This is a genomic window from Pollutimonas bauzanensis (assembly GCF_900129885.1).
Taxonomy (GTDB): Bacteria; Pseudomonadota; Gammaproteobacteria; order Burkholderiales; family Burkholderiaceae_B; genus Pollutimonas; species Pollutimonas bauzanensis.
Window position 1 is genome coordinate 1 of the sequence record NZ_FQXE01000019.1, and the last position, 56957, is coordinate 56957.

At 63.3% G+C, this 56957-nt stretch carries 54 protein-coding genes (1 of these 54 running past the window's edge); 20 read left to right on the forward strand and 34 right to left on the reverse strand.

Annotated elements, in window-relative coordinates:
• Positions 1–1400: 1400 nt before the first annotated feature.
• Complete coding sequence (locus tag BUB23_RS23425; protein ID WP_084136220.1) at positions 1401–2672, reverse strand: class I SAM-dependent methyltransferase; 1272 nt, start codon at positions 2670–2672, stop codon at positions 1401–1403.
• A gap of 116 nt (positions 2673–2788) precedes the next feature.
• Between BUB23_RS23425 and BUB23_RS23430 the strand changes: the two genes are divergently transcribed.
• From BUB23_RS23430 to BUB23_RS23495, 14 genes are all read left to right on the forward strand, one after another.
• On the forward strand, positions 2789–3985 hold the full coding sequence (locus BUB23_RS23430; RefSeq protein ID WP_245801366.1) for a Bcr/CflA family multidrug efflux MFS transporter: 1197 nt from the start codon (positions 2789–2791) through the stop codon (positions 3983–3985).
• Positions 3986–4099: 114 nt separating this feature from the next.
• A complete protein-coding gene (rpmB, locus tag BUB23_RS23435) occupies positions 4100–4336 on the forward strand; it encodes a 50S ribosomal protein L28 (RefSeq protein WP_073108873.1) in 237 nt (78 codons plus the stop codon).
• 31 nt (positions 4337–4367) lie between these two features.
• A complete protein-coding gene (rpmG, locus tag BUB23_RS23440; protein WP_073108878.1) occupies positions 4368–4535 on the forward strand; it encodes a 50S ribosomal protein L33 in 168 nt (55 codons plus the stop codon).
• Positions 4536–4754: 219 nt separating this feature from the next.
• Complete coding sequence (gene leuS, locus BUB23_RS23445) at positions 4755–7409, forward strand: leucine--tRNA ligase (RefSeq protein ID WP_073108881.1); 2655 nt, start codon at positions 4755–4757, stop codon at positions 7407–7409.
• A gap of 8 nt (positions 7410–7417) precedes the next feature.
• Positions 7418–8092 (forward strand): LPS-assembly lipoprotein LptE, encoded by a 675-nt coding sequence (locus BUB23_RS23450; RefSeq protein ID WP_073108884.1) that lies wholly within the window; start codon positions 7418–7420, stop codon positions 8090–8092.
• Between the two features lie 4 nt (positions 8093–8096).
• Positions 8097–9161: a DNA polymerase III subunit delta gene (gene holA, locus BUB23_RS23455; RefSeq protein WP_073108890.1), complete on the forward strand. Its 1065-nt coding sequence runs from the start codon at positions 8097–8099 to the stop codon at positions 9159–9161.
• A 71-nt stretch (positions 9162–9232) separates the two neighbouring features.
• Positions 9233–10531: a glutamate-5-semialdehyde dehydrogenase gene (locus BUB23_RS23460; protein ID WP_073108897.1), complete on the forward strand. Its 1299-nt coding sequence runs from the start codon at positions 9233–9235 to the stop codon at positions 10529–10531.
• Between the two features lie 4 nt (positions 10532–10535).
• The gene (locus BUB23_RS23465) at positions 10536–10952 is read left to right on the forward strand and encodes a CopD family protein (RefSeq protein ID WP_073108900.1); all 417 of its coding nucleotides are present in this window, start codon (positions 10536–10538) and stop codon (positions 10950–10952) included.
• A 12-nt stretch (positions 10953–10964) separates the two neighbouring features.
• On the forward strand, positions 10965–12446 hold the full coding sequence (locus BUB23_RS23470) for a THUMP domain-containing class I SAM-dependent RNA methyltransferase (protein WP_073108904.1): 1482 nt from the start codon (positions 10965–10967) through the stop codon (positions 12444–12446).
• Between the two features lie 123 nt (positions 12447–12569).
• Positions 12570–12755, forward strand: a complete 186-nt coding sequence (locus tag BUB23_RS23475) for a hypothetical protein (protein ID WP_073108909.1) — start codon at positions 12570–12572, stop codon at positions 12753–12755.
• Between the two features lie 134 nt (positions 12756–12889).
• Positions 12890–13432 carry an RDD family protein gene (locus tag BUB23_RS23480; RefSeq protein WP_073108914.1) on the forward strand — a complete coding sequence of 181 codons (543 nt, stop codon included), beginning with the start codon at positions 12890–12892 and terminating at the stop codon, positions 13430–13432.
• A gap of 108 nt (positions 13433–13540) precedes the next feature.
• Complete coding sequence (locus BUB23_RS23485) at positions 13541–15211, forward strand: acetate--CoA ligase (RefSeq protein WP_073108919.1); 1671 nt, start codon at positions 13541–13543, stop codon at positions 15209–15211.
• A gap of 64 nt (positions 15212–15275) precedes the next feature.
• Positions 15276–16199 carry an Hsp33 family molecular chaperone HslO gene (gene hslO, locus BUB23_RS23490; protein ID WP_073108925.1) on the forward strand — a complete coding sequence of 308 codons (924 nt, stop codon included), beginning with the start codon at positions 15276–15278 and terminating at the stop codon, positions 16197–16199.
• A gap of 80 nt (positions 16200–16279) precedes the next feature.
• On the forward strand, positions 16280–17428 hold the full coding sequence (locus tag BUB23_RS23495; RefSeq protein WP_073108928.1) for a TadE/TadG family type IV pilus assembly protein: 1149 nt from the start codon (positions 16280–16282) through the stop codon (positions 17426–17428).
• Here BUB23_RS23495 and ftsB read toward each other — a convergent pair.
• The 9 genes from ftsB to BUB23_RS23540 form a co-directional block, all read right to left on the reverse strand.
• Positions 17425–17751 (reverse strand): cell division protein FtsB, encoded by a 327-nt coding sequence (ftsB, locus tag BUB23_RS23500; RefSeq protein ID WP_073108931.1) that lies wholly within the window; start codon positions 17749–17751, stop codon positions 17425–17427. The genes BUB23_RS23495 and ftsB overlap by 4 nt on opposite strands.
• A 42-nt stretch (positions 17752–17793) precedes the next feature.
• Entirely contained in the window at positions 17794–19080 is a 1287-nt protein-coding gene (gene eno, locus BUB23_RS23505) for a phosphopyruvate hydratase (RefSeq protein WP_073108933.1), read from the reverse strand.
• Between the two features lie 216 nt (positions 19081–19296).
• Positions 19297–19746 (reverse strand): MarR family winged helix-turn-helix transcriptional regulator, encoded by a 450-nt coding sequence (locus BUB23_RS23510; protein WP_073108935.1) that lies wholly within the window; start codon positions 19744–19746, stop codon positions 19297–19299.
• Positions 19743–21350, reverse strand: coding sequence for an MFS transporter (locus BUB23_RS23515; RefSeq protein ID WP_073108937.1), 1608 nt, complete (start codon positions 21348–21350; stop codon positions 19743–19745). Before BUB23_RS23515 ends, BUB23_RS23510 begins: the two co-directional genes overlap by 4 nt.
• Before the next feature lie 138 nt (positions 21351–21488).
• Complete coding sequence (locus tag BUB23_RS23520) at positions 21489–23162, reverse strand: CTP synthase (protein WP_073108940.1); 1674 nt, start codon at positions 23160–23162, stop codon at positions 21489–21491.
• A 103-nt stretch (positions 23163–23265) separates the two neighbouring features.
• Positions 23266–25083, reverse strand: coding sequence for an aminopeptidase P family protein (locus BUB23_RS23525; RefSeq protein WP_425439590.1), 1818 nt, complete (start codon positions 25081–25083; stop codon positions 23266–23268).
• 47 nt (positions 25084–25130) lie between these two features.
• Positions 25131–25784, reverse strand: a complete 654-nt coding sequence (locus BUB23_RS23530; RefSeq protein ID WP_073108944.1) for a CoA transferase subunit B — start codon at positions 25782–25784, stop codon at positions 25131–25133.
• Positions 25785–25786: 2 nt separating this feature from the next.
• Positions 25787–26494, reverse strand: coding sequence for a CoA transferase subunit A (locus BUB23_RS23535; RefSeq protein ID WP_073108947.1), 708 nt, complete (start codon positions 26492–26494; stop codon positions 25787–25789).
• A 66-nt stretch (positions 26495–26560) separates the two neighbouring features.
• Complete coding sequence (locus tag BUB23_RS23540; RefSeq protein WP_073108949.1) at positions 26561–27001, reverse strand: acyl-CoA thioesterase; 441 nt, start codon at positions 26999–27001, stop codon at positions 26561–26563.
• Between the two features lie 225 nt (positions 27002–27226).
• On the opposite strand from BUB23_RS23540, the gene BUB23_RS23545 reads away from it, so the two are divergent.
• Entirely contained in the window at positions 27227–28873 is a 1647-nt protein-coding gene (locus tag BUB23_RS23545; RefSeq protein ID WP_073108951.1) for an electron transfer flavoprotein-ubiquinone oxidoreductase, read from the forward strand.
• 3 nt (positions 28874–28876) lie between these two features.
• Here BUB23_RS23545 and BUB23_RS23550 read toward each other — a convergent pair whose 3' ends face one another.
• The 4 genes from BUB23_RS23550 to BUB23_RS23565 all read right to left on the reverse strand — a co-directional run bounded on the left by BUB23_RS23550 (position 28877) and on the right by BUB23_RS23565 (position 33731).
• Entirely contained in the window at positions 28877–29782 is a 906-nt protein-coding gene (locus BUB23_RS23550) for a DMT family transporter (protein WP_143161108.1), read from the reverse strand.
• Between the two features lie 92 nt (positions 29783–29874).
• Positions 29875–31854: an acetate--CoA ligase gene (gene acs, locus BUB23_RS23555; protein ID WP_073108954.1), complete on the reverse strand. Its 1980-nt coding sequence runs from the start codon at positions 31852–31854 to the stop codon at positions 29875–29877.
• Between the two features lie 114 nt (positions 31855–31968).
• Positions 31969–33327: an MFS transporter gene (locus tag BUB23_RS23560; RefSeq protein WP_073108956.1), complete on the reverse strand. Its 1359-nt coding sequence runs from the start codon at positions 33325–33327 to the stop codon at positions 31969–31971.
• The gene (locus tag BUB23_RS23565; RefSeq protein ID WP_073108957.1) at positions 33324–33731 is read right to left on the reverse strand and encodes a heme-binding protein; all 408 of its coding nucleotides are present in this window, start codon (positions 33729–33731) and stop codon (positions 33324–33326) included. Before BUB23_RS23565 ends, BUB23_RS23560 begins: the two co-directional genes overlap by 4 nt.
• A gap of 384 nt (positions 33732–34115) precedes the next feature.
• On the opposite strand from BUB23_RS23565, the gene BUB23_RS23570 reads away from it, so the two are divergent.
• Positions 34116–34697, forward strand: a complete 582-nt coding sequence (locus BUB23_RS23570; RefSeq protein ID WP_245801367.1) for a C40 family peptidase — start codon at positions 34116–34118, stop codon at positions 34695–34697.
• Between the two features lie 75 nt (positions 34698–34772).
• Here the strand turns inward: BUB23_RS23570 and BUB23_RS23575 are convergent, their stop codons facing one another.
• The 3 genes from BUB23_RS23575 to BUB23_RS23585 all read right to left on the reverse strand — a co-directional run bounded on the left by BUB23_RS23575 (position 34773) and on the right by BUB23_RS23585 (position 37780).
• Positions 34773–35171 (reverse strand): DUF2325 domain-containing protein, encoded by a 399-nt coding sequence (locus BUB23_RS23575; protein ID WP_073108962.1) that lies wholly within the window; start codon positions 35169–35171, stop codon positions 34773–34775.
• Positions 35172–35264: 93 nt separating this feature from the next.
• Positions 35265–36215 carry a CysB family HTH-type transcriptional regulator gene (locus tag BUB23_RS23580; protein WP_073108964.1) on the reverse strand — a complete coding sequence of 317 codons (951 nt, stop codon included), beginning with the start codon at positions 36213–36215 and terminating at the stop codon, positions 35265–35267.
• A 71-nt stretch (positions 36216–36286) separates the two neighbouring features.
• A complete protein-coding gene (locus BUB23_RS23585; RefSeq protein WP_073108967.1) occupies positions 36287–37780 on the reverse strand; it encodes a CoA-acylating methylmalonate-semialdehyde dehydrogenase in 1494 nt (497 codons plus the stop codon).
• A gap of 192 nt (positions 37781–37972) precedes the next feature.
• On the opposite strand from BUB23_RS23585, the gene BUB23_RS23590 reads away from it, so the two are divergent.
• A complete protein-coding gene (locus BUB23_RS23590; protein ID WP_073109071.1) occupies positions 37973–38893 on the forward strand; it encodes a LysR family transcriptional regulator in 921 nt (306 codons plus the stop codon).
• 53 nt (positions 38894–38946) lie between these two features.
• Here BUB23_RS23590 and lptF read toward each other — a convergent pair whose 3' ends face one another.
• On the reverse strand, positions 38947–40059 hold the full coding sequence (gene lptF / locus BUB23_RS23595; protein ID WP_073108969.1) for an LPS export ABC transporter permease LptF: 1113 nt from the start codon (positions 40057–40059) through the stop codon (positions 38947–38949).
• A 55-nt stretch (positions 40060–40114) separates the two neighbouring features.
• On the opposite strand from lptF, the gene BUB23_RS23600 reads away from it, so the two are divergent.
• The 3 genes from BUB23_RS23600 to BUB23_RS23610 all read left to right on the forward strand — a co-directional run bounded on the left by BUB23_RS23600 (position 40115) and on the right by BUB23_RS23610 (position 42882).
• Positions 40115–41617, forward strand: coding sequence for a leucyl aminopeptidase (locus BUB23_RS23600; RefSeq protein WP_073108971.1), 1503 nt, complete (start codon positions 40115–40117; stop codon positions 41615–41617).
• On the forward strand, positions 41617–42060 hold the full coding sequence (locus BUB23_RS23605; RefSeq protein ID WP_073108974.1) for a DNA polymerase III subunit chi: 444 nt from the start codon (positions 41617–41619) through the stop codon (positions 42058–42060). The genes BUB23_RS23600 and BUB23_RS23605 overlap by 1 nt, the downstream gene beginning before the upstream one ends.
• 114 nt (positions 42061–42174) lie before the next feature.
• Complete coding sequence (locus tag BUB23_RS23610) at positions 42175–42882, forward strand: Bax inhibitor-1/YccA family protein (RefSeq protein ID WP_073108976.1); 708 nt, start codon at positions 42175–42177, stop codon at positions 42880–42882.
• 45 nt (positions 42883–42927) lie between these two features.
• On the opposite strand, the gene rarD is transcribed toward BUB23_RS23610, so the two are convergent.
• The 16 genes from rarD to fabD form a co-directional block, all read right to left on the reverse strand.
• Entirely contained in the window at positions 42928–43836 is a 909-nt protein-coding gene (gene rarD, locus BUB23_RS23615) for an EamA family transporter RarD (RefSeq protein ID WP_073108978.1), read from the reverse strand.
• Complete coding sequence (locus BUB23_RS23620) at positions 43833–44423, reverse strand: PIN domain-containing protein (RefSeq protein ID WP_073108981.1); 591 nt, start codon at positions 44421–44423, stop codon at positions 43833–43835. Before BUB23_RS23620 ends, rarD begins: the two co-directional genes overlap by 4 nt.
• A 6-nt stretch (positions 44424–44429) precedes the next feature.
• A complete protein-coding gene (recO, locus tag BUB23_RS23625; protein WP_073108983.1) occupies positions 44430–45107 on the reverse strand; it encodes a DNA repair protein RecO in 678 nt (225 codons plus the stop codon).
• Positions 45100–45990 carry a GTPase Era gene (era, locus tag BUB23_RS23630; RefSeq protein WP_073108986.1) on the reverse strand — a complete coding sequence of 297 codons (891 nt, stop codon included), beginning with the start codon at positions 45988–45990 and terminating at the stop codon, positions 45100–45102. Before era ends, recO begins: the two co-directional genes overlap by 8 nt.
• On the reverse strand, positions 45987–46745 hold the full coding sequence (rnc, locus tag BUB23_RS23635; RefSeq protein WP_073108988.1) for a ribonuclease III: 759 nt from the start codon (positions 46743–46745) through the stop codon (positions 45987–45989). The genes era and rnc overlap by 4 nt, the downstream gene beginning before the upstream one ends.
• On the reverse strand, positions 46745–47632 hold the full coding sequence (gene lepB / locus BUB23_RS23640) for a signal peptidase I (protein ID WP_073108991.1): 888 nt from the start codon (positions 47630–47632) through the stop codon (positions 46745–46747). The genes rnc and lepB overlap by 1 nt, the downstream gene beginning before the upstream one ends.
• A 26-nt stretch (positions 47633–47658) precedes the next feature.
• A complete protein-coding gene (lepA, locus tag BUB23_RS23645) occupies positions 47659–49452 on the reverse strand; it encodes a translation elongation factor 4 (protein ID WP_073108994.1) in 1794 nt (597 codons plus the stop codon).
• 118 nt (positions 49453–49570) lie between these two features.
• Positions 49571–51067, reverse strand: a complete 1497-nt coding sequence (locus tag BUB23_RS23650) for a DegQ family serine endoprotease (RefSeq protein WP_073109073.1) — start codon at positions 51065–51067, stop codon at positions 49571–49573.
• Between the two features lie 27 nt (positions 51068–51094).
• On the reverse strand, positions 51095–52099 hold the full coding sequence (locus tag BUB23_RS23655) for a MucB/RseB C-terminal domain-containing protein (protein WP_073109076.1): 1005 nt from the start codon (positions 52097–52099) through the stop codon (positions 51095–51097).
• A 56-nt stretch (positions 52100–52155) separates the two neighbouring features.
• Complete coding sequence (locus tag BUB23_RS23660) at positions 52156–52659, reverse strand: sigma-E factor negative regulatory protein (protein WP_073108997.1); 504 nt, start codon at positions 52657–52659, stop codon at positions 52156–52158.
• A gap of 12 nt (positions 52660–52671) precedes the next feature.
• On the reverse strand, positions 52672–53271 hold the full coding sequence (gene rpoE, locus BUB23_RS23665; RefSeq protein WP_073108999.1) for an RNA polymerase sigma factor RpoE: 600 nt from the start codon (positions 53269–53271) through the stop codon (positions 52672–52674).
• Positions 53268–53681, reverse strand: coding sequence for a hypothetical protein (locus BUB23_RS23670; RefSeq protein ID WP_073109002.1), 414 nt, complete (start codon positions 53679–53681; stop codon positions 53268–53270). The genes rpoE and BUB23_RS23670 overlap by 4 nt, the downstream gene beginning before the upstream one ends.
• A gap of 73 nt (positions 53682–53754) precedes the next feature.
• Positions 53755–54984, reverse strand: a complete 1230-nt coding sequence (fabF, locus tag BUB23_RS23675) for a beta-ketoacyl-ACP synthase II (protein WP_073109005.1) — start codon at positions 54982–54984, stop codon at positions 53755–53757.
• A 153-nt stretch (positions 54985–55137) separates the two neighbouring features.
• Positions 55138–55377: an acyl carrier protein gene (acpP, locus tag BUB23_RS23680; RefSeq protein WP_013742768.1), complete on the reverse strand. Its 240-nt coding sequence runs from the start codon at positions 55375–55377 to the stop codon at positions 55138–55140.
• Between the two features lie 192 nt (positions 55378–55569).
• Positions 55570–56313 (reverse strand): 3-oxoacyl-ACP reductase FabG, encoded by a 744-nt coding sequence (gene fabG, locus BUB23_RS23685; protein WP_073109008.1) that lies wholly within the window; start codon positions 56311–56313, stop codon positions 55570–55572.
• 5 nt (positions 56314–56318) lie between these two features.
• Positions 56319–56957 carry the 3' portion of an ACP S-malonyltransferase gene (fabD, locus tag BUB23_RS23690; protein ID WP_073109010.1) on the reverse strand. The gene runs 294 nt beyond the window's last position, so the window shows 639 of its 933 coding nt (coding positions 295–933); its start codon lies beyond the right edge, outside the window; the stop codon is at positions 56319–56321.

Sequence of the window (56957 nt, forward strand, 5' to 3'; positions counted from 1 at the left end):
GCTGTTCTTTGCATGGCTGCTGTTCTTTGCGTGGTCGCTGTTCTTTGCATGGCTGCTGTTCTTTGCGTGGTCGCTGTTTTTAACACGCCGCTGTCGCGGTGGTGGAAGGTAGCGGTCCGCGTTGCCTGGTCCGCCGCCCAGCGCGGCGGACCCCGCCTCGCCTCGCTCGTCCGCGCCTGCGCGCTTCCTTCGCGGCCGGCTTGCTCGGCCCCGGACGGACCGCTACCTTCCACCACCGCGCCAACGACTGCATCCCAGGTTTTGTATCTCTGCTGGGGCGGGTCGGGTGCTTGGCATTCTTGCTAAGATTTTCGCTAGAAAGAAAGAGCTTGCACGCTCGCCCCGCGCGGGCCGCCAGCCGGCCCGCTTGGGCATAGGGGCTGATACGGCCTACGGTGCTGTCTAGTCTACGGTGTCATATGCGACGACATCAAACCCATCAATCTGGCAATTGGAATCGATAACAGTCACCCGACCTGCCTGCCCGGATGCCGAGCTCGATACCGGCGGCCGTCCAATAAACCCAATATCCAGGCGCCGTGGGCGGGAGGGGGTTGGGCGAAAGTTTGAGCAAGCCGCGCAGGCGGCCTGTTTCGTTCGGGGAGGCAAGCCCGCGCTTGTTTGAGAGCTTGCACGCTCGCCCCGCGCAGGCCGCCAGCCGGCCCGCTTGGGCATCGAGGCTGGTTCGGCCTACGGTGCTGTAGTCTACGGTGTCGTATGCGACGACATCAAACCCATCAACCTGGCAATCGACAACGGCCGCCCGACCTGCCAGCCCGAATGCCGAGCTCGATACCGGCGCCCGTCCAATAACCCGATTGCCAAGCCCGATACCGGCGCCCGTCCAATAAACCCAATATCCAGGCGCCGTGGGCGGGTGTGGGTTGGGCGAAAGTTTGAGCAAGCCGCGCAGGCGGCCTGTTTCCGGGAGGCAAGCCCGCGCTTGTCTGAGCGAGACGCTTACGGACAGCCGGGGGCTGTCCGTTTCGCGAGTTCGCGGGCGCCCGGAAACAGGTTGACTGCGCGGGCAGTCACGGGCGAAGCCCGGGACCGCAGCGATATTGAGCCCAACCCACACCCGCCCACGGCGACGGGTTTAGAACTAGAGACCCATACACCCCATGGCGCCGGGTTTAGAACAACATGATCCACACCCGCCCACGGCGACGGTTCAAGAACAACATGATCCACACCACCCACGGCAACGGGTCAAGAACAACATAACCCGCACTAGCCCATAGCGCCAGATCTCCGAAACGGTTTGGATACGAGGCATTTCTTTAGCTAGCTGCCGGCCAAAGAGCTGAAGAAACCACCAAATGAAGGGACCCCCGCACGCGCCTTGAGAACAACGGCATGCTCAAGAGGTGCAGCATGCTTGCCAAACCTACGACACACCGCTACGACACACCGCCCTTCTGGCCGTACATGTAATCGCGGCGCCAGGGGTAGGACAGGTCGGCGGGGTTGTCGAGCTCATCGTGGCGGCCGTTGGTCCGGGGCTGGGCCAGCACCTGGTGCAAAGCTATCCAGCCATGCTCGAAGCCCATGGCGCAGCCGGCCAGATACATGCGGTAGGCCCGCAAGGAACGTTCGCCCTGCTCGCCCTGCAGAATCTTGCGCGCCTCGGGCAGGCGCGCTTCCAGCGCATCGCTCCAGGCCCACAGCGTGCGGGCATAATGCGGGCGCAGGTTTTCGATATCGACGTCTTCCAGGCCGCCCTCGGTGAGCCGTTCCAGCACATGGCTGATGTGCGTGAGCTCGCCACCGGGAAATATGTATTTTTCGATGAACTCGCCCATGCCGGCGCCCAGTTCCGCGTTGTCCACGCCGCCCGCCGTGATGCCGTGGTTCAGCACCAGGCCGCCGGGGCGCACGAGGCGGCGCAATTTCGAGAAATAGGCTTCGAGCTGGGCGCGGCCGACATGCTCGAACATGCCCACCGAGGCGATTTTGTCGTAGGGCTGGGACTCATCGAGCTTGCGGTAATCAAGCAGTTCCATGCGCACCCGCCCGCCCAGGCCTTTTTCCTCGATGAGGCGGTTTACATAGGCGTGCTGGTTTTTCGAAAGGGTTATGCCGGTGGCGTCGACGCCGTAATGCTCGGCGGCCCACAGCAGCAGGCCGCCCCATCCGGCGCCGACATCCAGGAAGCGCTCGCCCGCCGACAGCCGCAATTTACGGCAAATGTGGTCCAGCTTGGCTTCCTGAGCCTGCGCGATCGACATGTCCGGGCTGCTGAAATACGCGCATGAATATACGCGCAGCGGGTCCAGCCACAAGGCGTAGAAATCGTCGGATAAATCGTAGTGGAACTGGATCTGGCGCGCATCGCGCTCGGGGGAATGGCGCCACACGGACAGCAGGCGCCGTATCAGTTCGGTCAGCCTGCCTATGCGGGCCGCTTCGATGGGAGAGCCCGGCAAAATGGATGCGGCCAGGTGCATCAGGTCCCGCATTGAGCCTTCGACGTCGAACTTGCCCTCGACGTAATCTTCCCCCAGCAAGCCCACCTGCCCGCCCACCAGGCTGGCCAGCGTCGAACGGTCTTTGATCATCAGGCAGACATCCGCATTGGGCGCCCCCAGCTTTTGCCCATCCGGCATGACCAAGCGCACCGGCACGGGCAGGGAAAGCAACTTATTTTCAACAACAGACAGAACCACGCTCAAGGCCGACTCCCTAGTTTGAAATTATCGTCAATGAAAATAGTGCCACATATCAGCCAAGAAGGAAATGCGCTTTAAGCACATGCTAAGATCAAAATTGATTCCCAACTTTTCGATACATGCCACCTGCTCCCAGTTCCCTTATCGTCATTCCCCGCTGGTTAATCTTGATGGGCCTGTTGACGGCGCTGGGGCCCCTCGCCATCGATATGTACCTGCCGGCGTTTCCGGCCATCGCCCAAGGCCTGGGGACGACGCCGGGGCACGTCGAGCGCACGCTGGCCAGTTATTTGTTCGGCCTGGCCATGGCGCAGCTGTTCTACGGTCCCTTCGCCGACCGCTACGGCCGCAAGAAGCCGCTGATAGCCGGCGTCTTCATCTTCATCGTGGCATCGATGGGCTGCGCCTTTACGGGCGACATCGAACACCTGACCTGGTGGCGCATCGCCCAGGCTTTCGGCGGCGCCGCCGGCATCGTCATACCGCGGGCCGTCATCCGCGACAATTTCGATACCCGCGATGCGTCCAAGGCGCTATCCATCCTGATGCTGGTCATGGGCGTGACCCCCATACTCGCGCCCATACTGGGCGGGCAGGTGCTGGCCTTCGGCAACTGGCGCGGGATTTTCGTCATCATGGCGGCCTGCGGCGCGGCGCTGCTGGCCGGCGTCGTGCTGACCATGAAGGAAACGCTGCATCCCGAGCGCGTCATTCCGCTGGGCCTGGACATCATCGGCCGCAACTACCTGGCCCTGCTGCGCCACAAGCGATTCATGTGCTATACGCTGGCCGGCGGCTTCGGCTCGGCGGGCATGTTCGCCTATATCGCCGGGTCGCCGCGCGTGTTCATTGAAGTGTTTGATGTCGACCCGCAGCACTTCGGCCTGTTGTTCGCCGTCAATGCCGCCGCGCTCATCGTGGCCGCCCAGGTCAGCGCCCGGCTGCTGAACCGGCACACGCCGCAGGCCCTGCTGAAAAAAGCCCAGATATCGCTGGTCACGATGACGCTGGCGGCATTGGCGCTGACGCTTGCGGGCGCAATTACGCTACTATTGCTGATGCTGTGCCTGGCCGGCTTCATGGCCAGCCAGGGCTTCGTCAACCCCAACGCGGCGGCGCTGGCCCTGTCCGAGCAAGGCAAACGCCTGGGCGTGGCCTCGGCCCTCATGGGGACCTTGCAAATGCTGTGCGGCGCGAGCGCAGGCCTGGCGATCAGCATCTGGCAAACGTCCTCGGCCTTGCCGCTTACAAGCATGCTGGCCGCCTGCGCCTGCCTGTCGTGGCTGTTCGGTCGCCTTGCGTTGAAAGCCACTTGATCTAAGTGCCGGTTTCGTATTAGAATATCAGGCTTTACAGATACACGGTCGTTGTCTTTTACCGCTTTTTTATGTTGCGGGGCCGAATCAAGCAAATTATCAAGGGGTATTACCATGGCACGCGTATGCCAAGTTACCGGCAAAGGCCCGATGGTGGGCAACAATGTTTCGCACGCGAACAATAAAACCAAGCGTCGCTTTCTACCTAACTTGCAATCGCGCCGTTTCTGGGTCGAGAGCGAAAACCGCTGGGTCCGCCTGCGTATTTCGGCCCACGCACTGCGCACGATCGACAAGAACGGCATCGATTCCGTGCTGGCCGATTTGCGTGCCCGCGGCGTGCGCGCTTAAGCCGCTCGCGATCTAACTTAAGGAGCTCAACATGGCAAAAGGTATACGCGAGAAGATCAAACTCGAATCCACCGCCGGCACCGGTCATTTCTACACGACCACCAAGAACAAACGCAACATGCCCGAGAAAATGCTGATCAAGAAATTCGATCCCGTTGCTCGCAAGCATGTCGACTACAAGGAAATGAAGCTCAAATAAAGCTGCGCCGGGGCGCGCACCTTGCGCCCGAACCGGCCAGGCCCGGCCGGACTCCCTGGCAAGCGCTGATTTATTTGGCTCCTTGTGAAAACCCCGCTACGGCGGGGTTTTTTCGTTTTGTTTTGTTTTGCCGCCGGGCCGCCACAAGGCAAAAAATCTCTTCGCGCCAGGCATCCTATAATGTACGGTTTGCGCAACCAATAACAAATACCGGATCTCATGCAGGAACGCTATAACCCCAACGCTGTCGAAAAAGCCTCCCATCAAAACTGGCAAGAGCGCGACGCGTATCGCGTCAGCGAAAACGCCGTGGCGGCCGACGGCACGCCCAAGCCCAAGTTCTATGCCTGCTCGATGCTGCCCTATCCCAGCGGCAAGCTGCATATGGGCCATGTGCGCAACTACACCATCAACGACATGATGACGCGCCAGTTGCGCATGCGCGGCTTCAACGTGCTGATGCCGATGGGCTGGGACGCGTTCGGCATGCCCGCCGAAAACGCCGCCATCAAGTCGCGCGTGCCGCCCGCCAAGTGGACGTACGACAACATCGCCTACATGAAAAAACAGATGCAGGCGATGGGGCTGGCGGTGGACTGGTCGCGCGAAATGTGCGCCTGCGATCCCAAATACTATAAGTGGAACCAGTGGCTTTTCCTGAAGATGCTGGAAAAAGGCATTGCCTACCGCAAGACCCAGGTCGTCAACTGGGATCCGGTGGACCAGACCGTGCTGGCCAATGAGCAAGTCATCGATGGCCGCGGCTGGCGCTCTGGCGCGCCGGTCGAAAAGCGCGAAATCCCCGGCTATTACCTGCGCATCACGGACTACGCCGAAGAATTGCTCGACAAGGTCAAGAACGGCCTGCCCGGCTGGCCCGAGCGCGTGCGCCTGATGCAGGAAAACTGGATAGGCAAGAGCGAGGGCGTGCGCTTTGCCTTCACGCACGACATCAAGGACCGGACGGGCGCGCTGATACAAGACGGCCGCCTGTATGTCTTCACGACGCGCGCCGACACCATCATGGGCGTCACGTTCTGCGCCGTGGCCCCCGAGCATCCGCTGGCCACGCATGCGGCGCAGGCCAATCCGGCGCTGGCGGCCTTCATCGAATCCTGCAAGCAAGGCGGGACCACCGAGGCCGAAATGGCCACGCGCGACAAAGAAGGCGTGCCCACCGGCCTGGCGGTCATCCATCCGCTTACCGGCGCATCCATCGAGGTCTGGGTCGGCAACTATGTGCTCATGACCTACGGCGACGGCGCCGTCATGGGCGTGCCGGCCCATGACGAGCGCGATTTCGCCTTTGCCAGGAAGTATTCGCTTCCCATCCGCGACGTCATTGCCGCCGACGGCAAAACCTTCTCGACCGAACAGTGGCAGGACTGGTACGGCGACAAGCAGCAAGGCCGTACAGTCAATTCGGGCAAGTACGATGGCCTGGCTCCGGCAGCCGCCGTCGACGCCGTCGCCGCCGACCTGATCGCAAAAGGCCTGGGCGAGAAGAAAATCACCTGGCGCCTGCGCGACTGGGGCATATCGCGCCAGCGGTATTGGGGCACGCCCATTCCCATCATCCACTGTCCGGATTGCGGCCCCGTGCCGGTGCCCGAAAAAGACCTGCCCGTCATACTGCCCGACGACCTGATCCCGGACGGCAGCGGCAACCCGCTGGCCAAGCATGAAGGGTTCCTGTCCTGCCATTGCCCCAAATGCGGCGTCCCGGCGCGGCGCGAAACCGACACCATGGACACCTTCGTGGACTCGTCCTGGTACTTCATGCGCTATACCTCGCCCGGCAATGACGACGCCATGGTCGACGCCCGCAACGACTACTGGATGCCCATGGACCAGTACATCGGCGGCATCGAGCACGCCGTGCTGCACCTGCTGTATGCGCGCTTCTGGACGCGCGTCATGCGCGACCTGGGCCTGGTCAAGTTCGACGAGCCTTTCACCCGCCTGCTGTGCCAGGGCATGGTGCTCAATCATATTTATTCGCGCAAGACCGAACAGGGCGCGGTCGAATACTTCTGGCCCGAAGAAGTGGAAAACATCCACGACGCCAAGGGCGTCATCATCGGCGCCAGGCGCATTTCGGACGGCGCGCCGGTGCAATACGGCGGCATAGGCACCATGTCCAAATCCAAGAACAATGGCGTCGACCCGCAGTCGCTGATCGACACCATGGGGGCCGACACCGCGCGCCTGTTCGTCATGTTCGCGAGCCCGCCGGAACAGACCCTGGAATGGTCGGACTCGGGAGTCGACGGCGCCCACCGCTATTTGCGCCGCCTGTGGGCCTTCTGCCACGGCCATCGCGCCGCCATACAAACCGCGCACGACGGCGGCGGCTGGGCGGGCGCCGACGAGGCCTCCAAGGCCCTGCGCCGGGAAATCCATGGCTTGCTGAAACAGGCCGATTACGACTACCAGCGCATCCAGTACAACACCGTGGTGTCGACCTGCATGAAAATGCTCAACACCCTGGAATCGGCGGCGCTTCCCGATAGCGCGATCGCGCATCGCGCGCTGGCTGAAACCACGTCCATACTGTTGCGCGTCCTGTATCCGGTAGTGCCGCACATCACCTGGCAGTTATGGCGGGACCTGGGCTTCGAGGGCTCCGGCGGCGATTTGCTGGACGCCTCCTGGCCCGCAGTGGACGAAACCGCATTGATCGCCGACGAGATCGAACTCGTGCTGCAGATCAACGGCAAGCTGCGCGGCGCGCTCAGGGTGGCGCATGGCGCGGCCAAGGACCAGATCGAGCAAATTGCGCTGGCGCACGATGCCACCGGCAAGTTCCTGGAAGGCCGTCCGCCGAAACGGGTTATTGTCGTACCCGGTAAACTCGTCAATATTGTCGGATAAAATCAGGCATGCACAGCCCCAAGCCCAAGCTCCCGCGCTCCACCTCGTTTACGCAACAGCGCCTGCGCGGGCTCGCCTGCGTGGCGCTTTGCCTGCTTCTGGCGGCTTGCGGCTTCAGGCTCAAGGGCGTATCGCCTTTGCCTTTCACCACGATATACACCAATATTCCCGACAACTCCGCCTTCGGGGCGAATATGCGCCGTGCCATCGTGGCCAGCTCGCCCCGCACGCGCTTCGTGTCCGAGCCGGCCGATGCCCAGGCCAGGCTGACCCAGCTGAGCAACAATCAGTCCCTGCGCGAACTCTCCATCGATGCCCAGGGCCGGGTCGAAGAATATGAACTGAACCTGGAATTCGTGTTCCAGCTGACCGACGCCCGGGGGCATCTGGTATTGCCGCCGACCACCCTGCGCGCCACGCGGGAAATTCCCTACGACGACACCATAGTCCAGGCCAAGCAAGGCGAAATCGGCACCATCTTCCAGGAAATGCAGCAATCCATGGTCGACCGGGTGGTCCGGCGCCTGGCCTCCCCCGATGTCGCCGAGGCATTCGCCGACGCGGAATCCCTGCCCGTGGACGAGAGTCCGGCCGGCGCCGCGCCCACGCCCCCTTCCCAGCCCATGCCGGGCGCCCCCCCCTGGGGCGGCCCGCGCATCGATTCGGGCGCCGGCGGGCCCTAGCGCCATGGGACGCCGCCAGGATGCCGACAGTCTTTTACATCAGCTGAAAAAGACCGCGCCGCCGCAGCTCGACAGCCTGTATATCGTATCGGGCGACGAGCCGCTGCTGGTCATCGAAACCATAGACGCGCTGCGCGCCGGCGCCTTGCGGGCCGGATACGGCGAGCGCATCAGCCTGATCATGGACGCGCGCAGCGACTGGTCGGCCGTCATCGGCGCCACGCAGAACGTATCCCTGTTCGGCGACCGCCGGCTGGTGGATGTGGCCATCCCCACGGGCAAGCCCGGCAAGACCGGCGGCGAGGCGCTGCTCAAGCTGTCCGCCATGGTGGAAAGCGGGGCGCTGGCCGACACCCTGGTGCTGGTCAACCTGCCCCGCCTGGACAAGGCCACGCGCAGCGCCAAATGGGCGCTCGGGCTGGCGCAGGCGGGCACTTGGGTGGAAATCGGCAATATCGGCCGGGCCGAATTGCCCCGCTGGATAGGCCAGCGCCTGGCGCGGCAGGAACAGCAACTGGATTCCGCCACGCTGGAATGGATGGCCGACAAAGTCGAAGGCAATCTGCTGGCCGCCTTCCAGGAGGTGCAGAAGCTGGGCCTGCTGTATCCCGCGGGCGCGATCAGCGCGACCGATGTGGAGCGCGCCGTCCTGAATGTCGCGCGCTACGATGTATTCGGCCTGCGCGATGCCATGCTGGCCGGCCAGCCCGCCAAGGCGCTGACCGTGCTGGCCGGCTTGCGCGCCGAGGGGGAGGCCCTGCCCCTGGTGCTTTGGGCGGTGGGCGAGGAAGTGCGCGTCCTGGCGCGGCTGGCCGCGGCCCAGTCCGGCGGGCAGGATTTGCAGGCCGAAATGCGCCGCCAGCGGGTCTTCGGCCCGCGCGAACATCTGCTGCGCCAGACCCTGAACCGCGTGCCCCCCCAAACCTGGCCGGCGGCCGTGCAGCATGCCCACGATATCGATAGACTGATCAAGGGGCTGAAAGTGCCCGGCCGCCTCAATGACCCGTGGGAAGAACTGGGGCGCCTGGCTTTGCGCATTGCCATCACCAGAAGCCCCTCCGCCCGCTAGCCTTGCGCCGGGCTCGCGGCGCAAGCCCCGAATGCTGGGATAATCCCGATAAGCCTAACTGTACCTTTGCCATGACACAACATACCGATTTCAGCACCACGCCCTCCGCCGCCGCTTCCGACGCCGGCGATATGACCGTCCTGGGCCGGCAGGCCCGCCAGGCCGCGCGCCTGATGCGCATTGCTTCCGGCCAGGCCAAGGCCGCCGCCCTGCGCGCCATGGCGCGGCGCCTGCAGGAACAGAAAGAGCAGCTCAAGGCGGTAAACGCCCAGGACCTGGCGCAAGCGCGCGCCAACCGGCTGGAGCCGGCCATGCTCGACCGCCTGACGCTGTCGGACAAAACCATAGCCTCCATGGCTGCCGGCCTGCTGCAGATCGCCGACATGCCCGACCCCATAGGCAGCCTGAGCGCGACCACCATACGCCCCAACGGCATGCGCGTCGCCCAGATGCGCGTGCCGCTGGGCGTCATCGGCATCATTTACGAGTCCCGGCCCAATGTCACGATAGACGCGGCCGCGCTCTGCCTGAAGTCCGGCAACGCCACCATATTGCGCGGCGGCAGCGAGGCCTTGCAATCCAATATCGCGCTGGGCGCCATCGTCCAGCATGGGCTGGCCGATGCCGGCCTGCCGGCCCATGCCGTGCAGGTGGTGGGCACGACCGACCGCGCCGCCGTGGGGCAATTGATCACCCTGACCGAATACATAGACGTGATCGTGCCGCGCGGCGGCAAAGGCCTGATCGCGCGGCTGGCCGCCGAAGCCAAGGTTCCCCTGATCAAGCACCTGGACGGCAACTGCCATGTATACCTGGACGCCGCCGCCGACCTGGACAAGGCTCACGATATCGCCGTGAACGCCAAAACCTATCGCTATGGCGTCTGCGGCGCGATGGAGACCCTGCTGGTCCATGCCGGCATCGCCGCGCTGATATTGCCGCGCCTGGCCAGGACCCTGGCGGACAAGGGCGTCGAACTGCGCGGCTGCGAACGGACCCGGGCCATAGTGCCGCAGGCGCTCGCCGCCACCGAGGAGGACTGGCGCACCGAATACCTGGGGCCGATACTGGCCATACGCGTCGTCGACAGCCTGGACGCCGCCATGGACCATATCGCCGCCTACAGCTCGGAACACACCGAATCCATCGTCACCGAGAACCTGCAGGCCGCCAACCGCTTCCAGCGCGAGGTGGATTCCAGCTCCGTCTACGTCAACCTGCCCACCTGCTTTGCCGACGGCTTCGAATACGGCCTGGGCGCCGAAATCGGCATATCCACCAATCGGCTGCACGCGCGCGGACCCGTGGGCCTCGATGGGCTCACCACCATGAAATGGGTGCTGGCCGGCGACGGCCAATTGCGCGGATAGGCCCATGCTCTGGATCAAGACTTTCCACATTCTGTTCGTCACCTCATGGTTCGCCGGGCTGTTCTACCTGCCGCGCATCTATGTCAACCTGGCGCAGCCCCAGGAGGCCGCCGCCACGGCATGCCTGCTGGGCATGGCGCGGCGCCTGTACCGCTTCATGACGCCGCTGGCCGCGCTGGCGCTGGCGCTCGGACTGTGGCTGTTCCTGGGCTATGGTATCGGCCGCGGCCAGGGCTGGATGCACGCCAAGCTGGCCGCGGTTGCGCTGCTGGTGGTCTACCACCTGGCCTGCGGGCGCATGCTGAAAAAATTCGAGCGAGGCACGAACCCGCATGGCCACCGGTTCTATCGGTGGTTTAATGAAATACCGGTTATTTTGCTGCTGATCGTTATTGCCCTGGTAGTAGCAAAACCCTTTTGAGCCTTTTGAACCATGACCGATGCCAAAACCGGCAAGACCCTTACCCTGAAGAAAAAAAGCGCCGCCGCAAGCGATAGCGCCAACGCCGATCGCCCCAAGCGCGCGGGCGCGCGGGCGCGCCAGGTCGCGCAGCTGGAACGCCAGCGCGAACAGCAGCGCAGCCTGCAGGCGCCCGCCGCAGAGGCTGCGCCGATGGCGCCACCGCCCGCGCGCCAGCCCGCCGCGGCGCGCAAGCGCCATCCAGGCGAGCCCGCGCCCGAGCCCGGCACGCGGCCGCAACCCGGCCACCTGCAGGACGCCGACGCCGCGCACTTCGGCGCGCGCCGCAGGCACGAGCCATCCCGGGCCGAGATATTCCCGGTTTTCACTCCCTGTCCCCAAGGGCTGGAAGACGCGCTGGCCGCCGAAATGCAGGCCCTGGGCTTTGAGGACGCCGAGCCGGCCCGCGCCGGCTGCCGCTTCCACACCGACTGGACCGGGATTCTTCGCGCCAACCTGTACTCGCGCCTGGCGACGCGGGTGCTGGTCGAGGTGGCGCACGGCCCGGCGCGCCACGAAGACGATATCCTGGACCTGGCCATGGATACGCCGTGGGAACGCTGGTTCGGCGCCGAACAGACGCTGCGCGTCGATACCTCGGCCATACGCAGCCCCATGCAGAGCCTGCAGTACTGCAATTTGCGCGCCAAGGACGGCATTTGCGACCGCCTGCGCGAGCGTGAAGGCGCGCGTCCGGACATCGACACGGTGCGCCCCGATGCGCGCGTCCATCTCTTCCTGGACGAGGACAGCGCCACCCTCTACCTGGACACCTCCGGCGAATCGCTGTTCAAGCGCGGCTGGCGCCTGGAAAAAGGCGAAGCTCCACTGCGCGAGAACCTGGCCGCCGGCCTGCTGGCCTTGTCCGGCTGGGATCCCGCGCAAGCCTTGATGGACCCTTTTTGCGGCAGCGGCACCATATTGATCGAAGGGGCGTGGATTGCGCTGGGCGTTCCGCCCGGCATCTGGCGCCCCTTCGGGTTCGAACGGCTGCGCGGCCACGACGCGCGCCACTGGCGCGATCTCAAGGACGAGGCGCGCTCGCACATCGCCACGCAGCTCGACAGCCCCATCGTCGGCTACGACCTCGATCCCGCGGCGATCGACGCCGCGAGGGCCAATCTGGAGCGGGCCTGGCTCACGCCGGATTCCATACGCTTCGAGATCGGCGACGCCCGTTCGGTTCCTCCTCCCGCGGAAACCGGCTGGCTGGTGACCAACCCGCCCTATGGCGAACGTCTGCCCAGCGAAGAAGACACCGGCCTATGGCGCGCATGGGCGCAGAACCTGAAGCAGAACTACAGCGGCTGGAATGTCAATATCATTTCCAATGACATGGATCTGCCGCGGGCGCTGCGCCTGAAGCCTTTGCGCCGCTACCCCCTGTACAACGGGGCGCTGGATTGCCGCCTGTTCAGCTTTGAAATGGTGGCGGCCGGCTATCGCGACAAATAAGGCGTTGCGCCGGCGCACCATTTTGCCGCGACGCAACATCATGGCTTGCTTGAGTCTAGGGTTAACCCTATAATAGGGTTAACCCTGAACGAAACGTTCATTTATCAAGCAAAGAGGCTAGCCATGATCAACGTAGGCAAAGATACCCGTTTGACCGACGAACTCGAACGTCAACTGATGATGCAGGCCATCGAAGACCAGTTCCGTTTCAAACCCCTCGTCTCCCTGAAGCATCTGTTTGCCCGGCTCGCTGCGTTGTTTTCGCACGACAAGGCTCGCGCGCACAGCACGGTCCATTCGGCAAGCTGAATCGACTATCCGTCCGCGGACGGATGCCACGCGCTTGCAGCGCGTATGCAAAAGCCGCCTTGGCGGCTTTTTTCTTGGGCAGCGGCATAATTGCGGGATAATAGCGGCCATCCGCAGCCTTATAGCTTCTTGCAATGCAACAAACCAATGCCACCTCCGCCATTTCACCCGGCACGGTTCCCAGCCGCCTGCGCCGCTTCGCCTGCATGATGTACGAGGCCGTGCTGCTCTTCGGCGTGATCTTCCTGGCCAGCTACCTGTTCGACACCCTGACGCAGAGCCGCGACGCGCTGATGCTGCGGCATGGCAGGCAGGCCATTGTTTTTGCCGCGATAGGCGTGTACTTCATCATGTGCTGGCGCAAGCGCGGCCAGACCCTGCCCATGAAGACCTGGAACATCCGCCTGGTGGATCGCGACGGAGCCAGCCCCAGCCTGGAGCGCCTGCTGCTGCGCTATGTACTGCTGTGGCCCCTGCCGCTGCTGGCGGCCATGCTGGTGCTGGGCGCGTCGCGGCTCACCGGCTACAGCTCCACGGACCTGCTCATTGTCTTCGCCCCTTTCAGCATCTTTATCTGGACCTGGTTCGACCCGCAGGGGCAGTTTCTGCACGATCGCCTATTGGGCACCCGCCTGGTCGATGTGCAGAAACCGCCACGTTCTCCGTATAAACCCTAGTGACCTCGGCTTTCTGATCCATAGGCATTGCACAGATCCTGCTTGTCGTTCATGCTTGCGCTTCAAGGAGCTTGCGCCTTCTGTATGCCTAGTTGAATCCAAAAGACAATGAACGACCAATACTCGGAGCTGTACCCGACTTACCAATGGTTTGTCCCCTCTCAATTCAACATCGCGCAGGCGTGCGTACACCGCTGGGCGGAAAACCCCCTCGAAGGCAGGCGCATCGCCATCTTCCATGAAAACGAACTGGGACAGCGCGAGGTCTGGACTTATTCGCGCCTGTCGGAAACCGCCAATCAGCTGGCAAATGGCTTGACGAAAATGGGCGTGCAGCCCGGGGACCGCGTGGCGCTGGTCATGGGGCAGCGCCCCGAAGCCGTGGCGTCGTACATGGCCATTTTCAGTGTCGGCGCGGTGGCCTTGCCGCTGTCTCCCCTATTTGGCCCCGATGGCCTGGCGGCGCGTCTGCGAGACGCGGATGCGCGCGTGGCCATTGTCGATTCCAGCACCGCTCCCGACCTGCTGCAGGCGCAAATCCAGTGCCCTGCGCTATCGCAGATCATCGCGCTGGAATTCCAGCACGAAGCCACCATACCCTGGCGCTCGCTGCTGGCGCGCCAGACCACTGTTTTCAAGACCCTTGCGACCAAATCCGGCAGCCCCGCCCTATTGCTCTACACGTCGGGCACGACCGGCGCGCCCAAAGGCGCCCTGCTGACCCATAGCGCGCTCATAGGCAATCTGCCCGGCTTCGTCGCGTCGCAAAACTGGTTTCCGCAGAAGTCGGACGTGTTCTGGACGCCGGCCGACTGGGCCTGGACCGGCGGCCTGATGGGCGCCTTGCTGCCCACGCTGTACTTCGGCCACGCCATCGTCGGGACGCTGGGGCGCTTCTCGGCCACCCGCGCCCTGGAAATCATGGAGCGCTATCGGGTCACGAACGCCTTTCTGCCGCCCACCGCGCTCAAGCTGATCATGCAGGAAGTGCCCGCGCCGCGCGAGCATTACCAGCTGGCGCTGCGGGCCATCGCGGCGGGCGGCGAAAGCCTGGGGCCCCCGATATTCGAGTGGTGCCATGCGGCGCTGGGGGTGGCGCCCAACGAAATGTTCGGGCAGGCCGAAATGAACTACCTCATAGGCAACAGCCATAAATGGCCGGTCCGGCCGGGCAGCATGGGGCGGCCTTATCCCGGCCACCAGGTCGCTGTGCTCGACGCGCGCGGCAAGCCTTGCGCCGTCGGCGCCGTCGGCGAAATCGCCCTGAACCGCTACGATATCCACGGCCATCCCGATCCCATCCTGTTCCTGGGCTATTGGCGCAACGACGCCGCCACGCAAAGCAAATTCACGGGCGACTGGTGCCTGAGCGGCGACCTGGCCTCGGTCGACCAGGACGGCTATTACTGGTACGCAGGCCGGGCCGACGACGTGTTCAAGAGCTCCGGCCACCGCATAGGCCCGGGCGAGATCGAGGATTGCCTGCTGCGCCACCCGGCCGTCGCCAATGCGGCGGTGGTTCCCAAGCCCGACAGCACGCGCGGCGCGCTGATCAAGGCATATGTGATACTCAGCAGCGGCGCGCGCGAACGCGACGCGCAAGCGCTGCAGAAAGAACTGCAGGAACACGTCAAGTCCCGCCTCGCCTCCTACCAGATGCCGCGCGAAATCGAATTCGTCGACAGCCTGCCCCTGACCAGCACCGGAAAAATCCGCCGCCATGTATTGCGCGCGCGCGAACAACAGCGCAGCGCCATCCCCGCCAAAGCCGCCAAATAAAAAACAGAAAGCGCCAGAACGGCGCTGGCAGGGCAAAGCCGGCTTATGGGCTAGAATTTAGCCTATGACAGATCAACTCAAAAAGTATTTATTGCCGGATCACAGCACCCGGCTGCAAGCCGTCAAGCTGACGTCCGCCTGGCAGGCGGGCCTGGTCCACCAGCACTATCCCGAATGCGTGCAGCGCTTGCTGGGCGAACTGGTGTCGGCGGCCGTCTTGCTGGCCACCAATATCAAGTTCGACGGCTCCCTGGTGCTGCAGCTGCAGGGCGACGGCCCCATCGCGCTGGTGGTGGTCGAATGCACGGCCGACCTTGCCATACGCGCCACGGTAACCCTGCGCGAAGGCCACGACATACCGGCCGACGGCACGCTGCAGTCCCTGCTCAATGCCCATGGCAAGGGACGCTTCGTCGTCGTGCTCGATCCCAACCGCGACACCACCGACCTCGAACCCTATCAAGGCATCGTTCCCCTGGAAGGCGACTCGGTGGCCCAGGTGCTGGAATTGTATATGCGCAATTCGGAACAGCTGGACACCCGCATATGGCTTGCGTCCGACGCGGAAAATTCCGCCGGCCTGCTCCTGCAGCGGCTGCCGGACCATGGCGGCACGACCGACGAGGACCATGAATCGCGCGATGAAACCTGGACGCGGGTCCGCCATCTGGCCGCCACCGTCAAATACGGGGAACTCCTTGAGCTGGACAGCGATACCCTCATCCATCGCCTGTTCTGGGAAGAGGACCTGATCGCCTTCGAGCCGCAGCAAGTGCGCTGGCATTGCCCTTGCACCCGCGAGCGGGTGGCCAATATGCTGCGCATGCTGGGCCGCGAAGAGATCGAAGACATTCTCAGCGAACGCGAAAAAATCGATATTTCCTGCAATTTCTGCGGCAAGCCCTATCAATTCGACGCCATCGATTGCGCCGGCCTCTTCCTGGACAATCTGGACACGGCCCACAGCGATCACAAATCGGTCCATTGACCGCGGCGCGCCCGCAAGGGCGGGCCGCCTAGGCACTATCCACAATCGACGCGCCAGCCAGGCATGGGCACACTGGCCGCATGTTTCGATCCCTTCCCTTTCCCGTCAAGGCATCCGGCCGGCGCCGCCTCGTTCGCGCGCCTGGCCGCTGCGGCGCGCCCGCCGGCGGGGGCCGCGGCGCGCCGAATCCGCCAGCGCGCACATTCCACAGAACGGCCCAATCGGGCACCGGCATGGTCGAATTGTCCGTCGCCGCCATACCGCTGCTGCTGCTCGGGCTGGGCAGCATCGAGGCCGCCCAGTGGTTCTTCGCCAAACAGGCCGCCAGCCTGGCGCTGCTCGAGGCCGGCCGCGCCGCCATCACCGCGCATGCCAGGCCGGAAGTCATTGAAACGGCGTTCGAGCAGGCGCTGACGCCGCTGTTTGCCGCCGGCCAGGGCGGCGGCGCCCGGCAGCGCCTGGCCAGGGCGCTGGAGCAGCGCAGCCAGGCCACCGGCGCCGCGCCCTGGCGCATCGAAGTCCTTTCCCCGCCCGCGCAGGCCTTTCTCGATTTTTCCGACCCTACGCTGGCCATTGCGCGCGCAACGGGGCTGGCCGCCATCAACAACAACTACCTGGCCGAACAGGATCAACGCCTGCGCGAAGGCCCGGGCGGCGGCCTGGGCGCGCAATCCGGGCTCTCCATCCTGCAGGCCAATACGCTGGTGTTGCGCCTGACCTACCTGCACGAGCCGGTGCTGCCGGGAATGAAAGGCCTGATGCGCCTGCTGGGCGCCGGGGGCGGGTCCTATGGCAGGCAGGCGATGGCGCGCGGCGGATACCTCCCCGTCATGCAGGAAATCGCGCTGGTCATGCAGTCGCACCCCGTGAATTGGCCTTTGCCCGCGGCCGGCAAGGTAGTCGGCCCCCAGGCGGCGCCCGGCGCCCCGCCGTTGCCGGCGGCAAGCTGCCAGGGCCTTTGGTGCGCGGGCCGGCGTCCGGCGGGCATCCCGCCCGGCGCGGCGGCGCCGGCTGCCGCGACGCCGGAGCCAGCAGTTCAGGATGCGGCATGGCCGGATGCCGACCCAGGCGGGCTCCTGCCGCCGTGGCCGCCCGCCGCCGCGCAGGAAGGCGGGCCGCCCGGGGCGCCGATGGCGGGCGGTGACGCCGATGCCGCCGGCTCCGGCATGCCTGGCGCGACGCCCGAGGGCGCGGCTTGCCCGGCCGCGTCCTGCTGCCCGCCGGCCTAATTGCCTTTTTTCTTGGATATTTGCGGAGTCTTGATTTCCGGCTCGCGCTCATGCGGGGCGAGTATCTGCACAAAGATCTCGCCGTCCTTGATCATCCCCAATTCAGCGCGCGCGCGCTCTTCCACGGCCGCCTTGCCGGATTTCAGATCCTGCACCTCGGCTTGCAGCGCATTATTGCGGGCGATCAGCGCTTCGTTGGTTTCCTGCTGGCTGCTGGCTTTCCGTTCCAGCTCCTGCACCCGCAGCCACCCGCCCTTGCCCCACCAAAGCGGATACTGGGTGATGGCTGTCAGCAGGGCCAGGATGATGAATAGCAGTCGCATGTTTTACGCAAAAAGCCGGCCGAGCGGCCGGCTGGATTGGGCTTAGCGCAAGTTGTAGAAAGCGTCGCGGCCCGGGTAGGATGCTACCTCGGCGAGTTCTTCTTCGATGCGCAGCAACTGATTGTATTTGGCCATGCGGTCCGAACGCGACAGCGAGCCGGTCTTGATCTGCATGGCATTGGTGGCCACCGCGATATCGGCTATCGTCGTGTCTTCGGTTTCGCCCGAACGATGCGAGATGACGGCCGTGTAGCCCGCCCGCTTGGCCATTTCGATGGCGGCGAAGGTTTCGGTCAGGGTGCCGATCTGGTTGATCTTGATCAGGATGGAATTGGCGATGCCCTGGTCTATGCCCTGCTTGAGGATCTTGGTGTTGGTGACGAAAAGGTCATCGCCCACCAACTGGACCCGCTTGCCCAACTGGTCGGAAAGCACTTTCCAGCCTTCCCAATCGTTTTCGGCCATGCCGTCCTCGATGGAGATGATAGGGTATTTGTCGCACCACGTCGCCAGCAGATTGGCGAAGTCCTGGGAAGTCAGGGCAATGCCGCCTTCGCCCGCCAAATGGTACTTGCCGTCGCGGTAGAACTCGGAGCTGGCGCAATCCAGGCCCAGGGCGACTTGCGACCCGGCCTCGTAGCCGGCTTCGGCTATGGCCTGCAAGATAAGCTGGATGGCCGCTTCATGGTTGGCCACGTTGGGCGCGAAGCCGCCTTCGTCGCCCACCGCCGTGGACATGCCCTGCTTGTTCAGCAGCTTTTTAAGGGCGTGGAAGATTTCCGCGCCCATGCGCAGCGATTCGCGGAAGCTGGTGGCGCCGATGGGCAGGATCATGAATTCCTGCAGGTCGAGCGTATTGTTGGCATGCGCGCCGCCATTGATGACGTTCATCATGGGCACCGGCATGGACATCGGGCCGCTGCCGCCGAAATACCGGTACAGCGACAAGCCGGAATCGTCGGCCGCGGCGCGGGCCACGGCCATGCTGGCCGCCAGGATGGCGTTGGCGCCCAGGCGGCTCTTGGATTCGGTGCCGTCCAGGTCGATAAGAGTGCGATCGAGGAAAGTCTGTTCCTGGGCGTCCAGGCCCATGAGCGCTTCGGAAATCTCGGTGTTCAGGTTTTCCACGGCGCGCAGCACGCCTTTGCCCAGGTAGCGCGCGGCGTCGCCGTCGCGCAGCTCGATGGCTTCGCGCGAGCCGGTGGAGGCGCCCGAAGGTACAGCCGCACGACCCATGGCGCCCGACTCCAGCAACACATCGCACTCGACGGTCGGGTTGCCGCGCGAGTCCAGAATTTCGCGTCCGATGATATCTACGATTGCACTCATAATATTGACTGTCCTGCCTGAATGTAAGGTTACGCTGGAAGTTTGCCTGAAGGCCCGCGCGCTTGCCGGCCGGGGCAGCGGCAGCAGGCGCGAACGACCGATTGTACCCGGGCTGCGCCTTGCAAGGCTTACCCTGAGTTTAAAAGATTAGAAATTTTATTATCTGTCACGCTACACAATGCTACGCCGGCCCGCGCGGCGCCATGCGCGGCGGGCTTATCGATCGGGCCGGGCGGGGCTGGCGGCCTCCTGCCGCAAGCGCTGTTCGAGCACGCTCAGCATCGTGCCCAGCGCCTGCATGTCCCGCGGCGACAAATCGCCCAGCGCCCTTTCGATGAAGGCCGTGCGCCGCGGCAGGGTCTGTTCGACCACCTTCCTGCCCTGCGCCGTCAGGGCCACATTGGTCAGCCGGTTGTCGCTCGCGTCGTTGTGGCGTTCGACCCAGCCTTTATTCTCGATGACCTGGATCTGGCGCGTAAGGGCGGCGGGGTCCATGCGCAAGGCGAGCGCAAGCTGCTTCTGGGAAGCCTCCCCGGACTCATGCAAATGCAGCAATATGCGCCAGCGCGGCATGGACTGGCCGATATTGGCTTCGAAGGCCGACATCAGGGCGCGATAGGTGCGGCCCAGTTGCTGCATGACCTGCAACTGCGGGTTATCGCTCATGGCTGCTCCCCGCTGCCGGGTCCCACGGTCGCCACCGTGCGCGACAGGCGTATCACGGGCACGCGGCAGACCCATGCGAAAGCCAGCACGGCCATCAGCAAGGTCACGATCAGGCCCAGGTGAACGGCCGACACCAGCGCGGCCCTTGCGGTTTCTATGAAGGCATCGCCCTGCAGGCTCAGGCGCTGCAGGTGCGCCATGAAATCGCTCTGCACCGACTGGCTCACCAGCACTTGCGGATCCTCCAGCAAGGAAAGCCAGGGCGCGCCCCGGGCTTCGGGCAGCGATAGCCGCACGATACTGACATAGTAATGAGTCACCAGCGTTCCTATGACGGCCATGCCCAGCATGCCGCCTATCATGCGCACCGACTGCAGCAGCGCCGTGGAAATCCCCAGCAAGGCGCGGCCGGCGCTTTCCTGGGCGAATACCGTCAGATTGGGCATGACGAAGCCCAGGCCGGTGCCCGCCATCATCATGTATATGACCACCATCCAGCGTGATGTCGCCTTGCCGGAGAAAACCAGGCCCAGGCAAGCCAGCACCATAAGCCCGAAGCCCAGGTAAAGAATGTGATTGGGTGTATTCAGGCGCACCACGATGCGGCTGTTGGCGACGCTGCCTACGGTGATGAAGACCACCAGCGGGGTGATCAGCAAGCCCACTTCCTGGGGCGTCAGGCCAAAGCCGCCCTGCAGCAGCAAGGGCAGGTAGAACAGTAGGACGAACATGATGAAGCCGGTGAAGAGCGACAGGCAGAACAGGGCCGCCAGGCTTTTATTGCGGAACATTTCCAGCGGCAGCAAGGGTTCGGGGCAGCGCTTTTCCCAGAAGACCAGGGCGAAGAAGGCGGCCACCGCCAGCGCGCCCAGCAGCACCATGTAGAAGCTGGCGCCATGCACCGGCAGTAATTCCACGAAGACCTGCAGGCTGCCCAGCCCCAATGCGATGAGTACGGCGCCCTGCCAGTGGAGCCGGATCTTGCCGCGCTGGATTTGCCGTATATGGGGCAGGAAGCGCCAGACAAAATACAGGCTGATCGCGCCTATGGGCAGGTTGACATAGAAAACCGAGCGCCATCCCGCGTACTGGGTGAGGAATCCTCCCAGCGAGGGGCCAAAAGCATTGGCGATGCCGAAGGCCGCGGTCATCAGCACCTGCCAGCGCAGACGCACATGGGTGTCGGTGAACAAGTCCGGAACGCAGGCAAAGGCGGTGCCGACCAGCATGCCCCCGCCTATGCCCTGCAGCGCGCGCGCCAGGACCAGTTGCAGCATGGTGTCGGCCATGCCGCACAGGGCGGAGGCAAGGGTGAACACGACGATGGAGGCGACAACGAAAGGCTTGCGGCCGTAATAGTCGCCCAGACGGCCGAATATCGGGATGGTGATGACGGAGGTGAGCAGGTAGGAAGTGGCCACCCAGGCGTAGAGCTCGAACCCGTTGAGTTCGGCGACGATGGTGGGAAGAGCCGTTCCGACCACGGTCTGGTCGACGGCGACCAGCATGGTGACGAAGCATAATCCCAGCATGGCGAGCAGCGACTGCCGCACCGACAGGATGCGGCCGGTGCCCGAGGGTTGCGGAGTGGGCTGCGGAGACATTAAAACCTTTGATCTATCAATGATTGATAAGTCAATAATTTTAACGGAGGAATCGGCGAAAGCGCAAGCGGCGGCCATGCCGGGAATTTGCGGCACGCGGCGAAGCCGCCGCGTGCTCGGCCGCAAGCGGCCGTGCGCCTACAAGGCCTGGGCGGCGCTTTCGGCGCCCGCCTCGCGGCGCGCCTGGTAATCGATGGCCGCCTGGATGTAGCTGGAGAACAGCGGGTGGCCATCGCGCGGCGTGGAGGTGAATTCCGGATGGAACTGCACGCCCATGAACCACGGGTGAGCGGGCAGCTCCATGATTTCGGGCAGGTTTTCCGTCGGCGTGCGGGCGCTGATGACCATGCCGGCCTCTTCCAGGCGCGGCACGTACACGTTGTTGACTTCGTAGCGATGGCGATGGCGTTCATTGACCTCGCTGCCGTAGATGTCGTGAGCGCGCGTGCCGGGCTTGACCGGACAGCGCTGCGCGCCCTTGCGCATCGTGCCGCCGAGGTCCGAGGTCGTATCGCGCTTTTCGATCTTGCCTTCGCGATCCTGCCATTCGGTAATCAGGGCCACTACCGGATGCGGCGCGGAAGGATCGAATTCGGTGCTATTGGCGCCGCCGAAGCCCGCCACATCGCGGGCGAATTCGACCACGGCCAGCTGCATGCCCAGGCAGATGCCCAAGTAGGGCACGCCGTTTTCGCGGGCATAGCGTATGGCCTTGATTTTCCCTTCGGTGCCGCGCTTGCCGAAACCGCCGGGCACCAGGATCGCGTCCAGGTCCTTGAGGCAGTCGGTGCCCTCGGCTTCGATGACTTCCGAATCCAGGTATTCGATCGACACGCGCGAATGGGTATGAATGCCGGCGTGCACCAGCGCCTCGCTGAGCGATTTATACGATTCCGTCAGGTCCACATACTTGCCCACCATGCCGATGCGCACTTCATGCTTGGGATGCTCGATGGCATCCACCAGGCGGTCCCATATGGTCAGGTCGGCGGGCGGCGGGGTAAGCGCCAGCGCATCGCACACCAGGTTGTCCAGGCCCTGCTTGTGCAGCATGGCAGGAATTTTATAGATGGAATCCGAATCCCAGACCGAGATCACGGCATCCAGGGGCACGTTCGAAAACAGCGAAATCTTGGCGCGCTCGTCGTCGGGAACCGGGCGATCGGCGCGGCACAGCAAGGCATTGGGATAAATACCGATCTCGCGCAGCTTCTGCACGGAATGCTGGGTGGGCTTGGTCTTGAGTTCGCCGGCCGAAGCAATGAACGGAACCAAGGTCAGATGGATGAACGCCGCGTTATTGCGCCCCAGGCGCAGGCTCATCTGGCGCACGGCCTCGAGGAAAGGCAGGGACTCGATATCGCCCACGGTGCCGCCGATTTCCACAATGGCGACATCGGCCGCGCCATCCCAGGCCGCCTTGGCGCCGCGCGCCACGAAGTCCTGGATTTCGTTGGTGATGTGGGGAATGACCTGCACGGTCTTGCCCAGGTAGTCGCCGCGCCGCTCTTTGCGCAGCACGGATTCGTAGATCTGGCCGGTCGTGAAGTTGTTGACCTTGCGCATGCGCGTGGAGATGAAGCGCTCGTAGTGGCCCAGGTCCAGATCGGTTTCGGCGCCGTCTTCGGTGACGAAGACTTCCCCATGCTGAAAGGGGCTCATGGTGCCGGGATCGACATTGATATATGGGTCGAGCTTGAGCATGGTGACGCGCAAGCCTCGCGATTCAAGAATTGCCGCCAGGGACGCTGCGGCAATGCCCTTACCCAGGGAGGAGACGACTCCACCTGTGACAAATACGTATTTGGTCATCGTAATACATGCCCGGTGTGGCCGGGCAGGAGCGGGAAATTTGGATTATAGCAGTCGCCCCGCCCCCGCCCGCCAGTCCTGGACGGCGATACCGATGTTTTGTTCAGATTTGCGCTGTGCGCTCCAGCAGCCATTCGCGGGCCGGGCCGTCGACCAGGGGCAGCAGGCGGCGGCGCACCTCGCCGTGGTAGTCGTTCAGCCACGCGCGCTCGGCTTCGGCCAGCAGCCCAGGCTCGATGCAGCGGGTATCGATCGGGCACAAGGTCAGCGTTTCGAACTTCAGGAACTCGCCGAATTCGGTCTCGGCCGCGGGAACGGCAAGCACCAGGTTCTCTATGCGTATGCCCCACGAGCCCGGGCGATACAGCCCCGGCTCGTTCGAGGTGATCATGCCCGGCTGCATGGCCATGTCCGCGTTGACATTGGCCCGGTAGGCTATCGACTGCGGACCTTCATGCACATTCAGGAAATAGCCCACCCCGTGGCCGGTGCCATGGCCGTAGTCGGCGCCGGTCTGCCAGATGGGCATGCGCGCTATCGTATCCAGCAGCGGCGACAGCGTGCCGCGCGGGAATACCGCCAGCGACAAGGCTATCATTCCCTTGAGCACCGCCGTGTAGTCGCGTTTCTGCGCGGTGCTGGCCTGCCCTACCGGCACGACGCGCGTGATGTCGGTCGTTCCGCCCAGATACTGGCCGCCCGAGTCTATCAGCAGCAGGCCGTCGCCCTCGATCACGGCGTGCGAGGCTTCGGTGGCGTGGTAATGCGGCATCGCGCCATTGGCGTTGAAGGCGGCGATGGTGCCGAAGCTGGGCGTCACGAAATTGGGGCGGCGGCTGCGCGCCTCGGTGATTTTTTCGTCTATGGTGAGCTCGGTGATGCGCTGCGCGCCCTGCGCCGCTTCGAACCACGCGAAGAATTCGCACAATGCCGCGCCGTCCTGTTCCATGCTGCGGCGCACGTGATCCGCTTCGGCGGCGTTCTTGCGCGACTTGAACAGTTGCGAGGGATTGAGCGCTTCCACCTTGCCGACGTAAGCCGCTGCCGCCAGGACACCCACAGTGCTGCGGGCCGGATCGAACAGCAGGGTTTCCTTTTCACCGAGGCTGGCCAGGGCGCCGGCGGCGCCATCGTAGGGTTCGATGCCGACGCCGTCCTGGCGCAGGATATCGGCCAGGCCGGCGTCGATTTTCCCCGGCGCGACGAACAGGCGCGCGCTATCCTTGCCTATCAGCGCGTGCGCCAGGAAAACCGGATTGTAGGAAACATCATTGCCGCGCAAATTGAACAGCCAGGCGATGTCGTCGAGCGACGATATCCAGTGCCAGTCGGCCTTGCGTTCGGCCATTGCGGCCCGCAGGGCCGCCAGGTTGGCGGCGCGCGAGCGGCAGGCAAAAGGCGGCAGGTGCTCGTACACCGTGCCTCGCGGCAGGCCGGGACGCTCCGGCCAGATGCCGTCGAGCAGATCGAGGTCGCACGCCAGCCTGATGCCCTGGTCCGCGAAAGCCGCCAGCCATTGCCGCTGCGCCTGGACGGCCAGCACCTGGCCGTCCAGGCCCACGCGCGCGCCGCGCGGCAGCGTGGCGGCCAGCCATTGCGCCGGGCCGGGCACGTCGGCGGCGCCCGCGCGCATGGTCTGTATGCCCGTGCCCGCCAGGTCGTGGTCGGCCTGCTCCCAGTAGCGGCTATCCGTCCACAGCCCCGCGAAGCCGGCCGTCACCACCAGGGTGCCCGCCGACCCGTCGAAACCGCTAAGCCATTGCCTGCCCTGCCAGTGTTCCGGCAGATATTCGGACAGATGGGGATCGGCCGACAGCACCACCCAGGCGTCCACCTTGCGCGCCAGCATGGCGGCCTGCAGGGCCTGGATGCGTTCGGCATGGACGCGGGAGCGATGTTCAGCGCTGACTGGGAGATTCACGATATTCCTTTAATCGGGGCGGCGCAGCGGGCGCGCCCCTGGACAAACTACGCGACGGCCGTGACGTCGAGCTTGGCGCCGGTCTTGGACTGGATTTCCTCGGCCGTCACGCCCGGCGCCAGTTCGATCAGCTTGAGGCCGTCATCGCCGACTTCCATGACGCCCAGATCGGTGATGATCAGGTCCACCACGCCCACCCCGGTCAAGGGCAAGGTGCACTCGGGCAATAGCTTGATGTCCTGCGTGCCGTCTTTTTTGCGGGCCACATGCTCCATCAGCACCACGACCCTGCCGACGCCGGCGACCAGGTCCATGGCGCCGCCCATGCCCTTGATCATCTTGCCGGGTATCATCCAGTTGGCGAGGTCGCCTTTCTCGGAAACCTGCATGGCCCCCAGGATGGCCAGGTTGATCTTGCCGCCGCGTATCATGGCGAACGAATCCGCCGACGCGAAGATGGACGAACCGGGCAAGGTGGTGATGGTCTGCTTGCCGGCGTTGATCAGGTCCGGATCGATTTCATCATCGGTGGGGAATGGGCCTATGCCCAGCAGTCCATTTTCGGATTGCAGCCAGACTTCGATCCCTTGGGGCACATGATTGGCCACCATGGTGGGCAAGCCTATGCCGAGGTTCACGTAGTAGCCGTCTTGCAGTTCACGAGCGGCGCGCGCCGCCATTTCATCACGGTTCCAGGCCATGGTCATGCTCCTTGGGCATTGCGCACGGTGCGCTGTTCAATACGTTTCTCGGGGTGGGCGTTGAGCACGATGCGGTGCACATATATGCCCGGAAGATGGACCTGGTCCGGATCGAAGGCGCCGACATCGACGATTTCCTCGACCTCGACTATCGTCACTTTGCCGGCCATGGCGACATTGGGATTGAAATTGCGCGCCGTCTTGCGGAACACCAGGTTGCCGCTGCGGTCGGCCTTGTAGGCCTTGACCAGCGACACATCGGGAACCAGCGAGCGCTCCATGACGTATTCTTCGCCGTCGAACTCGCGGATTTCCTTGCCGTCGGCCACGATGGTGCCCACGCCGGTGCGGGTGAAAAAGGCCGGAATGCCGGCGCCGCCGGCGCGCAGTTTTTCCGCCAGCGTGCCCTGCGGCGTGAATTCGAGCTCGAGTTCGCCCGCCAGGTATTGGCGCTCGAATTCCTTGTTTTCGCCGACATACGACGCGATCATCTTCCTGATCTGGCGCGTGCTCAGCAACTGGCCCAGGCCGAAGCCGTCGACGCCGGCGTTGTTGCTGATGCATGTCAGGTTCTGCACGCCGGAATCGCGCAATGCCGCAATCAAGGCCTCGGGAATGCCGCAAAGACCGAAGCCCCCGACGGCTATGGTCTGATCGTCGGCGACGACGCCTTTAAGTGCTTCTGCGGCACTTGCATAGACTTTATCCATCACTCCATCCTCATTTCAAAACTTCAATCAAAAAAAATCGATAATGCGCGCCGGCCCGCCATGCCGTCAGACAGCCAGCACCCGCGCGAACTTGGCCAGTTCGCCGGGCGTCCAGGGCGAAGACTTGCCCGTGCGGGAATCCGCGCCGACGATCACGTATTTGCCTGTCGCGTAGGGTACCCCCGGCTCGTCCTCACGCTCGATCAGCGTATCCATGGCCATGCTGGACCGCCCGATGCGCGCCAGCACCTGGGTGACCACCACCGTCGCCGGATAGGTCAGCGGCTTGAGGAAATCGCAGGACGCATGCGCCAGGATGCCCACCCGGGTCGCAGGCAGGCTGATGCCCGCCGAATGGAACAGCTGAACGCGGGCTTCTTCAAAATAGCGGAAATACACGGCATTGTTGACATGGTTCTGCGCGTCCTGGTCGCCCCAGCGCACCGGGATGGCGCAACGAAACGCGGCGCCGACGGGGGGGACGCAAGGCGGGTCGGAAAGCTGCATAAGGAAAATGCCTTTTTCGCTAAAATCGAATGAACAAGTATAACGGCAAGCAAGGCCCTGTAGAACCGCCGCCGCGCGCCCGGTTCGGCGCCGGCCACACGGGCGACGCCGCCGCGAGAGGCCTTGTCCGGGCCTTGCTCCAGACTACAATACAATTAAGTCATAAAACGAAACACTGGTCCCACGGGCCACCGCCACACCAGACTTACGGGAGATCCTTACAAAATGGCTGAACGCGAATCAATGGAATACGATGTGGTCGTGGTCGGCGCGGGGCCGGCCGGCCTGGCGGCCGCCATACGGCTGAAGCAACTGGCGGCCGAGCGCGACCACGAAATCAGCGTTTGCGTGCTTGAAAAGGGCGCGGAAGTCGGCGCCCATATCCTGTCCGGCGCGGTGATGGACCCGCGCGCCCTGAATGAACTGATTCCCGACTGGAAAGAAAAAGGCGCGCCGCTGGACACCGCCGTAAGCGAAGACAAATTCCTGTTCCTGAGCGAAAAAGGTTCGCGCTCGACCCCGAAATGGCTGCTGCCCGAATGCTTCCACAACCATGGCAGCTATATCGTGCGCCTGGGCAATGTGGTGCGCTGGATGGGCGAGCAGGCCGAAGGCCTGGGGGTGGACCTCTTCCCCGGCTTCGCCGCCACCGAGATCCTCTACACCGAAACCGGCGCCGTCAAAGGCGTGGCGACGGGCGACATGGGCGTCGCGCGCGACGGCTCGCACACCGCGCATTACCAGCCCGGCATGGAACTGCACGCCCGCTACACGGTTTTCGCCGAAGGCTCGCGCGGCCAATTGGGGCGCGAACTGATAGCCCGCTACAAGCTGGACGCCGGCCGCGACCCGCAAAGCTACGGCATAGGCATCAAGGAAATGTGGGAGGTCGATCCTTCCCAGTCGCAGCCCGGGCTGGTCATGCACACGGCGGGCTGGCCGCTGGACTCGGACACCTACGGCGGGTCCTTCCTGTACCACCTGGCCGACAATATCGTGGTGGTCGGGCTGGTGGTCGGGCTGGACTATGCCAATCCATGGCTCTCGCCCTTCGAAGAATTCCAGCGCTACAAGACGCATCCGGCGATACGCCCCACCTTCGAAGGCGCCAAGCGCATCGCCTATGGGGCGCGCTCGCTGACGGCCGGCGGGCTGCTGTCCCTGCCCAAGCTGTGCTTTCCCGGCGGCGTCATGGTCGGCTGTGAAGCCGGCGTGCTCAATGCCTCGCGCATCAAGGGCAGCCATTCGGCCATCAAGACCGGCGCCCTGGCCGCCGAAGCGGCGTTCGACGCCATCGTGGCCGATCGCCGCCACGACGAACTGGTGGCCTACCCCGCGGCATTCGAAAGCTCCTGGCTGCACGCCGAACTCAACAAGTCGCGCAATTTCAAGCAATGGTTCAAGAAGGGCCGTACCGTCGCCACCTTGATGACAGGCATAGAGCAATGGCTGCTGAAAGGCAAAATGCCCTGGACGCTGCACCACAGCAAGCCGGACCACGCCTGTCTGCAGCCCGCGGCGGAATGCGCGCGGATCGATTACCCCAAGCCCGACGGCAAGCTGACCTTCGATCGCCTCAGCTCGGTATTCATCTCGAATACCAACCACGAGGAAAACGAACCCGTGCACCTGACGCTCAAGGACCCCTCGATTCCGGTGTCGGTCAACCTGGCCAAGTATGGCGGCCCGGAAGCGCGCTATTGCCCGGCGGGCGTCTATGAGTTCGTCAAGACGGACAAAGGCGAAGACCGCCTGCAGATCAATGCGCAGAACTGTGTGCACTGCAAGACCTGCGATATCAAGGATCCCCTGCAGAACATTGTGTGGGTGGCGCCTCAAGGCGGCGAAGGGCCGGTCTACAACGGGATGTAAAGGTCAGGCGCCGGAAGCGCGGCGCCGGCTCTTGGCGCCGCGGGACGGCAGGTTGATGACCACCAGGCCGGCCATGATCAGCGCGATGCCCGCCAGCTCCAGCGGCGTGGGCCGTTCCGCCAGCAGCAGCCAGGCCAGGATGATGGTAAGCACCGGCACCCCCAGGCTGGACATGCCCGCTATCGTGGCGCTGACGCGCCGCACCACGGACAGCCACAGCCACCAGCCCAGCGCCGACGCCAATATGGCCATATACGCCATCCCCCAGAACAGGTCCGGCTGCCAGTCTATGGCGCGCTGCGGCAACAGCAAGGCCACAGGCAGGGTCAGCACCGCGCCCAGGAACATCTGCCACGTCGTCAGGTTGAGCACCTCGACCCTATGGCGCTGGAACATTTTCTTGGTCAGCACCACGCCCAGCCCCCAGCTCGCGCCGCCTCCCAGGGCCAGCAAAGATCCCCACAGGCTGCCCATGCCTTGCCATGGCGCGATCACCGCGGCCAGGCCCAGCGCGGCAAGCACGAGCGCCGCCGCGTGGCGGCGCGCCGGGCGCTCGCCCAGCAGCAGCCAGGCGAACAGCACCACCCAGAACGGCATGGTATAGGCCAGCATCACCACGTGCCCCGCCCCTCCGCTCACCAGCGCCAGCTGACACAGGCACTGGAAGGCCGTGGTCTGGAAAACGGCAATGCCCACCGTCAGCCAGAACGGCGGGAATTTCAGCGACCGGCGCGTCGCGAGCAGCAGGAAAAACAGCACCATGAAGGCCAGGCCATAGCGGGCCATCACCAGGTCGAAGGGCCCGATGAAATTCGACAGATGCTTCATGACGATCCAGCTGAACCCCCACAACGCCACGGTAACGCTCATCAGGAACAGGGCGCGGCGATCCGTCTGGTCTGCTTTCAAGAAACGCTCCACTAGAGGAAAATGTATAAAAAAATCAGGCCGGAGCCTGATTGGGTGCTTCAATGGAAGCCCGCCGCCACGATACTACGGATTCACCGCGCTTGCGAGAGCTGATCCAGGATGGCGGGATTTTCCAGGGTGGAGACGTCCTGGGTGACGGTCTCGCCCTTGGCCACCACGCGCAGCAGGCGCCGCATGATCTTGCCGGAGCGGGTCTTGGGCAGGTTCTCGCCAAAGCGTATGTCCTTGGGCTTGGCGATAGGGCCGATTTCCTTGGACACCCAGTCGCGCAGCTGCTTGGCGATCTGGTCGGCCTCGGCGCCTTCCGGCAAGGAGCGCTTGAGCACCACGAATGCCACCACCGCTTCGCCCGTGGTAGCGTCGGGGCGCCCCACCACGGCCGCTTCGGCCACCAGCTCATGCGCCACCAGGGCCGATTCCACCTCCATGGTGCCCAGGCGGTGCCCCGACACATTGAGCACATCGTCGATGCGCCCCATGATCCAGAAATAGCCGTCGGCATCGCGCTGCGCGCCATCGCCCGCCAGGTAGGCGCCTTTCAGCTCGGGCGGGAAATAACTTTTCTTGAAGCGTTCCGGATCGCCCCATATGGTGCGTATCATGGCCGGCCAGGGCCGCTGCACGACCAGGAAGCCGCCCTTGCCGCTTTCCACGGGCTCGCCGGCCTCGTCGACGATCGCCGCCGCGATGCCCGGCAGGGGCAAGGTGCATGAACCTGGCTTGAGCGGCGTGACGCCGGGCAGCGGCGTGATCATGTGGGCGCCGGTTTCGGTTTGCCACCAGGTATCCAGCACCGGGCAGCGCTCGCGGCCCACATTGGTGTAGTACCACATCCAGGCCTCGGGATTGATGGGCTCGCCGACCGAACCGATGATGCGCAGGCTGCCCAGATCGTATTCGCGCGGGTGATAATCGGGAGCGCTCTCGGCCGCCTTGGTCAGCGAACGGATCGCCGTCGGCGCGGTGTAGAACACCGTCACCTTGTGGCGCTGGATCATTTCCCAGAAACGGCCCACGTTGGGGTAGGTCGGCACGCCTTCGAATACGACCTGTGTCAGGCCGGCCGCCAGCGGCCCGTAGGTGATGTAGGTATGCCCGGTCACCCAGCCCACGTCGGCGGTGCACCAGAACACGTCGCTATCCTTGGCGTCGAAGGTCCATTTCACGGTGAGCAAGGCCCACAGCAGAAAGCCGGCGGTGGCATGCTGCACGCCCTTGGGCTTGCCCGTGGACCCGGAGGTGTACAGGATGAACAGCGGATGCTCGGCGTTCAGGGGCACGGGCTCGCACACATCCGGCTGGCCGGCCGAGAGCTCGTCCATCCACAGGTCGCGCCCTTCCTGCCACTGGACCGCGCCGCCGGTGCGCTTGTACACGATGACGTGGGCCACGGCATCGCAACCCCCCATCGCCAGGGCTTCGTCCACCGCGCTTTTGAGCGGTATGCTCTTGCCGCCGCGCACCTGCTCGTCGGCGGTGATGACCAGTGTGGCGCCCACGTCGACCGTGCGCTCATGCAGGCTTTTGGAAGAAAAACCGCCGAACACCACGGAATGGATGATGCCCAGGCGCGCGCAGGCCTGCATGGCGACCACCGCCTCGATGGACATGGGCATGTAGATGATGGCCCGCTCGCCGGTTCGATGGCCGAGCGACTTCAGGCCATTGGCGAATTGGCACACGCGCGCATGCAGCTGTTTATAGGTGACCGTGCTGACCTTGCCGTCGTCCGATTCGAAGATAAGCGCCGTTTTATTGGCAGTTGGCGTGTCCAGGTGCTTGTCCAGGCAGTTCGCCGAGACATTCATCTCCCCGTCGCCAAACCAACGATAGAACGGCGCTTCGGACTCGTCCAGGACTTGCTTGAAAGGGGTGGTCCAGGCAAGATTCTCGCGCGCCAGGCGGCCCCAGAATTCATCGGGCGACTGCTCGGCTTCCTGGCACAGCGCCCGGTATTCGTCCATGCCCGAGATCGCGGCGCCCTGGACCAGATTGGGAAAAGGCGGAAAGACACGGGTTTCAGTCAGTATCGACTCAATTCCACTAGACATGTTGCGGCTCCTTTTTTAGAAAGTGTGTTGTTCGAGTTATCTTCCAACCGTACCCAACCAGCCTTACTGAATACTGACAAACTGACAAAGCAAGGCAGGGATTGTTCGTCCGGCTCACACCGGCATCATATCGCGCCGCGCCGCGCCGCGCGCTGCCGCCCCGCGGGCAAAATCCAGGCGCGTCAGCACGGCCAGGCCCGCCAGGAAAAACAGGCCCGTGAACAGCAGCGCCATGCGATGGTTCCCGCAGGTCAGCCAGGTGACCAGGCCGTAGCACAAGGGCCCCACCACGGCGGCAAGCTGGGTCGCGAAGGTCCATAGCGAATAGAACTCGGCCAGCCTTTCCGGCGGGGCCAGCGCGCCGACCATGGCGCGCCCGGCGCTCTGGCTGGTGCCCATGCAAAGGCCCGCCAAGGTCGCGGCCAGCCAGAATATCCACAGCTGCACGGCCGCATAGGCCAGCAATATCATGATTATCCAGCCCACCAGGGTGATGGACAAGGCCAGCTTGTGGCCTATCCTGTCCTGGGCGTAGCCGAAAAGAAAGGCGCCGGCCGCCGCGGCGATGTTTACCGTGAACACCAGCATCATGGTCTGGGCCATGGTAAAGCCCATGGCCTCGGTGGCATACACGGCCGACAGAGTGATGACCACGGCGATGCCGGCGTGGTAGCACGTCCCGCAAAGCAGCAGGAGCCTGAAATCGGCAAAATGCTCGCGGGTGTCGCGCCATGCCGCCAGCAGCCTGGCCAGCATGCCGACGGAGGGCGCGTGGCTGGGCGGCGTGCGTTCGCGCAGGAACAAAAAGGAAGGGATGGCGGCGACGGCGAAGACCAGCGCCGTCAGCACCATTACATAGGGCACATACTGGCTGGCGGGTTCCTGGCGGGCGCTGGCCCAGGAAACCAGCGCCAGCGACAAGCCCAATGTCAGCATGCCGCCAAAATAACCGAAGCTCCAGCCCCATCCGGACACGCGGCCCAAGGCATGGGGGCGCGCGATTTCGGGCAGGAAGGCCGCCACGATGGACTCGCCCACGCAATAACAATAGTTGGACAGCGCGATCACAAGCAGGCCCCAGGCAATGTCGCCCGGCCCCGTGAACGCCAGCAGCAATGTGGCGGCCACGCAGCCCACCGTGCTGGAAAACAGCAGCCTGCGCTTGCCGGCCCGGGCATCCGCGCGCGCGCCCAGGGTCGGCATGCTGAACATGACCATCAGGTAGGAAAACGACAAAGCCGCGGTGAACGCCAGCGTGCCCCATGGCTTGCCGGCGGCCACCACGCCCACGAAGTAGGCGCTGAACACCGTGGTCAACACCACAGTCGTATAGCCCGAATTCGCGAAGTCGTACATGGCCCAGGCCCAGACCTCGCGTTTGCCGACGCCGGGGTTCACCGCGTCGCGAAAGGCGAGCGTCAAGGCCGCGTCGCGGGCCGGGCCGCCGGCTTGCCTATCCGCGCCGCGGCTCATATCTTCAGGGCGGCAATCCCGGCGCGGGCGATTTCGACGTCTTCGCTGGATTTGACCCCGGATACCCCCACCGCGCCGACGACCGCCGAGTCGACCACGATGGGCACGCCGCCTTCCAGCATGCCTTCCAGACCGGGCGCCGACAGAAACGAATAGCGGCCCTGATTGATGGAATCTTCGTAAGTCTTGGACTCGCGCCGCCCCAAGGCCGCGGTGCGCGCCTTGGCCGGGGAAATCTGCGCGGAAATCGGCGCGGCGCCGTCCAGTCGCAGCAAACCCAATAAATGCCCGCCATCGTCGACCACCGATATGGTCACGGCCCATTTCTGCTGGATGGCGTGTGCCTGTGCTGCATCCAGAATGGCTTTTACGTCGGCGCTGCTCAATATGGGTTTGGTCATCATAGGAAAATCCCTCCAAGGTCTGAAACAATACGCTACAACCAAAGCGGCTGCGCGTTCCAAGTCGCCCTATAGACTAGCCCGGCGACGCCCTTGAGTAAAGTCAAAATAGAGGGAAATACTTCTTTACCTATTAGGGATGATTCGTTAAACTCGACCCCTTATTATTGTGAACAATGCGTAAAGCCTCGCCTTTTTAAGGTGTTTTATTGCACGATGTTATTGGTTTATGCCCTGTTTGGCATTAAATCGAAACTTCCGGGCAAGGGCTGATGCCAGCGAAAACGAAAAACGACTATGCCGCCACATCGACTATCCCGACTATTCCCATACATCAATTCCCAAAACTTCTGGCGTGGCGCCAAATGTTTTCTGCTTGTTACAACTGTGGCGCTCGCCGGCTGCGCCAGCAACGCCCAAAATCAGCAGGCCCAGTCCGAACCCAGCCGCCTGATACGCGACAATTACCTCTCTTATACGCAGTCCGACCCTCTTGGCGCGTACTTTTCCGCCAAAGAATACGAATACCCCACCAGCAAATACCCCAGCAGCAGCTCCCCCAAGACCACCAAGACCCTGGCGTCCACCGCGCTGAATTTCCTGGGCATCAAATACCGTTTCGGCGGGGAAGCTCCCAATACCGGATTCGACTGCAGCGGCCTGGTCAGCTATGCCGCTGAAAAATCCCTGGGCCTGAAGCTGCCGCGCAGCGCGGCGGAAATGGCGCGCGAAGGCAAATCGGTAAAAAGCAGCGAACTGAAAAAAGGCGACCTGGTATTCTTCAATACCCGCGGCCACCGCAACTCGCATGTGGGAATCTACCTGGGCAATCACCAGTTCGTGCATGCGCCGCGTACCGGCGCGGTCGTGCGCATAGAAAGCATGGACCTCGCCTACTGGAAAAAGCGCTATAACGGCGCGCGCCGGCTGGCGGCCAACACCCCTGACACCCTCGCGACGGCGAACTGACGCGCGCCGTCCTGGCGCCGCGGGCTCTCAAGCCGGCGGCGCGCCCCGCGGCCGCGGCGCCGCTGCGATCCGAACCTAATTGAGCCTTGCCCTGCCGCCGGCATAACCGTCGGCGTCCTTCGCGATGAAGCGCACGGGCCGTTCATTGCCGCCCTTATCCACCGGGCAGGCTTCACAGTAGCCGCATTGGGTCAGGGCCTGCTTCATGCTGCATACCGACCGCCTGCAGGCCAGCACCCGTATGCCGGAGCGCTGGGCCGCCGCGCGGAACGTTTTCATGACATTGTGGCCGAGAAAATCGGTCAGCAATATGAGCAACTGCGTGCCGGAAGGCAATTGCAAGGTTTTCTTCTGATGCGATGGGTCGCGGCCACTGATATGCTGCTTGATGGCGATGTTGTGCCCTTTCAGCAGATCGGGGATATTGCCCAGACGGTCGGCCCCCACAACGACTGCGCTGACGAGTTCAGACATGACGGCTCCAGATAATAAAAAGATGGTTTCGTAACGATAATCATTCTTATTATCAATGTCAACAACTCTTGTGCATAATTTTGTAGCGGCCGATCAGTCCGTCTTGGAGCTTTTCTCTATGGCTTCCAGCACCACGTCGCGCGTCAGGGCGGGCGAGAGCATTTCCAGCAGCACATAAACGTAGTCGCGCAGGAATATCCCCGACTTGACCGCCACGCGGGTCACATGGGTGCCGAACAGATGCCCGGCCGGCAGCCCCACCAGGCCCTTGTCGCGGCGCGGATCGAAGGCCATGCCGGCGATGATGCCTATCCCGAGCCCCACGTCGACGTAAGTCTTGATGACGTCGGCGTCTATGGCTTCCAGGACGATGTCGGGGCGGATATCATTGGCGGCGAACACTTCGTCTATGGTGCCGCGGCCCGAGAAAGCGTGATCGTAGGTGACGATGGGATACTGGGCCAGCTGTTCCAGCGATATGGCCTTGGCCGCGCTGGACGTCAGCTCGGCCAGCGGGTGGTCGGGACGCACCACGATGGTGTGTTCCCAGGAATAGACCGGCATGGCGGCGAGCCCCGGCGTATGGACCAGGGTTTCGGTGGCGATGGCCACGTCGGCCTGCTCGTGCAGCACCATGCGGGCAAGGTGGGGCGGGCTGCCTTCGGCCAGGGATACCCGCACCTTGGGAAAGCGCTCGCGGAAAGCCGGTATGACTTTGGGCAAAATATAGCGGGCCTGCGCGTGCGTGCAGGCGATGACCAGGCCGCCCTCGTCGCGCCGCGCGAATTCATCGCTGACTTTCTTCAAGTTGTCGACTTCGCGCATGATGCGGTCTATGACCTGTGCCACCACGTGGCCGGGCTTGGTCAGGCCTTTTATGCGTTTTCCGTGGCGTTCGAAGATCTTGAGGCCCAGTTCGTCCTCGAATTCGATAATGGCCTTGGACACGCCCGGCTGGGACGTATACAGTGTGCGGGCCGCTTCTGTCAGGTTGAAATTGCGCCGGATGGTTTCACGTACGAAGCGGAATTGCTGAAGATTCATAAAAATAGCCCTTTAGGAAGGGCTATTATATGTAATAAAGAAATAAAAATATATTCTTTATGGTTATAAGCTTACTTCATGGAGATAGTGGTATTCACCCCTGAAGCGTGCGCCGTCCAGCGCGCCGTGACGGTCTTGGTCTGGGTCCAGAAGTTCACGGCCTGCTTGCCGTTGGGGCCCGAATCGCCCAGTTTGGACCCGCGCGAGCCGGTGAAGCTGAACCATGCGACAGGAACCGGAATAGGGATATTGATGCCTATCTGGCCCACATCGATATTATTCTGGAAGTAGCGCGCCGAGCCGCCATCCTGGGTGAACACGGCCACGCCGTTGCCATTGGGATTGCGGTTGATGAATTCCACCGCCTCTTCCAGGGTATCGACACCCACCACGCTAAGCACCGGGCCGAACACTTCCTCCCGGTAGATGGTCATGTCGGCTTCCACCTTGTTGAAAATGGTCGGGCCCACGAAATTGCCTTTTTCGTATCCGGCTACCGTAAGGTTGCGGCCATCGAGCAGCAGTTCGGCGCCCTCGTCCACCCCTTGCTGGATCAGGCCTTCGACCCGCTTCTTGGCATTGGGCGATACCAGCGGCCCGAGATCGGCGTCGCGGTCCGAGCCTATGCTGACCTTGAGCTTCCTGGCGCGCTCGACGAAGTCGGGCAGCCAGTCGCGTGCCTCGCCCACCAGCACGGCCACCGAAGTCGCCATGCAGCGCTGGCCCGCCGCGCCGAAAGCGGCGCCCACCAGTTGATTCAAGGCCACTTCGCGATCGGCGTCGGGCAGGATCACGCAGTGGTTCTTGGCGCCCATCATGGCCTGGCAGCGCTTGCCCGCCCTGGATGCGCGATTGTAGATCTCGGTGCCGACATGGGTGGAGCCGATGAAGGAAATCGCCTTGATGTCGGGATGATCGCACAAGCCGTTGGCGGTATCCGGCCCGCCGTGCACCACGTTGAGCACGCCGGGGGGCAGGCCGGCCTCGAGCGCCAGCTTGGCCAGCATCAGCGAGGAGCTGGGGTCCTGTTCGGAGGGCTTCAGGATGAATGTGTTGCCGACCGCCACGGCGATCGGAAACATGAAGCAAGGCAGCATGATGGGGAAATTGAACGCCGTAATGCCGGCGACCACGCCCAGGGGCTGTATCAAGGTATAGACGTCGATGCCGCTGGCGGCGTTCTCCGCATATTCGCCCAGTTGCAATGAAGCGATGGAGCAGGCGTGCTCGATGACTTCCAGGCCGCGCCCGACCTCGCCTTCGGCGTCGGGCAGGGTCTTGCCGTGCTCCAGCGAAATCGATTTCGCCAGGGCGGCGGTGTTGTCGCGCACCAGTTTCTGCAGATTCAGCATGACGCGCATGCGCGCGCCCTGGCTGGCATTGCGCCAGGTCTTGAAGGCCTCTTTGGAGTTGGCCACCGCCAAATCCAGTTCTTCCCTGGTTGCGAAAGGCACCTGCGCGACGACCTCCTGGGTGGCGGGATTGACGACATCGCGCCATTCCGTGGTTTTGGACTGCACAAGCTCGCCACCGATCAGTAGTGGAATACGGGGAACTGCACTCATTAAGGTCTCCTTGGGGCATTCATGATGCGGAATAAATCAACTTTTTATTTTATGCGCGGCTGGCATTTTCAGGAATGGCAGGCGCGGGGCCGGCGCAGCGCGCGCGGGCCATTGCAGCAGTGTAGTTGTGTAAAAAACTTATTTCCATCAAAATATTTGCACATTCAATGCTAATTAATGCACAAGGCTTTTATGCTCGACTGGGACGGTATACGCTATTTTCTCGAAGTGGCGCGCACGCAGCGCGTCAGCGCCGCGGCGCTGCGCCTGGGCGTGCAGCACACCACGGTATCGCGGCGCATACAAGCGCTCGAGCACGAGCTTGCAACCATCCTGTTCAACAAGTCGAAGTCCACCGGCTTCACCCTGACCGAAGAAGGCATGCGCTTCTTCGCCTACGCCGAACAGATCGAAAGCACCCTGCTCTCGGCCCGTGAAGATGTCTCGGGCCAGTCGCAAACCCTGTCGGGCCATCTGCGGGTCGGCTCCACAGAGGGTTTCGGCAACTATGTGCTGGCGCCCCTGATGACCGATTTCCAGCGCCGCTTTCCCGCCATCACCCTGGACATCATGCCCGTTCCGCGCTTCATCAGCCTTTCCAAGCGCGAGGCCGATATCGCCATTTCGCTGGAACGCCCGCAGCGCGGCCCGTATTTATGCACCAAGCTGATCGATTATTCGCTCAAGCTGTATGGCACCGCCGGCTACCTGGCCGGCCACCCTCCCATACGCGCCAAGGCGGATCTGGCCGACCATACCTTCATCGGCTACGTGGAAGAATTGCTGTTCAGCGACCGCCTGCGCTATCTCGAGGATATCGTCCTCACCGACCGCGTCATCTTCAAAAGCACCAGCGTGATTGCCCAATATCACGCCGCCCTGCAGGGCCGGTCGCTGGCCATCCTGCCCTGCTTCATGGCGGCCCAGGACCTGCGCCTGCAGCCGGTGCTGGAAGATGAAATCGCGCTGACGCGCAGCTTCTGGATGTATTGCCACGAAGACTTGCGCCAGTCCAGGCGCGTCATGGCGCTGTGGGACTTTCTTAAAAAGTCGGTGCAGCTGAATGCGCCCCTGCTGCGCGGCGAGGCATCCCGACTGCTGTATCTGGAGTGAACCCACGGGGCGCGCGGGGCCCTGCGCAATACAGCATTGGATGCTGCGCGCGCCTACGCGGCCTGCGCGGATTTGCGGGGCGCTCTGACGCGCAGCTTGCGCCACATCATGTACATCATGAGCGCGGCGAATATGGCGTGCACCAGCCATACCCCCAGCCCGAAGCCCAACAGGCCATTGCCTATCCAGCCGCGCGAAAGATTGATCAGGTTCATGTACAGCAGGCCCACCAGGCCCGCCATCAGGAGGTCGCCGGAACGGCCCAGGCGCGGGTTGACCGCGCCCAGCGGTATGGCCAGCAGGGCCAGGTTGAGCGCCGCCAGCGGCAAGGCTATGCGCCACATGATCTGCGACCGGGCGTCGTCGGTATTGTCGGCGAATAATTGCATCGTCGGCCTGGCCTTGATTTGCCTTTCGGCCTGCTCGCGCACCGCGGCCACCGAACTGGCATCGCTCTTGCTTTCCAGGCGAAAGCCATAGCGGTCGAAATCCACCAGGCGGAAATCGGACTTGCCAGGCTTGAGGTCATAGCGGTGGCCATGGCTGAGCACCAGGAAGCGGTCGCCATTGGGCTCGTTCTGGATGCGGGCGCTTTCCGCGGTAATCACGCTGAGCCATTCCGGGTCTATCACCCGCGCAATGACATTGCCCATTTCCTCGTCCGGCTCGGTCGGCTCCTCGGCGAAGAACACCCGCGCGCCCTCCTCGGTCTCGATGAACTGGCCGGCCGTCACCTTGGACAGGTCGGAGCGCTGCTCGTAGCGCTGGCGGTACTCGCTGATCTGGCGGTAGGCCCAGGGCGAGGCCACCAGGGTGAGAATGGCGATCATCACCGCGACCGGCACGGCGCAGCGCAGCACCGGCCCGATCCAGTCCTTGAGCGACAGGCCGCTGGCGAACCACACCACCATTTCCGATTCGCGAAAATTGCGCGTGATGGTCGTCAACACCGCAATGAATACCGAAACCGCCAGGATGACCGGCAGGGCCGTTATGCTGGAGAAGGTCGCCAGGCCGAAGACCACATCGGCCCCTATGGCGCCATTGGCCGCCTCGCCCAGCAGCCGGACCAGCAGGACACTGAGCCAGACGACGAGCAAGGTCGAGAACACGACACCGGCGTGGCTCAGGATTTCGGAGACTACAGAACGTTTGAATAGTGACATGAGAGAATATGCGGGATAATCGTCAGCATCCTATGGACACTTTCGGGAAATTCGAATGGAATTTAGCACACAGACTACTGCTTCCTTGCATCAAATCAAAACCGCCGCTTTGGCGGTGGGCGTATTCGCTGACGGCATTCTTGGCCCGGCAGCCGACATTATCGACCATGCGAGCAATGGCGCCTTGCGGGAAGTCCTTAAATCGGAGTTCAAGGCCAAGCCCAATACGCATCTGGTGCTCAGAAACCTGCCCGGCGTGGCGGCCGCCCGCGTCATTCTGGTCGGCCTGGGCAAACAGGGCAGTTATAACGCCGCCGCGCACGCGGGCGCCGAACTGGTGTTTGCCAACTGCTGCGTCGCCGCCAGCCTTGCGGAAGGCGTATCGACGCTCGCGGCGCTGGACTGCGGCAATTCTACGCTGCGCGCGCGCAGCCGCGCCACCGCCATGGCGGCCGGGCGCGCGATCTACCAATACAACGCCACCCTGGGCAAGCAGGACCGCGAGGCGGCCCCCAAGCTCAGGAAAATCGCCGTGTGGACGCCCCGCACCCAGGCCACCGAAGCGCAGGCCGGCCTGCGCGAAGGCCAGGCCATCGCCAATGGCATGAATCTTACGCGCATGCTGGGGGATCTGCCGCCGAATATATGCACTCCTACTTACCTGGGCAATACGGCAAAGAAACTGGCCAAGGAATTCAAGAGCCTGAAGGCCGAAGTCCTGGACCGCAAGGAAATCGAAGCCCTGAAGATGGGTTCATTCCTGTCGGTGGCGCGGGGTTCCTATGAGCCGCCGGTTTTCATCGTCCTGAGGCACACGCCGGCGGGGCTCAAGCCGGCCGCCAAGAACCGCAAGGCGCCCATCGTCCTGGTCGGCAAGGGCATCACCTTTGACTCCGGCGGCATTTCCATCAAGCCGGCCGCCAATATGGATGAAATGAAATACGATATGTGCGGCGCGGGCAGCGTGCTGGGCACCCTGCGCGCCGTGGCCGAACTGGAGCTGGACCGCGAAGTCATAGGCCTGATTCCATCCTGCGAAAATCTGCCCAGCGGGCGCGCCAACAAGCCGGGCGACGTCGTCACCAGCATGTCGGGCCAGACCATAGAGATCCTCAATACCGACGCCGAAGGCCGCCTGGTGCTGTGCGACGCCCTGACCTACGCCGAACGCTTCAAACCGGCCGCCGTCATCGACATCGCCACCCTCACCGGCGCCTGCGTCGTGGCACTGGGACACGTCAACACCGGCCTGTTCAGCAAGGACGACGCCCTGGCCGACAGCCTGCTGCGGGCGGGCCGCGACACCAACGACAGCGCCTGGCGCATGCCGCTGGAAGACGCCTATCAGGAACAGCTGCGTTCGAACTTCGCCGACATGGCGAATATCGGCGGCCCGCCGGCGGGCTCGGTCACGGCGGCCTGCTTCCTGTCGCGCTTTGCCGGCAGCTATCCATGGGCCCACCTGGACATAGCCGGCACGGCGTGGCGCAGCGGCAAGGAAAAAGGCGCATCGGGCCGGCCGGTGCCATTATTGGTGCAGTATCTGCTGCAAGCGTGATGGCCCGTATCGATTTCGCTTTCGGCGCGCCGGACCGCCTGCGCATGGCTTGCGAAGTCATACGCAAACATTACCTCGCCGGGCGCGGACTGGTGGTCTATACTCAGGACAAGCAGAAGCTGGCGCGCTTCGACCGGCTGCTGTGGGGCTTCGACGCCACCGCGTTCATACCCCATGTCCTGGCGGACGACCCGCTGGCCGGGCAAACCGCGGTGCTGCTCACCGCGGCGGACCCCATCCCGCCGGCCCCCAAAGATGGGGGGCTGGAGCCCTGGCTGGTCAATCTCGACCTGAATTGCGCCCCGGGCGCGGAAAGGTTCGAACGGGTTCTTGAAATTGTCAGCAACCACGACGACGACAAGCAGGCGGCGCGCGAACGCTGGCGCCAGTACAAAGAGGGGGGCCACAGCCTGCACGCCCATGATGTCTCCGGCAGGGCCTGATGCAAGCTCCCCCAAACAGCCGCTTGCAAATTCAGCTGATTGTAAGTTAATCTAAGCCTTACCATGAAAGGGCGCATGCCCTCCAGGCAAGGCATACACACTAAAGGATTTACCATGAGCGATTTCCGTCAACCCACTTTACCTGACCGCGGCTATGCCACGGCCGCGTCCGAGGTCGTGCGCAACCGCGTCATGCGCAATACCTACTGGTTGCTAGCCCTGTCGCTGGTGCCTACGGTGCTGGGCGCGCTGGTCGGCCTGAACACCGGCATCAACCGGGTCATGGGCGCGAGCCCCGGCACCAGCGCCATCGTCTTCCTGATAGGCGCTTTCGGGCTCATGTACCTGATAGAACGCAACAAGAACACCTCGCTGGGCGTCGGCCTGCTGCTGGCCTTCACCTTCTTCATGGGCATCATGCTGTCGCGCCTGCTGGGCCACGTGCTGGGCCTGGGCAACGGCTCGCAGCTCATCATGCTGGCTTTCGGCGGCACCGCGGCGGTGTTCGGCACCATGGCCACCATCGCCACCACCACCAAGCGCGATTTCTCGAATCTGCAGAAATTCCTGTTGATCGGCGTGGTCATCCTGATCGTGGCGTCGATCGCCAATATCTTCCTGCAGTTGCCGGCCCTGATGCTGACCATCTCGGTGATGGCCATCGCGATCTTCTCGGCCTTGCTGCTGGTGGACCTGCAGCGCGTCATCAATGGCGGCGAGACCAACTACGTATCGGCCACCCTGGCCATTTACCTGGACGTCTACAATATTTTCGCCAATCTGCTGATGCTGCTGGGCATCTTCGGCGGCAACCGCGAATAAGCCGGCCGCCCGCGCCTGGCGGCGCGGCGCGGGACCCGGCCGGGCTCACGCCCGGGCCGGGTTTTTTTCATTCCGGCCGTCCTTGCGCCACTCAAGCAGCCCCTCGCCCGCCATCAGCAGAATCGCCATCCATATCGGGATATAAGTGAACCAGGCGAGCGCCGGCATGCTTTCGTCCAGGAAAAGAAGCGCCACCCAGAATAAAAGCACGGGCTCGACGTAGCCGAGTATGCCGAAAAGCCCGAGGGGCAGCATGCGGCTGGCTGAAATATAGGAAATGAGCGCGACCGAGCTGATCAGGCCCAGCAAAGGAACCAGCCCGAACAGGGCCGGGTGGCGCATGAACTGTTGCGGCACGCTCATGTCCTGGCCGTGCAGCAAGAGCAGGGCAAGCGGCAGCATGAAGCACATGTCGAACCAGAGGGTCGCAAGAGTGCCCATGCGCAGCATGCGGCGCAACATGAAATAAGGCGGATAGCCCAGCATCACCAGCGCGGTCACCCAGGAAAATGAATCGGCGCGCCATACTTCATGCGCCACGCCGGCGGCGGCGATCAGCACCGCCAGGGTCTGCGCGCGGGTCAGGCGCTCATGGTAGAAAACGCGGCCGACCACCACCATGACCAGCGGCAGCAGAAAATAGCCCAGAGACACATCGAGCGCCCGCTGATGCAGGGGCGCCCATACGAATACCAGCAATTGCGCCCCGATCAAGCCGGCGCTGAGCGGCAAGAGCAGCCACAGCCTGGGCTCGCGGCGCAAACGGCCCGCGGTAAGGCGGATCTCGCCCCAGCCCCGCGCCCGCGAAATCAGCAGCGCCAGGGCCGGCAGGCCGAGCACTATGCGCCAGGCGAAAATCGCCGCGCCGCTAAGGGGATGCAAGACCGTGGTGTAGTAGTAAAGCGCGGCGAACAGAACGGACGAGAAGACCGAAAGCGCTATGCCCTGCTTCATGGGCGGCACGGGTAAAGCCTGTTCAGGCGGAACAGGCGCTCGCGCTTGAGGATGACGTCGAGGGCCTCCAGTTCCTTGCCGGGCGCGCGCGCATAGTCCGGGATTTCGTCAAAGACGCTCGCCGCCAGCAAGGGGTATTGCCGCCAGCAGCACACCAGCAGCTCATCCGGATCGAATAGCGCCAGCCCGTAGCCGCGCAGCTCGGTGCGATTGAAGTCCTTGATGTTGCGCGTGACGATGCCGGCGCTGACGCCCGCGCTGCCGCGGGCCTTGGCCGCCCGGGCGGCGGCGATCACGTGCCAGTCTTTCGGGTCGCTGCGGCGCAGGCCGGCCTTGAAGGCGCCGATGTCGCCCTGGTCGGCCTCGGGAAAATCGGCCTGCAGCGCCAGCCATTGCGCCTCGATGTCGCCGGCGGGCACGCCCCACAGGCGCGCCGCATTGCGCCGCCACTCGTCTCCGATCACGCCGCTCCAGGCCGGCTGGAAGCAGGCATGCCCGGCCAGGCGCAGCAGCAAGCGGCGCAGGACATTCGAAATCAGCACGCAGGTGTCGATGACCAGCACTTGAGGAAGAACGGGGTTTTCCATGTCAGTTCAATAGCGCTGCAATTCCATCAATACCTTGCGGGTCAGCAAGGGGCGGCCCAATTGTTCATTGAGCCTTTCCCGCAGCGACAGGCGCAAGCCGGGTTCGAGCCTGGGGTCGGCGAAATCGGGCGGGTCCTCTTCCAGGCCATAGCCGGTTTCGTTGAGCAGCACCCATTCGAAGCGCCGCAAGGCGCTGGCGGCCGACCCCGGAGTCAGACCGCCGGCGCCTTGCGGCGCCTGGACGGGCGCCGCCGCGCCCTCTGCGCCCGCGGCGGCATCCTCCGGCCTGCCCCCGGGAAAGGCGACGGCCAACTGCCGCAAGGCGGCATCGTAGGCGTCGTAAAGCACGGGGTGCGGATCTTCGCGCGGCAATAAGCGCAGCAACAATTCGTTCATGTACCAGGCCGACATGAGCGCCCGGCCATGCAGCGGCCGGATACCGGCGCATTCAGCGCGCGTCAGAGTCTTGACTTCGCCCGCCCCGCTCCAGGCCAGCCCCAGGGGCTGGAAGGCGGTAAGCACCGGGCGCAAGGCCGAATAGGGGCGCTTGGCCCCCTTGGCCACCAGGGCCACGTTACCGTAGGGCCGTGTGAACACCTGGATGATCAGCGAGGTTTCCCGCCAGGCGGCCGAATGCAACAGATAGCCGACCGCATCCTGAACGCGTTGCGTCCGTCTACTCATATCCTAATTCGCGCAGGGTGCTCTCGCGGTCGGACCACCCCTTGCGGACCTTGATGTAGACCTCCAGGTGCACGGTCTTGTCCAGCAGCTTCACCATGTCCTGGCGCGCTTCGGTCGCCATGCGCTTCATGTGCGCGCCGCCGGCGCCCAGCAGGATGGGGCGGTGGGTGTCGCGCTCGACCACGATGCAGGCGGCCACACGGACACCGGCATCGTTCTCTTCCCATTCCTCGATGACGACCGTGCAGCCGTAAGGAAGCTCATCGCCCACCAGGCGGAAAATCTTCTCGCGTATCAGTTCGGCGACGATGAAGCGCATGGGGCGGTCGGTAAGGGTATCGGCCTCGAACATGGGCTCGCCCTCGGGCAGGCGCTCGGTGATCTCGGCAAGCAGGTTGTCCAGCTGCACTCCGCGCAGGGCGCTGACCGGCACCACGGCGGAATACGGATGCTGGGCCATGATCTTGTTGACGTAGGAAAACATTTCGTTCTTGCTTTTCAGCGCGTCGATCTTGTTGACCACCAGTATGGTCTTTTGCCCGGATTTGGGCAGCAAAGGCAATAGCTGCGCATCGCCCGACGACCACTTGCCCGCCTCGACCACATGGACGATCACATCGACATCGGCCAGCGCCTGGGTCACCACGCGATTCATCATGCGGTTCATGGTGCCGCCATGGCGGGTCTGGAAGCCCGGGGTGTCGACGAACACGAACTGCTCGTGTTCGCGCGTCAGCACGCCGTTTATGCGGTGGCGCGTGGTCTGCGCCTTGCGCGAGACAATCGAGATCTTGCTGCCTATCAGGGCATTGGCGAGCGTGGACTTGCCGACATTGGGGCGGCCTACGATAGCCACGAAACCGCAACGGAAGGGATGGGTCATTTGTTCTCCTGGGACACTGCCACAGGCAATGACAACTGTGTTGATTTACGGGCGCGCGCCGTGCGCGACCCCTTGGCCGGGGTCAGGGCATATATGGCCGCGATGGCAAGCTCGGCGGCGGACTGCTCGGCCGCGCGGCGGCTGGCGCCCGGCGCGCTGACCCTGATTTCCAGCTTGGGAATCTGGCACTCGACTTCGAACAGCTGGTTGTGCGCCGCGCCATGCGTGGCCACCACCGTGTAGGCGGGCAAATCCAGTTTGCGCGCCTGCAATAATTCCTGGAGCAGGGTTTTGGGGTCCTTGCCCAGGGTTTTGGGGTCCACATGGACCAATATGGCCTCGTACTGGCGGGCGATCACCTTCTGCGCCGCGTCGAAGCCGCCGTCCAGAAAGACCGCGCCCAGGACCGCTTCTAGAGCGTCCGCCAGAATGGACGGACGCCGGAAGCCGCCGCTTTTGAGCTCGCCCTCGCCCAACCTGAGATATTGCGACAGCGTCAGCCTGCTCGCGATATCGGCCAGCGACGACTGCTTGACCAGATTGGCGCGCAGGCGCGACAGATCGCCTTCGTCTATCCTGGGGAAGCGCTTGAACAGCAAGGCGGCCACCACGAAATTGAGCACCGAATCACCCAGGAACTCCAGGCGCTCGTTGTGATGAGCGCTGTGGCTGCGATGCGTAAGCGCCTGATCCAGCAGGGTCGCATCGACGAAGTGGTAATCCAGAGCCTGTTCCAGGGTAGCGACACTTGCCATCAGTGAAACCGGCCTATGCGGCTGGGCTCGTTGAAATTCATCCAGATGAAGAAGGCGCGGCCGACGATGTATTGGTCGGGCACGAACCCCCAGTAGCGGCTGTCCAGGCTGTTGTCGCGATTGTCGCCCATCATGAAGTAGTGGCCGGCGGGCACCGTGCAGCGCACGCCGTTGCCCAGGTATTCGCAATTGCTCCGGAACGGATAGTCGGAAATCGCCATATAGTCTTGCCCCGCCTGCTTGTTGAGCAGGATATTGTGCTGGACCGGCCCGAGCTGCTCAGTATAGCGCCCCACATAGGCCGAGCGGTCCGGCTCGAAAAAGTCGCCATCGCGCACATGGGAGACTTCCTGGCCGTTGATGGACAATACCTTGTTCTGGTACAGGACCACGTCCCCCGGCAGGCCCACGACGCGCTTGATATAGTCTACGCTGGGGTCGACGGGATAGCGGAAAACCATGACGTCGCCGCGGCTCGGGGCGCCGATATCGATCACTTTCTTGTCGATGACGGGCAGACGCACGCCATACTGGAATTTGTTCACCAGGATCAGGTCGCCGTCCTGCAGCGTCGGCAGCATGGAGCCCGAAGGAATGCGGAAGGGTTCCACCACGAAGGCGCGCAAGGCGAACACGAACAGGATGACGGGAAAAAAGCTGACGCAGTATTCCACCCACCACGGGGCGCGATTGGCCTTGTCGTAGGCTTCCTGGCGGATGCGCGCGGCTTCGTCGCGCTCCAGCCCCGCCACGGCGGGCGCCGTGGCCGCCATGGCCGCCACCGCCCCGGCGCGCCGCCGCGCGCGCAGAAGAAAAAAGTCCAGGCACCAGACGAATCCGGTCAAAACCAGCAGCAAAAACAAGACCAGTGCAAAATCCCAGCTCATACCAGACATATCCTGTTGTTTTTCATTTATTTATCATCGACCTGCAGGATGGCCAGGAAGGCCTCCTGAGGGATTTCCACGTTGCCGACCTGCTTCATGCGTTTCTTGCCGGCCTTCTGCTTTTCAAGCAGCTTCTTCTTGCGGGAAATGTCGCCACCATAACACTTCGCCAGCACGTTCTTGCGCAATGCCTTGACGTTTTCGCGGGCGACCACTTCGGCGCCTATCGCCGCCTGGATGGCGATATCGAACATCTGGCGCGGTATCAGCGAGCGCATCTTGGAGACGACTTCGCGGCCGCGATACCTGGCGTTGGAGCGATGCACCATCATGGACAAGGCATCGACGCGATCGCCGTTGATCAGCAGATCGACGCGAACCACGTCCGCCGACCGGTATTCCTTGAACTCGTAGTCCATGGAGGCATAGCCGCGCGAGACCGACTTGAGCTTGTCGAAGAAATCCAGCACGATCTCGGCCAGGGGCATTTCGTACATCAGGTGCACCTGGCGCCCGTGATAGGTCATGTTGAGCTGCACGCCGCGCTTGACCATGCACAGGGACATGACGGGCCCCACGTACTCCTGGGGCATGAACAGGGTGACCGTGACGATGGGCTCGCGGATTTCGGTGATGTTGCCGACCTCGGGCATGCGCGAAGGGCTTTCTATCATCAGCCGGGAGCCATCGCGGGTCTCGACCTCGTACACCACGGTGGGCGCCGTGGTGATGATGTCCATGTCGAATTCGCGTTCCAGGCGTTCCTGGACGATTTCCATGTGCAGCAGGCCCAGGAAGCCGCAACGAAAGCCAAAGCCCAGCGCCTGCGACACTTCAGGCTCGAACATCAGCGACGAATCGTTAAGCTTGAGCTTGTCGAGCGAATCGCGCAACTGATCGTATTCGCTGCTTTCGACCGGATACAGGCCGGCGAAGACCTGCGGCTTGACCTCTTTGAAGCCCGGCAGTGCCGTTGCGGCGGGCCGGCCCGCCAAGGTGATGGTGTCGCCCACTTTGGCGTGCTCGAGTTCCTTGATGCCGGCTATCACGAAACCCACTTCGCCCGCCGACAATTCCTTGCGGGGCTCCGATTTGGGCGTGAATACGCCGATATGCTCGCATAAATGGGTGAAACCCGCAGCCATCAGCAGGATTTTGTCCTTGGGCCTGAGCACGCCGTTGACGATGCGCACCAGCATGACGACCCCGACGTAGTTGTCGAACCACGAATCGATGATCAAGGCCTGCAGCGGCTCGGCCGGATCGCCCACGGGCGGCGGAATCCTGGCGACGATGGTTTCCAGGATGTCGTCTATGCCCATGCCGGTCTTGGCGCTGCACAGGATAGCGTCCGAGGCGTCTATGCCTATGACGTCCTCGACTTCCTGGCGGGCGCCTTCCGGGTCGGCCGAGGGCAGGTCCATCTTGTTCAGGACGGGAACCACCTCGACGCCCAGCTCGATGGCGGTGTAGCAGTTGGCCACGGTCTGGGCCTCGACGCCCTGGGTGGCGTCGACCACCAGCAGCGCGCCCTCGCAGGCCGACAGGGAACGGCTGACCTCGTAGGAGAAATCCACGTGCCCCGGGGTATCGATGAGATTGAAGGCGTAGACCTTGCCGTCCCTGGCCTTGTAGCTGAGCGCGGCGGTCTGGGCCTTGATGGTAATGCCCCGTTCGCGCTCGATATCCATGGAATCGAGGACCTGCGAGGACATTTCACGATCGGCCAATCCTCCGCAACGATGGATCAGGCGATCGGCTAGCGTGGACTTGCCGTGGTCAATATGAGCAATGATGGAAAAGTTGCGGATGTGATCCATAAACCGGAAAAAAGAAGCCCACCAGACTACATGAGCGGATATTAAAGGGAACATGAAAAAGGGGCGCGCCAAGGGCGCCCCCCTTTTGCTGTCGAGCCATTTTAGCTGTTTCTGGGGATTATTTTCCGGGCGTGATGGTTACCCACTGAGATTGATCGCCGCGCATCACCAGCACGGCCGCCGCGCGGGATTTATCCAGCCCCGCGACAAGCTTCGCATACTGGTCGGGCCCGGTGACATCCGTGTCGTTGACCGTGAGTATGATGTCGCCCGGGGCCAGGCCGGCGGTCGCCGCCGGTTCCTGGACTTCGGTGACCTGCACGCCGCCCGTGATCTTCTGCTTGCTGCGGACCGCTTCGGATACCGGGCTGACTTTCAGGCCCAGCGCATCGACGGGGGCCGTCTTGGGCGCCTGCGGCTCTTCGGTGTCGGTTTCGCTTTCAGCCGCCGGCATATCGCCCACCTTGATCTGCAGGGTGACCGTCTTGCCCTTGCGCCATACTTCCATGGGCACGCGCTTGCCGGGCTTGGTGGCGCCGACGATGCGCGGCAGATCGGTCATGTGGGTAATGGCCTTGCCGTCGAATCGGGTAATGACGTCGCCCGAGCGTATGCCTGCGTCGTCCGCGGGACCGCCCTGCTCGACATTGCTGACCATGGCGCCTTCGGCCTTGGCCAGGCCGATGGCCTTGCCGACTTCGTCCGAGACCGGCCCGATCTGCACACCGATGCGTCCGCGCGTCACCTTGCCATGCGCCTTGAGCTGCTCAACCACCCGCATGACTTCGTCTATCGGTATGGCCAGGGAAATTCCCATGAAGCCGCCGCTTTGCGAAATGATCTGGGAATTCACCCCCACCACCTGGCCGGCCAGGTCGATGAGCGGGCCGCCGGAATTACCGGGGTTGACCGCCACGTCCGTCTGGATGAAGGGCAGGTAATCGCCGGTATCGCGATTGATGGCGCTGACTATGCCCGACGTAACGGTGGAGTCCAGGCCGAAAGGCGAGCCGATAGCCAATACCCATTGCCCTTTCTTGAGCTTGTTGGAATCGCCTATGGGCAATGGCGGCAGGTCCTTGGCGTCGATCTTGAGCAGCGCCACGTCGGTGCGCGCGTCGGTGCCTATGATCTTGGCCTTGTATTCCTTGCCGGAGGTCATGGTCACGAAAATCCCGTTGGATTTGGCGACCACGTGATTGTTGGTCAGGATGTAGCCATCGCTGGAAATGATGAAGCCCGATCCCACGCCGCGCGGCACGGTGCGTTCTTTTTCCTGGGGAGTGGGAGTGGGCGTATTGCGCTGGCGCGGGCCCGGCATGCCGGGCGGCACGAAGTCGGGGCCGAAAAACCAGCGGAACATATCGTAGGGGTCGTTGCCGTTGGGACCCATGGCGGGATTGCGCACCGGCACGGATTCCGTCGTGCGGATATTGACCACGGAGCCTTCGGTTTTATCCACCACCGCGGTAAAGTCAGGCACGGTCAAGGTCGGCACAGCAGCCGTCTGGGCGCTGGCCACACCGCCCAGCGGCGAAACAGCAAGCAGCAGGCTCGCCGACGCACACGCCATCATCCGTTTGATTTTGCTATTGCCTACATGGGTAGAAAGCATCATGAAACTCCTAGGTTGAAATCAAGTTTATTTGTGCCCGGCCTGCGGCACGTATTCCGTGTGTTCGGCAATTTCGCGCAGGGTCGCCGACGGAACCTCGCCCAGCGCCGTCAGCCAGTAATCGTCGATGCGCGTCCGGAAGACGTTCATGGCGCCCCTGTGCATGGCCCCCTTGGCCAGGGGGCTGTCGTGGGCGGCATCGAAGGGCTCTATGAATACCGATATGGCGGCCATGCCGTCGGACACCACCAGCTGGCTCACTTTCTTGCCGGCCTTCATGGGACGCGATACCTGGGTAAGCGCCTGGAAACCGCGAGGGAGCGGGATGCGCCAGCCCTCTTTCGGCAGGTCGATGACGCTCATCGGGGTTTCAAGCACTTTCCAGGCGCGGGTATCCCAGTTCGACGCCAGGTCTTCGGAAGCCGCCTTGCTGCCTATTTGCAGGCTGGTGAATGCGATCTGGTCGATGACGCCCTGGTCGCCGCTCACGGTTTGCGCCTTCAGGAGCAAATGGGTTTTGGTGTCGGTACAGATGCGGTAGCCGTAGCGATGGCCGTCCTTGGGTATCAATTCGACTATCGTGCACTCGCGCCCGGCGATGCGGTTGGGCGCGACCCCGGTCTTGATCGAATAATTATCGGCGAGGTTCCTGCCGTCGTTCAGGAGCAGGGCCGGGAAGCGGTCGCCATGCCTGCGCTCGAGCACGATAAGCTTTTTTTCAGGGACGAGGCATTGGGTGATGTCGTTGTGCCTGAGGTATTCGCGCGGGGCGCCGTCGAGCATTTCAATGCGCTCGCGCTCCCCCGTGCCGTCGACGATATGGATAATGCGCGAGGACGCCATGGTGGCGCCCTGCTGATAGGTGTAGACGCCGGAATAATCCAGGCTGCGGGCGGCGGCCTGCACTTTCTGCAACAGCGCGACGCCCGGGTCGAGCGCCAGGCCCTGGGGATTGCCCGCGGCCAGGGCGGACTGCGCCAGCACGCAGGCGGCCGCCACGACCAGCACTTGATACATCCTGTTGATATCCATGCGTTGCGGCCGGCGATGCAGTTGCGAGCGCGCGCTTGTGTGCCAGACCACCCCCATTACCTGGACACCCCCGAATCGAACGATACCTGGCGCACGGCGCTGGACCCCGAGATTTCCCTATGGGCATCCAGGTAATCGCGCAGGCCGGGGTCTTCGGCGGCGCTGGCCACGACCTGCACCGCGGCGGGCCCGCTGGCCTCGGAACCGGAAAAATACGGCAAGGCCACCCAGACTACCGTGGCCACCGCGGCGGCAATCGCCAGGCCGGACAAGCCCACGCGCACGGGGCTGTGGCCGTGCAGATTACGCGGCGCGACAATGGAGGCCTCGGCGTCGATCGCCTTGGAGACGCGGGCGTAGAAGAAATCGCTGGGCTTGATGGCCAGGTCCGGGTTGCGCAATACATCGCCAATAAGATGATAGGTATCCCATACCTGCCTGCCATAGGGGCTGTCCAGGTCTTCGGGGCGTATCTCGGCTTCCCCGTCTATCCAGGTGGATACGGAGGCTTCCCACGATGCCTCTTCGTGGTCGCGCCTGGCTTGATCGGCAACTTGCATTTTCACAACTCCTTACCAGCGACGCTCGGGATCATTGCCCAAGACGGGTCGCAATTGCGCTGCTATGGCTTCCCGGGCGCGAAAGATGCGCGAGCGGACCGTACCAATGGGACATCCCATGCTCAGCGCGATGTCTTCGTAGCTCATACCTTCAATTTCCCGCAAGACGATAGCGGTGCGCAAATCCTCGGGCAGGGTATGGATGGCGGCATTGACCGTTTCGACGATCTGCCGGCTCGCCAGTACCGACTCCGGGGTGCTGATGTCAGTTAGGTTGTCAATCGGGCTAAAAGTTTCACCATCTTCCGTTTCAATTGCATTTGGCGTGCTCGGGCGGCGTCCGTTGGCCACTTGCCAGTTGCGCGCGGTATTGATGGCGATGCGATACAGCCAGGTGTAAAAGGCGCTGTCGCCGCGGAACTGCGGCAAGGCCCTGTAAGCCTTGATGAATGCTTCCTGGGCGACGTCTTCGACCTCGGACGGGTCGCGCACCATGCGCGACAACAGCCGCATGATCTTGCGCTGATATTTCAGCACCAGCAGATCGAACGCCCGCTTGTCGCCGCGTTGAACGCGGGCGACCAATTCAGCGTCTACGTCACGTTCGCTCATAGGCTTTCCTTGCGCAGGATGCGGACGGGCCTGGCGGCCTGTCCGGCAATGTGTACGCGCAGCGCGCGCCACGCCCGCCGCGGCACGCCGGCTCTCCAGACCACCAGTTCCAGCGGCCGCTGGCGTTCACTGGCATCGGCATCCTGGAACCGGAGCGTTATCCATGCGAACGCAGGCCAGGCATGGGTAAGGTACATGGTTTTTCTTGTCCCGGATAGCGCGACCTCCCAAAGACCGCAATCGCGCAGGGACAGTGTACCCGCAAGAGCGCGGGAATTGATTATCCGGCAAATGACCCATGCGGCGGCCAGCGCCGGAACCGGATAGGCGGCGGCCGGCGCCGCCTGGCCGCCGCCCAGCAGCGGCAGGCCGGCATAGAGCAGGCAGGAAGCGCCGCCCGCGACCGCCACCGCGCCCAGCAGCCCCGCCCAGCGCGCGCGCCGGACGGGCCATTGCCCGACCAGTGTGATGGGGCGCTCCAGCTTAGAGCCTCCGCACTATCATCGACCCGTTGGTGCCGCCAAAACCGAAGGAATTCGACAGGGCGATGTCGATCTTCATGTCGCGCGCCTGGTTGGCGCAATAATCGAGATCGCATTCAGGATCTTGATTGAAGATGTTGATGGTGGGCGGCGAGATCTGGTGATAAACCGCCAGCGTGGTGAACACGGCCTCGACCCCGCCCGCGGCGCCCAGAAGGTGGCCCGTCATGGATTTTGTGGAATTGACCACCAGTTTCCTGGCATGGTCGCCGAAAGCCAGCTTGAGCGCTTCGGTTTCGTTTTTGTCGCCCAGCGGCGTGGAGGTGCCGTGCGCATTGACATAACTGATTTCGTCCGCGTTGATCCCGCCATTGCGCAGGGCGTTGACCACGCCGCGCCGGGGGCCGTCGCGATCGGGCGAGGTAATGTGGTAGGCGTCGGAGCTCATGCCGTAGCCGGCGAATTCGCCGTATATGCGCGCGCCGCGCTTGCGCGCATGTTCGTATTCCTCGAGCACCAGGGCTCCCGCGCCCTCGCCCAGCACGAAACCGTCGCGGTCGCGGTCCCAGGGCCGCGAGGCCGTGGCGGGATCGTCATTGCGGGTGGACAGCGCGCGCATGGCGGCGAAGCCGCCTATGCCCAGCGGCGATACGGTCGATTCGGCGCCGCCGGCCACCATGACGTCGGCGTCGCCGTACTCGATGAGCCGCGCCGCGTCGCCTATGGAATGCAGGCCGGTGGTGCACGCGGAAACCACCGCGTAGCTGGGGCCCTTGAGCCCGAGCATGATGGACAATTGGCCCGAAATGAGGTTGATCAGCGAGGCCGGCACGAAGAACGGCGATATCCGGCGCGCGCCGCGCTCGAGGTAGTCGACCTGCTGTTCCTCGATGCGGGGCAGCCCGCCTATGCCCGAACCGATAATCGTGCCGATGCGCTCGGCATTGGCCTCGGTGACTTCCAGGCCGGCATCGCGCCAGGCCTGGGCGCCCGCCGCCACGCCATAATGGATGAAGGTATCCATCTGCTTGGCTTCCTTGGCGGACATATACTGCGTGACATCGAAATCCTTGACTTCACCCGCTATCTGGGCGTTAAACGTCGACGGGTCAAAGCGCGAGATACGCCCTATGCCCGAGCGCCCATTAACGATATTGTCCCATGCGCTGTCAATATCGCTGCCGACCGGGGAAACAATACCAAGGCCGGTAATGACGACACGTCGTTTCACGGATGACTCCTAAAATAAAAAAGCGGCTTAAAGTGGATGGACGCGCTGCCACGCCAAACCCTGAACAGATTCGGCCGAACAGCGGGACTATCCCCTAGAAACCGCCTCGAGGTGGAGTTCCGGAATACCGGACTCGCACCTGGAATGTTGAAATTACTGCTTGCTGTGCGACGAAATGTAGTCAACAGCTTGCTGAACCGTCGTGATTTTCTCGGCCTCTTCGTCCGGAATTTCGGTTTCGAATTCGTCTTCGAGTGCCATCACGAGCTCGACCATATCGAGCGAATCGGCACCGAGGTCGTCAAGGAAGGAAGATTCGTTCTTGATCTCGGCTTCGTTGACGCCAAGTTGTTCAGCGACGATCTTCTTGACGCGCTGTTCGATGCTTTCCATGCAGATCTCCAAGTGGGAAAAATTCCCGCGAATTATAGCCAAACGAAAAAATTATTGGTGCCGGGCTATGACAAAAAAAAACGGTATTACCGGATATGTACGATATTTTGCTTTATTCGTACAAAACGTCTAGTCGGAATACCTCTGAGACGAACAGATTTTACCCTAGGAGGCAATGGTCTGTTCGGTATATTACATGTACATGCCGCCATTGACATGCAGCGTCGTGCCTGTGATGTAGCCTGCCTTGGGGCTGGCCAGGAAGGACACGGCATTGGCGATTTCGGCGGCGGCCCCCAGGCGGCCCAGGGGGATTTGCGCGAGAATGGCCGCCGACTGCGCCTCGTTGAGCGCATGGGTCATATCGGTTTCTATGAAGCCGGGCGCCACGCAATTGACGGTGATATTGCGGCTGCCCAATTCGCGCGCCAGGGCGCGCGCCATGCCGGCCACGCCGGCCTTGGCAGCGGCGTAATTGGCCTGGCCCGGGTTGCCGCTGGAACCGACGACCGAAGTGATGTTGATGATACGGCCCCAGCGCGCCTTCATCATGCTGCGCGTGACAGCGCGCGACAAGCGGAAAACCGCCGACAGGTTGGTATCGATGACGGCCTGCCAGTCATCGTCCTTCATGCGCATGGCCAGATTGTCGCGCGTGATGCCGGCGTTGTTGACCAATATATGCGGCCCGCCCTCCTGCCTGCCCAGATCGGCCACCAGGCTCTCGCAGGCCGCCGCGTCATCCACATTCAGCGCCACGCCGCGTCCGCCGCTGGCGGCCAGCATGTCGCTGATCTGCTGCGCGCCGGACTCGGTGGTCGCAGTGCCGACCACCTTCGCGCCATGAGCCGCCAGTTCCAGCGCGATGGCCTTGCCTATGCCGCGAGTGGCGCCTGTGACGAGCGCGAGCTTGCCTTCGAGTGGTTTGTCTTGCATGGCGTCTACCCTTGTAAAGTTTCCAGAGCGATCTGTAAGGAGGCCGGATCGGTGATGGCCAGGCCGGTCAGGTCGCGATCGATGCGCTTGGTCAGGCCATTGAGCACCTTGCCCGGGCCGCATTCCACCACATGGGTGATGCCTTGCGCCTTCATGGCCCTTACGGTTTCCACCCAGCGCACGGCATGCCAGGCCTGGCGGACCAGCGCGTCCTTGATCGCGGCGGGATCGGCGGGGCTGGCCACGTCTACATTGTTGATCACCGGGATACGGGGGGCGGCCAGGGCCACGCCGTCCAGCGCCTGCCCGAGGACGGCGGCCGCCGGCTTGAGCAGGCTGGAATGGAAAGGCGCGGAAACAGGCAGCACCAGGGCGCGCTTGGCGCCCTCGGCCTTGGCCAGTTCGCAGGCCCGCTCGACGGCGTGCTTGTGCCCGGCGATGACCACTTGCGCCGGAGCATTGAAATTTACCGCCTCCACCACTTCGCCATTGGCCGCGCGCGCGCACAGCGACCTGACGGCATCGTCGTCCAGGCCCAGGATGGCGGCCATGCCGCCGCTGCCCACCGGCACGGCCGCCTGCATGGCATCGGCGCGGACCCGGACTATGTGCACCGCGTCATCGAGGCTGAGCGCCTGGGCGGC

What these genes read in the sequence shown, in the direction of transcription:
- rpmB (WP_073108873.1), top strand. Translation starts at nt 4,100, where the DNA reads ATGGCACGCGTATGCCAAGTTACCGGCAAAGGCCCGATGGTGGGCAAC.
- hslO (WP_073108925.1), top strand. Translation starts at nt 15,276, where the DNA reads ATGACAGATCAACTCAAAAAGTATTTATTGCCGGATCACAGCACCCGG.
- BUB23_RS23620 (WP_073108981.1), bottom strand. Translation starts at nt 44,423, where the DNA reads ATGGAAAACCCCGTTCTTCCTCAAGTGCTGGTCATCGACACCTGCGTG.
- BUB23_RS23590 (WP_073109071.1), top strand. Translation starts at nt 37,973, where the DNA reads ATGCTCGACTGGGACGGTATACGCTATTTTCTCGAAGTGGCGCGCACG.
- BUB23_RS23465 (WP_073108900.1), top strand. Translation starts at nt 10,536, where the DNA reads ATGCTCTGGATCAAGACTTTCCACATTCTGTTCGTCACCTCATGGTTC.
- BUB23_RS23475 (WP_073108909.1), top strand. Translation starts at nt 12,570, where the DNA reads ATGATCAACGTAGGCAAAGATACCCGTTTGACCGACGAACTCGAACGT.
- lepB (WP_073108991.1), bottom strand. Translation starts at nt 47,632, where the DNA reads ATGAGCTGGGATTTTGCACTGGTCTTGTTTTTGCTGCTGGTTTTGACC.
- recO (WP_073108983.1), bottom strand. Translation starts at nt 45,107, where the DNA reads ATGAGTAGACGGACGCAACGCGTTCAGGATGCGGTCGGCTATCTGTTG.
- BUB23_RS23470 (WP_073108904.1), top strand. Translation starts at nt 10,965, where the DNA reads ATGACCGATGCCAAAACCGGCAAGACCCTTACCCTGAAGAAAAAAAGC.
- BUB23_RS23480 (WP_073108914.1), top strand. Translation starts at nt 12,890, where the DNA reads ATGCAACAAACCAATGCCACCTCCGCCATTTCACCCGGCACGGTTCCC.
- BUB23_RS23575 (WP_073108962.1), bottom strand. Translation starts at nt 35,171, where the DNA reads ATGTCTGAACTCGTCAGCGCAGTCGTTGTGGGGGCCGACCGTCTGGGC.
- BUB23_RS23430 (WP_245801366.1), top strand. Translation starts at nt 2,789, where the DNA reads ATGCCACCTGCTCCCAGTTCCCTTATCGTCATTCCCCGCTGGTTAATC.
- BUB23_RS23580 (WP_073108964.1), bottom strand. Translation starts at nt 36,215, where the DNA reads ATGAATCTTCAGCAATTCCGCTTCGTACGTGAAACCATCCGGCGCAAT.
- BUB23_RS23610 (WP_073108976.1), top strand. Translation starts at nt 42,175, where the DNA reads ATGAGCGATTTCCGTCAACCCACTTTACCTGACCGCGGCTATGCCACG.
- leuS (WP_073108881.1), top strand. Translation starts at nt 4,755, where the DNA reads ATGCAGGAACGCTATAACCCCAACGCTGTCGAAAAAGCCTCCCATCAA.
- rarD (WP_073108978.1), bottom strand. Translation starts at nt 43,836, where the DNA reads ATGAAGCAGGGCATAGCGCTTTCGGTCTTCTCGTCCGTTCTGTTCGCC.
- rpmG (WP_073108878.1), top strand. Translation starts at nt 4,368, where the DNA reads ATGGCAAAAGGTATACGCGAGAAGATCAAACTCGAATCCACCGCCGGC.
- BUB23_RS23520 (WP_073108940.1), bottom strand. Translation starts at nt 23,162, where the DNA reads ATGACCAAATACGTATTTGTCACAGGTGGAGTCGTCTCCTCCCTGGGT.
- BUB23_RS23600 (WP_073108971.1), top strand. Translation starts at nt 40,115, where the DNA reads ATGGAATTTAGCACACAGACTACTGCTTCCTTGCATCAAATCAAAACC.
- lptF (WP_073108969.1), bottom strand. Translation starts at nt 40,059, where the DNA reads ATGTCACTATTCAAACGTTCTGTAGTCTCCGAAATCCTGAGCCACGCC.
- BUB23_RS23460 (WP_073108897.1), top strand. Translation starts at nt 9,233, where the DNA reads ATGACACAACATACCGATTTCAGCACCACGCCCTCCGCCGCCGCTTCC.
- era (WP_073108986.1), bottom strand. Translation starts at nt 45,990, where the DNA reads ATGACCCATCCCTTCCGTTGCGGTTTCGTGGCTATCGTAGGCCGCCCC.
- BUB23_RS23515 (WP_073108937.1), bottom strand. Translation starts at nt 21,350, where the DNA reads ATGTCTCCGCAGCCCACTCCGCAACCCTCGGGCACCGGCCGCATCCTG.
- BUB23_RS23585 (WP_073108967.1), bottom strand. Translation starts at nt 37,780, where the DNA reads ATGAGTGCAGTTCCCCGTATTCCACTACTGATCGGTGGCGAGCTTGTG.
- BUB23_RS23535 (WP_073108947.1), bottom strand. Translation starts at nt 26,494, where the DNA reads ATGGATAAAGTCTATGCAAGTGCCGCAGAAGCACTTAAAGGCGTCGTC.
- acpP (WP_013742768.1), bottom strand. Translation starts at nt 55,377, where the DNA reads ATGGAAAGCATCGAACAGCGCGTCAAGAAGATCGTCGCTGAACAACTT.
- BUB23_RS23540 (WP_073108949.1), bottom strand. Translation starts at nt 27,001, where the DNA reads ATGCAGCTTTCCGACCCGCCTTGCGTCCCCCCCGTCGGCGCCGCGTTT.
- eno (WP_073108933.1), bottom strand. Translation starts at nt 19,080, where the DNA reads ATGAGTGCAATCGTAGATATCATCGGACGCGAAATTCTGGACTCGCGC.
- BUB23_RS23450 (WP_073108884.1), top strand. Translation starts at nt 7,418, where the DNA reads ATGCACAGCCCCAAGCCCAAGCTCCCGCGCTCCACCTCGTTTACGCAA.
- BUB23_RS23495 (WP_073108928.1), top strand. Translation starts at nt 16,280, where the DNA reads ATGTTTCGATCCCTTCCCTTTCCCGTCAAGGCATCCGGCCGGCGCCGC.
- rnc (WP_073108988.1), bottom strand. Translation starts at nt 46,745, where the DNA reads ATGGCAAGTGTCGCTACCCTGGAACAGGCTCTGGATTACCACTTCGTC.
- holA (WP_073108890.1), top strand. Translation starts at nt 8,097, where the DNA reads ATGGGACGCCGCCAGGATGCCGACAGTCTTTTACATCAGCTGAAAAAG.
- lepA (WP_073108994.1), bottom strand. Translation starts at nt 49,452, where the DNA reads ATGGATCACATCCGCAACTTTTCCATCATTGCTCATATTGACCACGGC.
- BUB23_RS23510 (WP_073108935.1), bottom strand. Translation starts at nt 19,746, where the DNA reads ATGAGCGATAACCCGCAGTTGCAGGTCATGCAGCAACTGGGCCGCACC.
- BUB23_RS23545 (WP_073108951.1), top strand. Translation starts at nt 27,227, where the DNA reads ATGGCTGAACGCGAATCAATGGAATACGATGTGGTCGTGGTCGGCGCG.
- BUB23_RS23660 (WP_073108997.1), bottom strand. Translation starts at nt 52,659, where the DNA reads ATGCAAGTTGCCGATCAAGCCAGGCGCGACCACGAAGAGGCATCGTGG.
- rpoE (WP_073108999.1), bottom strand. Translation starts at nt 53,271, where the DNA reads ATGAGCGAACGTGACGTAGACGCTGAATTGGTCGCCCGCGTTCAACGC.
- BUB23_RS23530 (WP_073108944.1), bottom strand. Translation starts at nt 25,784, where the DNA reads ATGGCCTGGAACCGTGATGAAATGGCGGCGCGCGCCGCTCGTGAACTG.
- BUB23_RS23605 (WP_073108974.1), top strand. Translation starts at nt 41,617, where the DNA reads ATGGCCCGTATCGATTTCGCTTTCGGCGCGCCGGACCGCCTGCGCATG.
- BUB23_RS23485 (WP_073108919.1), top strand. Translation starts at nt 13,541, where the DNA reads ATGAACGACCAATACTCGGAGCTGTACCCGACTTACCAATGGTTTGTC.
- BUB23_RS23650 (WP_073109073.1), bottom strand. Translation starts at nt 51,067, where the DNA reads ATGCTTTCTACCCATGTAGGCAATAGCAAAATCAAACGGATGATGGCG.
- BUB23_RS23560 (WP_073108956.1), bottom strand. Translation starts at nt 33,327, where the DNA reads ATGAGCCGCGGCGCGGATAGGCAAGCCGGCGGCCCGGCCCGCGACGCG.
- BUB23_RS23565 (WP_073108957.1), bottom strand. Translation starts at nt 33,731, where the DNA reads ATGATGACCAAACCCATATTGAGCAGCGCCGACGTAAAAGCCATTCTG.
- BUB23_RS23655 (WP_073109076.1), bottom strand. Translation starts at nt 52,099, where the DNA reads ATGGATATCAACAGGATGTATCAAGTGCTGGTCGTGGCGGCCGCCTGC.
- fabG (WP_073109008.1), bottom strand. Translation starts at nt 56,313, where the DNA reads ATGCAAGACAAACCACTCGAAGGCAAGCTCGCGCTCGTCACAGGCGCC.
- acs (WP_073108954.1), bottom strand. Translation starts at nt 31,854, where the DNA reads ATGTCTAGTGGAATTGAGTCGATACTGACTGAAACCCGTGTCTTTCCG.
- ftsB (WP_073108931.1), bottom strand. Translation starts at nt 17,751, where the DNA reads ATGCGACTGCTATTCATCATCCTGGCCCTGCTGACAGCCATCACCCAG.